The sequence below is a fragment of the Variovorax sp. W1I1 genome, assembly GCF_030815625.1.
Lineage (GTDB): Bacteria > Pseudomonadota > Gammaproteobacteria > Burkholderiales > Burkholderiaceae_C > Variovorax > Variovorax paradoxus_C.
The window spans coordinates 4,214,574-4,270,361 of the sequence record NZ_JAUSWZ010000001.1; the positions used below are offsets into that span (position 1 = coordinate 4,214,574).

Genomic DNA, 55,788 nt, shown 5'->3' on the forward strand with positions numbered 1-55,788 from the left:
AGCCTGCTGGTGGCGATGGTCACCGCGGTGGCCGGCTCGCTCATCGTCTTCATCGGCGCCTACCTCATCGAGAAGACCCGCAACCTCGGCTTCATGCGCAAGGGCATGCACCTGATGGCAGTGCTGTCGATGGCGGTGCCGGGCCTGGTGCTGGGTCTCGGCTACGTGATGTTCTTCAACCATCCGGCCAATCCGCTGAACTTTCTGTACCAGACGATGGCGATCCTCATCATCTCGATGGTGGTGCACTACTACACCTCGAGCCACCTCACGGCGGTGACGGCGCTCAAGCAGATCGACAACGAGTTCGAAGCCGTCTCGGCCTCGCTCAAGGTGCCGTTCTTCAAGACCTTCCTGCGGGTGACGGTGCCGGTGTGCCTGCCGGCCATCCTCGATATCGGGCGCTACTTCTTCGTGGTGTCGATGGCCAGCCTCTCGTGCGCCATCTTTCTCTACACGCCCGAGACCATCCTCGCCTCGGTCGCGATCATGCATCTGGACGACGCCGGCGACATCGGCCCGGCATCGGCGCTCGCGAGCCTGATCGTGGTCACTTCCACGCTCGTGTGCATCGCCTACTCGCTGCTGACCCGCGTGCTGCTCGCGCGCACGCAAGCCTGGCGCAACCTCGCCCGCGGCTGAACACACAACGCATCTCTCTCATTTCCTTTCCCCGCCTGGAGACACCATGAGTCAAACGCCCTACCCCATCCTGCTCACCCCCGGCCCCCTGACCACCTCGGACCGCACACGCCAAGCGATGCTGCGCGACTGGGGATCGTGGGACGCCGACTTCAACCAGATCACCGCGCGCATCCGCAAGGAGGTGCTGAACATCGTGCACGGCACGGGCACGCACGAATGCGTTCCGCTGCAGGGCAGCGGAACCTTTTCGGTGGAAGCGGCCATCGGCACCATCGTGCCGCGCAACGGGCATGTGCTGGTGCCGAGCAACGGCGCGTACTGCCAGCGCCTGGCGAAGATCTGCAAGGTGCTCGGCCGCAAGCTGACCACCATCGACTACACCGAGGAAAAGCAGGTCTCGCCGGCCGACGTCGATCGCGCGCTCGCAGCCGACCCCAGCATCACCCACGTGGCCGTGGTGCATTGCGAAACGGGCGCCGGCGTGCTCAATCCGCTGCACGAGATCGCGCTGGTTGTCGCCAAGCACGGCCGCGGCCTGATCATCGATGCGATGAGCTCCTTCGGCGCACTCGAGATCGATGCGCGCAAGACGCCCTTCGATGCGGTCGTCGCCGCCTCGGGCAAGTGCCTCGAAGGCGTGCCAGGCATGGGCTTCGTCGTCATCAAGCGCAGCACGCTCGATAAGTGCGAGGGCAACTGCCACTCGCTGAGCATGGACCTGTACGACCAGTGGGTGTACATGGAGAAGACCACGCAATGGCGCTTCACGCCGCCCACGCACGTGGTGGCGGCGCTCGACACCGCCATTGCGCAGTACATCGAGGAAGGCGGCCTCGCCGCGCGCGGCGCCCGCTATGCGCGCAACTGCAAGGGCCTCATCGACGGGCTGGCCGCGCTGGGCTTCAGGAGCTTTCTCGACCCTGCGATCCAGGCGCCGATCATCATCACCTTCCACGCGCCCGACGATGGCAACTACGACTTCAAGACCTTCTATCAAGAGGTCAAGAAGCGCGGCTACATCCTCTACCCGGGCAAGCTGACGCAGGTGGAAACCTTCCGCGTGGGCTGCATGGGGCACTTCGGCGAGGCCGGCATTCCGGGTGCGGTCGCGGCGATTGCGGACACGCTCAAGGCCATGGGCATCCAGCAGGTATCGGCGGCGCCTGTCGCGGCCTGATCGCACGGCGTCCGGCCTCGCGAGGCCGGCAGGCCGGCATATTGCAGTACCGGTCCTACACCGGAGGGGACGCCGCGCTTCGCATAATCCCCCGCATGACGGCGCTCAGCAGCGACATTCCCGCCCGGCTGGACCGCCTGCCCTGGTCGCGCTGGCACTGGCGCGTGGTCATCGCGCTGGGCGTGGCATGGATCCTGGACGGCCTGGAGGTCACGCTGGTGGGCTCCATCGGCGCGGTGCTCGAGCGGCCCGACACGCTGGGCCTCACGGCGGGTGAGATCGGCTGGTCGGGGTCCATCTACATTGCGGGTGCCGTCGTCGGCGCGCTCGTCTTCGGACGGCTCACCGACCGGCTCGGGCGCAAGAAGCTGTTCCTCATCACGCTGGCGGTCTACACCGTGGGCACGCTGGCCACGGCCTTCTCACCCGACTTCGCTTTCTTCGCGCTGTGCCGCTTCGTCACGGGCCTGGGCATCGGCGGCGAGTACGCGGCCATCAATTCGGCCATCGACGAACTCATTCCGGCGCGGGTGCGCGGGCGCGTCAACCTCGCGATCAACGGCAGCTTCTGGATCGGCGCGGCACTGGGCGCGGCGCTCAGCCTCGTGCTGCTCGACGCGCGCGTGATCGGCCCGGTGTGGGGCTGGCGCGCGGGCTTCGCCTTGGGCGCGGTGCTGGCGGTGGCGATCCTGCTGGTGCGGCGCCATGTGCCCGAAAGCCCGCGCTGGCTCATCGCGCACGGGCGTGTCGACGAGGCCGAACGCATCGTGGCGGGCATCGAGCGCGAAGTCCAGGCGCAGCACGGACCGCTGCCGGCGCCGCGAGGCCACGTGAACTACACGGCCGCGCGGGCGAACAGCCCCTCGATGCGCGAAGTGGCGCGCGTGCTGCTGCGGCGCTACACGGCGCGCAGCGTGGTGGCTGCGGCGCTGATGATCTCGCAGGCCTTCTTCTACAACGCGATCTTCTTCACCTACGCGCTGGTGCTCACCCGTTTCTACGGCGTGCCCGAGGGCCGCGTGGCGCTCTACATCTTTCCATTTGCGCTCGGCAACGTGCTCGGGCCGCTGCTGCTGGGGCCGTTGTTCGACAGCGTGGGCCGGCGCCGGATGATCGCGCTCACCTATGTGTTCGCCGGTGTCGGCCTCGCGCTCACGGGCTGGGCCTTCATGAACGGCTGGCTCGATGCGCGCAGCCAGGCGCTGTGCTGGTCGGCGGTGTTCTTCCTCGCCTCTGCCGCGGCGAGTTCGGCCTACCTGACGGTCAGCGAAGTGTTCCCGCTCGAGATGCGCGCCATGGCCATCGCGATCTTCTATGCCATCGGCATGGGCGCAGGCGGCTTCGTGGCACCGGTACTGTTCGGCGAACTGATCGAGACCGGCAGCCGCGGCGCGGTGATGGCGGGCTACCTGATCGGCGCGGCGCTGGTCATCGTCGCGGGACTGCTCGCGCTGCGCTATGCGGCAGATGCGGAGCGCAAGCCGCTGGAGGAAGTGGCGCCGCCGCTGTCGTCGGAAGCAGGCGGCGAGCGCTGAGCGGCGCTACAGCGCGCAGGTCCTGAAGCCGAAGAAGCCGTCGTCTCGTTCCGGCAGCGCAAAGCTCCGGCGGCGCGGCGAACGAAGCCGCGCACGCGTGGCGAACGATGCACCGCGCAGCACGCGCGCCCGACCGAAGGCAGCCACCGGATCGAACTCACCGCCCGCGCTCCAGGGGTCGGCCCGGAACCCGGGCCATGGCTGCAGCGTGCCCGCCGTCCACTCGTGCACATCGGCCCAGCGGAAGCCTCGCCGCGCGGCCGTGTGCGCCGCGATTTCCCACTCGACCTCGGTCGCGATGCGGCGCCCGGCCCAGCGCGCCCAGGCGTCGGCCTCCCACCAGCTCAGGTGCACCGCGCTGTGGTGCCCCGCCGCGCGCACGGTGACGCCGAAGCGGTGCTGCAGCACCGAGCCGCCGGTGCCGTTGCGCGCCACGCCGATCTGCTCGACATGGCGCGGCCCGCGCCGCCCCTCGACCTGCGCGGCCAGCCAGCGCCAGCCTTCGGGATGCCACAGCTCCTCGCGGTCGTAGCCGCCGTCGTCGACGAATTCGATGTACTGGTTCCAGGTGACGGGCTGTGCATCGATCTCGAACTCGGGCACGTCGATGCGGTGCACGGCGCGCTCCTGCGCAAAGGCGAAGCCGCTCTCGGGCAGGCCCAGTTCCCAGCGCGTGGCGGGCACCAGGAGCGGCTCGCGCGTGACGGCGATGGGCGCCTGCTCGATGCCAAGCGGCAGCCCGAGCGTTTGCGCCATCACCACGAACTGCTCGCCGCGCAGGTCCTCGTGGAACAGCGCGAGGCGGTAGAAGTAGAGGCCCGCGTCGGTCTCGGCCGCGTGCTCGAGCAGCTCGAGCGTGCTCTCCAGCGTCTCGAGCAGGTAGGCCTTGGTCTGGCCGAGGTAAGGCAGGTCGGCCGACCAGCGGCGGCCGGGCGAACTGTGCGCCGGGTTCCACCAGTCGTCGGCACTCGGTTCGATGGCCGCGAGGCGCGTGGGCCGCACCGGGCAGTCGATGCCGAAGGCGCGCTGCGTGTTGCGGCCGATCCACCACTCGGCGAACCAGCCGATGTGCCCAGCCAGCCACACCGGAGGCACCACGCCCTCTTCTTCGGGCACGGGCGGCACGGCGAGGGCTTCGGAGCCCAGCGCCTCTTCGTACAGGGAGAGCAGGTGGAGCGTGTGGTTGCGCGCGTCGATCAGGGCCAGCGAGAGCAGGTCGCGGCCAGCGCTGCGAATCTCGGGAGCGTCGATCGACCACGATGCCGCCCCGGCGGCAGACGGTGTGTGTCGCGGTGTCTGGGCCATGGCGACATTATGAACAGCCGACGACCCTGGGTACGCCCTCAAGGAACTTTCCGGCTACACCGATAGAATCCGCACCGCCTCACGCACCCGACCCACTGGCACACAAGGCCAGCGCGTTGGGTGCCGTCGTATCTGGAGGCTCCCAATACAAAAATGGAGATGTAATGCAAGGCTTGCTCAAGCTGTCCCGGGCCATCGACTGGCTCAATGCCCAGGTGGGCAAATACGCGATATGGCTGATCCTGGCCGCTACCGCGATCAGTGCCATCAACGCCATCGTGCGCAAGGTGTTCAACACAAGCTCCAACGCCTTCCTCGAAGTGCAGTGGTATCTGTTTGCCTGGTCGTTTCTCATAGCCGCCGGCTACACACTGCTGCACCGGGAACACGTGCGCATCGACGTGGTCAACAGCCGCCTGAGCAAACGCAAGCAGGTGTGGATCGACATCATCGGTTTCACCTGCTTCCTGACGCCGCTGTGCATCACGGTGCTCTATCTGTCGACGCCGGTGGTCTTGCAGATGTACAACTCGGGCGAAATGTCGGGCAACTCGGGCGGCCTGATCCGCTGGCCCGTGTGGGCTGCGCTGCCGGTGGGCTTTGGCTTGCTGCTGCTGCAAGGCTGGTCGGAGCTCATCAAGCGCATTGCGTTCCTGCGCGGCGAAGGCCCGGACCCCATGGGCCGCCTGACCGACAAGACGGCCGAAGCCGAACTGATCGAGGCCTTGCGCCTTCAGGCCGAGGTGGACGCCGCCAAGGCCGCCGCCGCGACGGGCAACGCCCCGAAGCCGCAACACTGAACGGCCGACGAGACATAAAACCATGGAATTCATCGTTGCCAATTTCGCCCCGATCATGTTCGCGGGGCTCATCTGCTTCCTGCTGCTGGGTTTCCCGGTGGCGTTCAGCCTCGGGGCCTGCGGCCTCTTCTTCGGTTTCGTCGGCATCGAGCTCGGCGTGTTCCAGTCGTCGGTGATGGCGTGGCTGCCGCAGCGGCTGATCGGCATCATGGCCAACGACACGCTGCTGGCCGTGCCCTTCTTCACGCTCATGGGGCTCATACTCGAGCGAAGCGGCATGGCCGAGGACTTGCTCGACACGGTCGGCCAGGTCTTCGGTCCGATGCGCGGCGGCCTCGCGCTGGCGGTGATCTTCGTCGGCGCGCTGCTGGCGGCGACCACCGGCGTGGTGGCTGCCTCGGTCATCTCGATGGGCCTGATCTCGCTGCCGATCATGCTGCGCTACGGCTACGACCGGCGCCTGTCCAGCGGCGTCATCGCCGCCTCGGGCACGCTCGCGCAGATCATCCCGCCCTCGCTGGTGCTGATCATCATGGCCGACCAGCTCGGCAAGAGCGTCGGCGACATGTACAAGGGCGCCTTCCTGCCCGGCTTCATGCTGATGGGCCTGTACGTGCTGTACGTCGTGTTCCTCGCGATCTTCAAGCCCACGCACGTGCCCGCGCTGCCGCCCGAGGCACGCACCTTCCGCGAACCCAACGGCGGCGGCGGCTACGCCTCGCTGGTGGGCATCACCGCGCTGTCGGCGGTGGTGGCCGTGGTGCTGGCGCGCAACATGGAATTGGTGCACACCTGGTTCCAGGGCCACGAAGTGACCTCGGTGGCGACCGACGAAAAGGTCGTCGTCGCCATGTGCGGCGGCGTGTTCGTGGCGCTGGTGATCGCACTGATCAACAAGGGCCTGAAGCTCAACCTCTTGTCGCGCCTGGCCGAGCGGGTCACCTTCGTGCTGATTCCGCCGCTGCTGCTGATCTTCCTGGTGCTGGGCACCATCTTCCTGGGCGTGGCCACGCCGACCGAAGGCGGCGCGATGGGTGCCATGGGCGCGCTCGTCATGGCCTGGGTCCGCCGTCGCATGAGCTTCTCGCTGCTCAAGCAGGCGCTGGGCTCGACCACGCGGCTCTCCAGCTTCGTGATGTTCATCCTGGTCGGCGCGACGGTGTTCAGCCTGGTGTTCCAGGCCGCGGACGGCCCGATCTGGGTGGAGCATCTGCTGACGTCACTGCCCGGCGGACCGGTGGGCTTTTTGATCGCGGTGAACGTGCTGGTGTTCTTCCTGGCGTTCTTCCTCGATTACTTCGAGCTGTCGTTCATCGTGGTGCCGCTCCTGGCCCCCGTAGCGCACAAGATGGGCATCGACCTCATCTGGTTCGGCGTGCTGCTCGCGGTGAACATGCAGACCTCGTTCATGCACCCGCCCTTCGGCTTCGCGCTCTTCTTCCTGCGCTCGGTCGCACCCGAGAAACAGTACGTGGACCGCGTGACGCAGAAGGTCATGGAGCCCGTGACGACGATGCAGATCTACAAGGGCGCGATCCCGTTCGTGCTGATCCAGCTCACCATGGTGGGCATCCTGATCGCGTTCCCGCAGATCGTGACGGGCAGCCTCGACAAGGAGGTGAAGGTCAACATGGAGGACATCGGTGCGCAGATGCGCGACAGCCTGAAGTCCGACGAAGGCGCAACGCCGACCGACCCCTACGGTGGCCCCGAAGAGGCCGCGCCAGGCGCCGAGCCGAAGACCGAGCCGAGCGCGCCGGGTGCAGCCGCACCCCCGGCGCCGGAACCCTCGGTGGAAAGCACCGAGAGCGATCCGATGAAGGCCATGCAGGACGCGCTCAAGGCGCAGAACCCCAAGCCCTGAGCGGCAAACACCGCCTCCTCCCCAGGAGGCGCCCCATGAAAAAAAGGCCGGCCCGCGCAAGCGGACCGGCCTTTTTGCTGCACGCCGCCGGCAAGCCGGCGGCGGTGCATCGCATCAGATCTTGACCGAGTTCATGTACTGGTTGAACGGGTACTCCGAGAAGCGGTTCCACAGGATCTGGTCGCGCTGGAAGGCGCGCATGTCCTGGTGGATCTTCTTGAAGTCGGCCGACTTGGCTTCGTGCTCGGCGAACACTTCCATCGAGGCCTTGAAGCCCGCGTCCATCACGGCCTTGGGGAACGGCTTGAGCTGCGTCTTGGCGGCCACGAGGCGCTTGATCGCGAGCGGGTTGAAGGCGTCGTACTTGGCGATCATGTCGCGCGCGGCAACCTTGGTGGCCGCATCGAGGATGGCCTTGTTCTCGTCCGACAGCTTGGCGTAGGCCTTGTTGTTGATGAAGAACTCCAGGTCGGCGCCGCCTTCCCACCAGCCGGGGTAGTAGTAGTACGGGGCGACCTTGTTGAAGCCCAGCTTCTCGTCGTCGTAGGGGCCGACGAACTCGGCGGCGTCCAGCGTGCCCTTTTCGAGCGCCTGGTAGATATCGCCCGCGGGCATGTTCTGCGACACCACGCCCAGCTTGGCCATCGCCTCGCCGAACACGCCGCCGCCCATGCGCATCTTCAGGCCCTTCAGGTCTTCGACGGTCTTGATTTCCTTGCGGTACCAGCCGCCCATCTGCGTGCCGGTGTTGCCGGCGCTGGCGGTGCGGAAGTTGTACTGCGCGAAGAAGGCGTCCAAGAGCTTGCGGCCGTTGCCGTACTCTTTCCACGAATCGGTCTGGCGTGCGGTGAGGCCGAAGGGCACGGCGCAGCTGAACGCGAAAATCGGGTCCTTGCCGGTGAAGTAGTAGGCGGCGGTTTGCGCCATTTCGAGCGTGTCGCCCTGCAGCGCATCGACCACGCCGAATGCGGGCATCAGTTCACCGGCCGGATGGACCGAGATTTCGAACTTGCCGCCCGACAGTGCCTTGACTGTTTTCGAGAGCATTTCGGCACTGCCGAAAATGGTGTCGAGCGAACGGGGAAAGCTGGACGCGAGACGCCAGCGAATCGCAGATTGCGCGTGAACGGCCGGCGCAATGCCGGCGGCCAAAACGCCGGCGATGCCCGCGTTTTTGATGAGGGAACGACGATCCATTGAATGCACTCCGAGTTCTTGGGAAAAACGAAACGCGGCTTGTGACCGCGTTGGGGACTTTTGTATAAGTCTTCTTGATTGTAAAAACCGCCTTACAGGCGTCCGGCGGGGGTTTACCCTGCGACGGTGCCGAAGCGTTGCGCGATCGAAGCCGCAATGCCCGTTGCATCGAGCCCGATCGATGCGAGCAGCTTGGCCGGGTCGCCGTGTTCGATGAAACGGTCGGGCAGGCCCAGTTGCAGCACCGGTTTCTGTACGTTGGCGGCCTGCAAGGCCTCGAGCACCGCACTGCCCGCGCCGCCCATCGTGGCGCCCTCTTCGAGCGTGACGATGGCATCGTGCGTGCCCGCCACCTGCAGCAGCAATTCGACGTCGAGCGGCTTGGCCCAGCGCATGTTGACCACCGTGGCATCGAGCGATTCGGCCGCGGTGAGCGCCGGGTACAGCAGCGAGCCGAACGCGAGGATCGCGATGCGCCTGCCCTCGCGGCGCACCTCGCCCTTGCCCAGGGGCAGCGGATCGAGCGTGAGATGCGGCGCGACGCCGGCACCCGCGCCGCGCGGATAGCGCACCGCCACCGGATGGTTTTGCTCGTAGGCGCTCGTGAGCAACTGGCGCAGCTCGCGTTCGTCCGCGGGACAGGCGATGCTCATGTTGGGAATGCAGCGCAGGAACGGGATGTCGTAGGCACCCGCATGCGTGGCGCCGTCAGCGCCGACGAGGCCCGCGCGGTCGAGCGCGAACACCACCGGCAGGTTCTGGATCGCGACGTCGTGGATCAGCTGGTCGTACGCGCGCTGCAGGAAGGTCGAGTAGATCGCGACCACCGGCTTCAGGCCTTCGCACGCCAGGCCGGCCGCGAAGGTCACCGCGTGCTGCTCGGCGATGCCGACGTCGTAGTAGCGATCGGGGAAGCGCTGCTCGAACTCCACGAGCCCCGAGCCTTCGCGCATCGCGGGCGTGATGCCCACGAGCCGGCCGTCGTGCGCGGCCGTGTCGCACAGCCACTGGCCGAACACCTGCGTGAAGGTCTGCTTGGCCACCGCGGCGGACTTGACGAGGCCCACCTGCGGATCGAACTTGCCCGGCCCGTGGTAGGCCACCGGATCGGCCTCTGCCAGCTTGTAGCCCTGCCCCTTCTTCGTGACCACGTGCAGGAACTGCGGGCCGCTCAGGTGCTTGAGGTTCTCGAGCGTCGGCACCAGCGAATCGAGGTCGTGGCCGTCGATCGGGCCGACGTAGTTGAAGCCGAACTGCTCGAACAGCGTGGCTGGCACCACCATGCCCTTGGCATGCTGCTCGAAGCGCTTGGCGAGTTCGAAGAGCGGCGGCGCGGCGCGCAGCACGCTCTTGCCGACGTTCTTGGCGGCGGCGTAGAAATTGCCGCTCATCAGCTGCGCGAGGTAGCGGTTGAGCGCGCCCACCGGCGGGCTGATCGACATGTCGTTGTCGTTCAGGATCACCAGCAGCTTGCAGTCGCACACGCCCGCGTTGTTGAGCGCCTCGAAGGCCATGCCGGCCGTGAGCGCGCCGTCGCCGATGATGGCCACGGTGTAGCGGTCTTCGCCCTTCTGCTTGGCGGCCATGGCCATGCCGAGCGCGGCCGAGATGCTGGTGGACGAGTGCGCGGTACCGAAGGTGTCGTACTCGCTCTCGCTCCTCTGCGGAAAGCCAGAGATGCCGCCGATCTGCCTGAGCGTGGGCATGCGCTCGCGCCGGCCGGTGAGAATCTTGTGCGGATAGGTCTGGTGGCCCACGTCCCACACCAGCCGGTCGTGCGGCGTGTTGAACACGTGGTGCAGCGCGACCGTGAGCTCGACCGTGCCGAGGTTGGAACTCAGGTGGCCGCCGGTGCGCGAAACGTTGTCGAGCACGCAGGCGCGCACCTCGTCGGACAGCTGCCGCAGCTGTGCGCGGTCGTACTGGCGGATCGGCGAAGGGTCGTGGAGAGTGGGAAGCAACGGAGCCATGTGGGATTTGTTCTTTTCTAGCGGTCGCGGTCGACCACCATGTGTGCGAGAGCGCGCAGGGCGGCGGTGTCGGCCAGGCCGCTCTTGGTCAGGGCAGCGAGCGCATCGGCCAGCAGTTGGCGAGCCTGCGTGCGTGCGCCGTCGAGGCCGAGCAGCGACACGTAGGTGGGCTTGTCGGCAGCGGCGTCCTTGCCGGCCGTCTTGCCCAGGGTTTGCGAATCGGCGGTGACGTCGAGGATGTCGTCCACCACCTGGAATGCGAGGCCGATGGCTGCGCCGTAGTCGCGCAACGCCACCAGCGCAGCGGCACTCACGTTGCCGCACGCAGCGCCCATCTCGACGCTGCCCTGCAGCAGCGCGCCGGTCTTCAGGCGGTGCATTTCGCGCAGCTGGGTTTCGTTGAGTGCGATGCCGACGCTGGCCAGGTCGATCGCCTGGCCGCCTGCCATGCCCTGGCTGCCGGCGGCGCGCGCGAGCAGGCGGCACAGCGTGGCCTGCGTGGCCGCGGGAACCTCGTCGCCCTCGGGCGTCAGCAGTTCGAAGGCCAGGGCCTGCAGCGCGTCGCCGGCGAGCAGCGCATCGGCTTCGCCGAACTTCACATGCACCGTGGGCTTGCCACGGCGCAGCACGTCGTTGTCCATGCAGGGCAGGTCGTCGTGCACCAGCGAATAGGCGTGGATCAGTTCGGCGGCGCAGGCCGCGCGCAGCGCAGCGCCTTCATTGCCGCCGACCGCCTCGCTGGCCGCGAGCACCAGGAGCGGCCGCAGGCGCTTGCCGCCGTCGAGCACCGCGTAGCGCATCGCATCGCCCAGCAGTACCGGCGCCTCGACGCCGACCCAGCGCGACAGCGCCGCTTCGACACGCGCCAGGTGCGGTTCGCTCCAGCCGGCGAGCCGGGCGGCGGTCCAGTCGGTCATGGTGGCCGCGTTCATTCGGCCGTCCAGACCTTGAGGCTGCCCGCGTCGAGCACCTTGATCTGGTCTTCGACCGCCTGCAGCTTGTCGCGGCAGAAGGCGAGCAATGCGGCGCCGCGCTGGTAGCTGCCCAGGAGCTGATCGAGCGGCAACTGGCCCGATTCGAGTTCTGCAACCAGTTGTTCCAGTTCCTGAAGCCCGGCTTCGTAACTGACGGGCAACGGCCCCGTATCGGGCGTGGCCGCCGGGCTGGAAGAGGAAGGGGAAGGCACCTTGGGCATGCAACGGAACGTGGGTGAAACGGGGCATTTTAGGACGGGGACCGAATCGGACGGCGGCCGCCGCCGGGCCGCCCCAAGGCGGGCCGCGCCTCCCCCTCGGGGGGTGGCGAATTACACGAAGCAAAGCGCAGTGAAAAGCCGGGGGGCTAAAAGATGCCCCCGGGTACAATGCGAACCCTTCTTGTTGGCAAAAACCAGCACACCTCTCGGGCCGTTGACTCTTTCAGCCGGCGCCTTCCGTTACTTCCTTTTCTCTCCCTGTGGGGAGCTTGGTCAGGTCCTCCATGTCTGATTTAAGTCTTCAACTGCAGCAGGCCGCGAGCCAACTTCCAGTTTCCGCGTATTTCGACGAGGCCCTGTACGCCCGCGAAATGCAGAACCTTTTTGCGCGAGGGCCCCGCTATGTCGGCCATCGCCTCGCCGTGCCCGAAATGGGCAACTTTCACACCCTGCCGCAGGAGCACCAGGGCCGCGCGCTGGTCCACACGCCCAAGGGCGTGGAGCTGATCTCCAATGTGTGCCGCCACCGCCAGGCGCTGATTCTTCAGGGCCGCGGCCAGTTGGACAATCAGGCCGGCGGCAACATCGTCTGCCCGCTGCACCGCTGGACCTATGCCGCGAGCGATGCGCGCACCACCGGCACGCTGATCGGCGCCCCGCATTTCGATCAGGACCCGTGCCTGAACCTGCACAACTACCCGCTCACCGAATGGAACGGCCTCCTGTTCGAGAAGAATTCGGACGGCACCGGCCGCGATGTGGCCGCCGACATGCGCGGCCTGGGCCCGCAGGCCGACCTCGACTTCTCGGGCTACGCGCTCGACCGCGTCGAGCTGCACGAGTGCAACTACAACTGGAAGACCTTCATCGAGGTCTACCTCGAGGACTACCACGTCGGCCCGTTCCACCCAGGCCTCGGCAGCTTCGTCACCTGCGACGACCTGCGCTGGGAGTTCAACCAGAACTATTCGGTGCAGACCGTGGGCGTGGCCAACCGCCTTGGCCGCGCGGGCAGCCCGGTCTACCAGAAGTGGCAGGAGCAGTTGCTCAAGTACCGCGACGGCAAGCCGCCGAAGTACGGCGCGATCTGGCTCACCTATTACCCGCACGTGATGGTCGAGTGGTATCCGCATGTGCTCACCGTGTCGACGCTGCATCCGGTGAGCCCGACCAAGACGCTCAACATGGTCGAATTTTTCTACCCCGAGGAAATCGTCGCCTTCGAGCGCGAGTTCGTCGAGGCCCAGCAGGCCGCCTACATGGAAACCTGCGTGGAAGACGACGAGATCGCCGAGCGCATGGACGCCGGCCGCCGCGCGCTGATGCTGCGCGGCGACAACGAGACCGGCCCGTACCAGAGCCCGATGGAAGACGGCATGCAGCAGTTCCACGAGTGGTACAAGGCCGCGATGCAGAGCTCCTGAGTCGATGACTGCCGCATCGACGGGTGTTCTGGGAACACCGCGGAACCGGCTTTGCCGGGCCGCTGGTGTTGCCCCCGGTGAGGGGGTTGGAGAAGCGACACGAAGTGCGCGAAGCCTGGGGGAGAGTCAATAGTGCAAGCGCTCTGGATGGTGCTCGGCGCCTTTTTGTTCGCGACGATGAGCGTGGTCGTGAAGGTCGCCTCGCAGTGGTTCAACAGCGGCGAGATGGTGCTGGGCCGCGGCCTCATCGGCATCGTTTTCCTATGGCTGCTGGCGCGCAAGATGCGCGTCTCGCTCGCCACCAAATACCCCGGCATGCACGCCTGGCGCAGCACCATCGGCGTGATCTCGCTGGGCGCATGGTTCTACGCCATCGCGCACATGCCGCTCGCCACAGCCGTCACGCTCAACTACATGAGCAGCGTGTGGGTCGCGGCCTTCCTCATCGGCGGCGCGCTGCTCGCGTGGGTGCCGGTGCCCGGACGCGACGGCCGCGTGGCGCGCCCGCCGCTGCAGGGCGCGCTCGCGATGACCGTGCTCGCAGGCTTCATCGGCGTGGTGCTCATGCTCAAGCCCACGGTCAGCGGCAACGAAGGCTTCGCGGGCATGCTGGGCCTCTTGTCGGGCCTTACTGCCGCCTTCGCCTACATGCAGGTGGTGGCGCTCTCGCGCATCGGCGAGCCCGAGCTGCGCACGGTGTTCTATTTCGCAGTCGGCTCGGCCGTCGCCGGAGCCTTCGCCACGGCGGCCACTGGGTTTTCGGGCGGCAGTTCGTGGACGTGGCAGCATGCGCTGTGGCTGCTGCCTATCGGCCTGCTCGCCGCCCTTGGGCAACTCTGCATGACGCGCGCCTACGCCACGGCCAAGACAGAAGCCGGCACCCTCGTGGTGGCCAACCTGCAGTACTCGGGCATCATCTTCGCGGCGTTCTACAGCGTGGTGGTGTTCGATGACCGCATCGATGCCACCGGATGGGCCGGCATGGCGCTCATCGTGGTGAGCGGCATCGCGGCCACCGTGCTGCGCCAGCGGGCGGTGCCCAAGGCGCCGGCCGAAGAACACTGAAGACAACCTCTCCGAAGGAGATCACGACCATGTACACCACCCTCGTCGGCGTCGAACAACTCCAGCAACTGCAGACCAGCGACACGCCCCACATGGTGTTCGACTGCAGCTTCGAACTCATGAAGCCCGAGGCCGGCCCAGAGCTCTATGCCGCGGCCCACATTCCCGGCGCGCTGTACGCCAACCTGGACACCGACCTGAGCGCCAAGCATGGCCTGCCCGGCGCGCACGGCGACGTGGTCGTCGCGCAGGAAGACGGCGTGCCCGCGTCGGGCGGCCGCCATCCGCTGCCCAGTCGCGAGAAATTCGCGGCGTGGCTCTCCAGCGTCGGCTTCTCCAACGACATGCAGGCCGTGGTGTACGACCGCAACGGCGCCAACTACTGCGGGCGCCTGTGGTGGATGCTGAAGTGGATGGGCCACGATGCGGTGGCCGTGCTCGACGGCGGCCTGCAGGCCTGGCAGGCCGCAGGCGGCGAAGTCACCGACCGCGAGGAACCCGCGCGCTTCCAATCGAATTTCGTACAGGGCGAGCCGCTTGCAAAGCTTGTGACTACCGACACCGTGTTGCGTCGGCTCGGCCAAGCTGACCAGCAGCTGATCGACGCACGGGCCGGTGCACGATATCGCGGCGAGGTGGAACCTCTGGACCCGATTGCCGGTCACATCCCCGGGGCCCTGAACCGGCCCTTCGCCGAGAACCTCGGCCCCGACGGCAAGTTCAAGCCGGCATCGCAATTGCGTGCCGAGTTCGAAGCGCTGCTCGCGGGACGCGATGCGGCGACAGTCGTCCACCAATGCGGCAGCGGCGTGAGCGCTGTGCCCAACCTGCTTGCGATGCAGATCGCCGGGCTCGGGACGACCGCGCTCTATGCCGGCAGCTGGAGCGAATGGAGCAACACGCCGGGGCTGCCGACCCGGCAAGGCGCAGAACCATGAAACACATCCGACTCCGACGCATCTCCGGTCTCGCAATCTCCGCAGCCTTGTTCGCTGCAGCCCCGTTCGTTTCCGCGCAAGCCCAGCAGCAACACGCCCATGTGCACGGCCAGATGAAGCTGGACGTGGCCATCGACGGCCCCACCGTGGTGATCGAAATGGAATCGCCGCTGGACAACAGCGTCGGCTTCGAACGCGCCCCGAAGACCGATGCCGAGAAAGCCACCGTCGAAGCCGCCGTTGCCCAATTACGCGCGGCCGACAAGCTTTTCACCATCGACCCCGCCGCCAACTGCAAGCTCGGCCCGGTCGACCTGCGCTCCGGCGCACTCGGCCTCGGCAACCCCGATCCGAACGAACCTCCGGGCCATGCCGACCTGGACGCCACCTTCTCCTTCAACTGCACCAATGCGGCCGCCGCGAAGTTCATCGACCTGAACCTGTTCAGCGTCTTCAAGGGCCTGCGCCAGATCGATTCGCAGATCGCTTCGTCGCAAGGCCAGTTCAAGCGCCAGCTCAAGCGTCCCACCGGTGCGCAAGCGGCCCAGCCCGCTCGCTTGAGCTGGGGCAAGTAGCACTGTGAGCACCGCTTCGCAGGCCGACTCGACGCCCCTGCGCGTCGTGCTCGCGGCCGAATCGCTGCGCTTTACATGGCCCGGCGTGAAGACGCCGTGCATCGACATCGAGGCCTTCCGCATCACCGCCGGCGAATCGGTGTTTTTGCACGGCCCGAGCGGCTGCGGCAAGAGCACGCTGCTGTCGCTCCTGGCAGGCGTGCTGGTGGCCGACGAAGGCCGCGTGAGTTTGCTGGGCCACGACTGGTCGCAGCTCTCCAGCGCGGCGCGTGACCGCTGCCGCGTGGCCCATGTCGGCTACATCTTCCAGCAGTTCAACCTCTTGCCTTACCTGAGCGTGCTCGACAACGTGCTGCTGCCCTGCCGCTTCTCGGCGCGGCGCGAAGCGCAGGCCGCGCGCAATGGCAGCTCGCGTGAAGAAGCCGAACACCTGCTCGACCAGATGGGCCTGGACAGCAACCTCTGGAAGCGCCAGGCGCTGCAGCTCTCGGTGGGCCAGCAGCAGCGCGTGGCCGCGGCGCGTGCGCTCATCGGCCAGCCCGAAGTGGTGATTGCCGACGAGCCGACCTCCGCGCTCGACGAAGACCGGCGCGAGGCTTTTCTCGACGTACTGCTGACGGCCTGTGTCGAGAACCACAGCGCCCTCGTCTTCGTGAGCCATGACCAGCGCATTGCGCAGCGCTTCGCGCGGCATGTGCTGCTGCCCGAGATCAATCGCGCGGCTTCGACGGCGATGGCGGTGGACGCATGAACGCCCTCTTCTCCATCGCATGGCGGAGCGCCTGGAACCGGCGCTTCACGCTCGCGCTCACCGTGTTCTCGATCGCGCTCTCGACCTTCCTGCTGCTCGGCGTCGAACGCATCCGCACCGAGCTGCGCGAGAACTTCGCATCTTCTGTCTCTGGCACCGACCTCATCGTCGGCGCGCGTACCGGCTCCACGCAGCTCCTGCTGTACTCGGTGTTCCGCATCGGCGCGGCCACCAACAACATCTCGTGGAAGAGCGTGCAGGCGCTGGCCGCGCACCAGGGCGTCGACTGGGTCGTGCCGCTGTCGCTGGGCGATTCGCACCGCGGCTTCGCGGTGCTGGCGACGTCGCCCGAGTACTTCGCGCGCTTTCGCTATGGCGACAAGCAACTCCTGAAGCTGCGCGAGGGCAAGCCCTTCAGCGAACTCTTCGATGCGGTGGTCGGTGCCGAAGTGGCCGACAAGCTCGGCTACCACGTGGGCCGGAAGATCACGCTCGCGCACGGCAGCGGCGAGCTCAACGTGGCCGAGCATGCCGACAAGCCCTTCACCGTGGTCGGCGTGCTCGCGCGCACCGGCACGCCGGTGGACCGCACGGTGCACATCGGCCTCGAAGCGATGGAGGCCATCCACCTCGAATGGGTGGGCGGCGCGCCGATGCCGGGCGTGAAGATCCCCGCCGAGCAGGTGCGCAAGTTCGACCTCACGCCCAAGAACGTGACGGCCGCGCTCGTGGGCCTGAAGAACCGCGCCGCGGTGTTCGGCGTGCAGCGCTGGATTTCGACCTACAACGGCGAACCGCTGATGGCCATCCTCCCCGGCGTCGCGCTCGATGAGTTGTGGAGCGTGATCGGCATCGGCGAGAACGCGCTGCTGCTCATGTCCGCGCTGGTCGCGCTGGTGAGCCTCGCGGGCCTGGTCTCGGTGGTGATGGCGGGCCTGAACGAACGCCGCCGCGAGCTGGCCGTGCTGCGCGCCGTGGGCGCGGGCCTGCGCCATGTGCTGGCGCTGCTCGCGCTCGAAGGCGCCATGGTCACCGTGCTGGGCGTGGTCTTCGGCGTGGTGATGGCCGTGCTCGGCATCGCCCTGTTGTCGCCGTGGCTGCAGTCTCAGTTCGGGCTGACATTGAGCCTCTCGGAACCTACACTCAACGAGTGGCTGCTTATGGCGAGCCTGCTGGTCGCAGGCTGGCTGGCAAGCCTGCTCCCTGGCATTCGCGCCTACCGACTCTCACTGGCGGACGGCCTCTCACCGAGGATTTGAACCATGCGCATCGCAAAGAAGACTTCCACGATCACGGCTTTCAATCGGCTTTCATTGCTGCTGGCCGGCGCCGGCCTCGCAGCGATGGCATGGGCTGCCGAGCCCGCGCCCAAGGACACCACCGCATCGAACCCGCTCGGCGGCAAGGCTGCCGCACCCGCCGTTGCCAAGGGCACGCCGGGCCAGCCGCGCCAGATCACCTGGGAAGAACTGGTGCCCAAGGACTGGGACCCGGCCAAGGACTTCAAGGGCATGGACCTGAGCGCGCTGGACGACGGCGACCCGCGCGCCAACGAGATGCTCATGAAGATGCAGGAGGTGTCGAACAACGCACCGACCAACCCTGCGATGAACGGCGCCGAGATCAAGATCCCCGGCTTCATCGTGCCGCTCGAAGAAGCCAAGGGCGAGGTCACCGAGTTTCTGCTCGTGCCCTACTTCGGCGCCTGCATCCACACGCCGCCGCCGCCGGCCAACCAGATCCTGCACGTCATTCCGCAGAAGGGCGCCAAGTTCCGCGCCATGGACACCGTGTGGGTCACCGGCAAGCTGCAGACCCAGCGCAACGATTCGATGATGGGCGTGAGCGGCTACCACGTGAGCGCGAGCAGCGTCACCAAGTACTCGGGCGGCGCCAAGTAAGCAGTTCGAGGGCCGCGATGGCCGTGTGGGTCCTGCCCCACACAGGCAACAGCGCAAGGACGACACAGACGGTTGCATCACCGGTGCAGGGTGGGTCATCGCAAACCGTCAGGGACCGTTGAGAGAGTCGGGCGTGACGTAGGCGCCTTGATGGAACTCCCAGATGAACTACCAACGTCCCCCCCTCCCTCGCCTGCTCGCGGTTTCGCTGTGCGTCGGCGCCCTCGTCCTCGCAGGTTGCGACAAGTCCGCACCACCGGCATCGAACGCACAGGGCAACGCAGCAGACCCCGCCATCTCGATGCCCGCGCCCACGGTGCCTCAAACACCCACCCCAGCGCCCGCTGCGCCGGTGCCGGCGGCCTACACACCGCCATCGGCCGAGCAGCTCTACCAGTTGGTCGCCCCCATCGCGCTCTATCCCGACAAGCTCGTCGCGCAGATCCTCGCGGGCGCCACCTACCCCGAGCAGATCACCGCCGCGCACGACTGGCTCGGGCAGAACCAGTCGCTCAAGGCCGGCCCGCTCGCCGATGCGGCCAACCAGCAGCCTTGGGACCCGAGCGTGAAATCGCTCACCGCCTTCAGGCCCGTGCTCGACCAGCTCGCCGGCAACATCACGTGGACCGAATCGCTCGGCAAGGCCTACTACAACGACCCGGCCGACGTGATGAACGCGATCCAGGTCATGCGGCAGCGCGCATCGAAAGCGGGCCGCCTGAAGAACAACGACAAGCTGCGAGTAGCAAGCGCCCAGGCGCCGCGCGACTACGTGCCGGCACCGGACATGCAGGCCGCCTATGGCGGACCCGCCGTGATCGAGGCGCCGCAGCAACTGATCACCATCGAGCCCGTGCAGCCCGACGTGGTGTACGTGCCGCGCTACGACCCGCAGGTGATCTACGGCGAGCCCTTGCCCGTCTACCCCGGCTATGCCTATGCGCCGCCGCCTCCCGTGGAGGTCGCGCCGGGCTACAGCCGCGGCCAGATTGCCGCGGCCGGTGCGCTGGCGTTCGGCACCGGCGTGATCGTGGGCGCTGCACTGGAGCGCCACGGCTGGGGCTGGAACTCATGGAACGTGAACTGGGGCGCACCGCGCGATCGCAGATATGACCGCGATCGCGACCGTGACCGCGTGGCGCAGCCGGCCTTTGCACGGCCTGCGGTGGTCTACAACAACAGCACCTACATCTCGCGCTCGACCACGGTGGTGAACAACAACGTGCGCAACGTCTACAACAACAACGATCGCAGCGACCGCAACGGCGGACCACGCGGCATGCCGCCCGGCGCGCCGCCGCCCAACTTTGCGCAGCAGCAACAACAACAAGCGCAGTTCGCGCAGATGCAGCAACAGCAGCAACAACAACAGGCACGTCAGCAGCAGGCCGCGGCGCAACAGCAGCAGGTGCAACAACAGCAAGCACAGCAACGCGCGCAGCAGCAGGCTCAACAGCAACAAGCGCAGCAGTTGCAAGCGCAGCAAGCCCAACAGCAACAACAGGCGCGGCAGGCCCAGCTTCAGCAACGCGCACAACAGCAGCAGGACCAGGCGCGCCGCCAGCAAGCGCAGCAGGCCCAACAACAGGCACAGCAGCAGGCGCGCGCCGCCAACCAGCAGCAACCGCAGCAGCAGCAGCAGCAGCAGCAGCAGCAACAGGCCCGGCTCCAACAGCAACAACAGCAGGAGCAGTTGCGGCGCCAGCAGATGGAGCAACAACAGCAGGCACGCACCGCGAGCCAGCAGGCCCAGCAACAGCAGCAGCGCGCGTTGCAGGACCGGCAGCGCCAGCAGCAACAACAACAGCAATCCCAACAGGCGCAGCAAGCCCAGCAGGATCAGTCACGGCGCCAACAGATGCAGGCGCAGCAGCAAGCGCAGGCTCAAGCCCGCGCGGCCCAGCAGCAACAGGCTCAACAGCAGCAGATACAGCGGCAGCAGGCGCAGCAACAGCAACGCCAGCAGCAGGCCCAGAACGAGGCCCGTCAGCAGCAGGACCAGATGCGCCGCCAGCAGCAGCAACAACAACAGATGCAGCAGCAAGCCCAGGCCGCTCGCGCGCAACAGCAACAGGCGATGCAGCAACGCCAGCAGCAGATGCAGCAACAGCAGCAGCAAGCCCGCCAAGCGCAACAGGCACAACAGGCCCAGATGCGCCAGCAGCAACAGCAGCAACAGGCCCAGCAGCACGCCGCTGCGGCAGCCGCCGCGGCCGCGGCTCGCCGACCGCCGAATCGCCCCGGCGAGCCCCCGAAGCAGCAGCCCTGAGGCCGGCCTTCCCGTCGCCTCTTGCTACTGCTTGCCGATCTCGGTCAGCAGACGCGTGACGAGATAGATGCGCGGCACGATCGAATCGACTTCGATGTATTCGTCGCGTGCGTGGTAGCCGAAGCCCGCAAGGCCGAAGCTTTCGACCACCGTGGCCTTGCCCGAGCGGCCGGCAAAGCCTGCGTCGGTGCCGCCGCCGGTCATCGGCGTGAGCGCGAGGTCGCGGTCGATTTCCTTGTAGATCGCCTGCGCCTTCTCGGCCAATGCGCGGCCCTTCGCGCCCGCCACGAATGCCGGACGGCCGACCTCGACCTTCACCGTCGTCTCGGTGTCGGGAATCAGCTTGCCGCTCGCGATCTTCGCCTGCAGCACTTCGTTGAGTTTCTTCTCGGCACCCGGCTGCGTGATGCGGATGTCGCCCAGCGCCTGCGCCTTCTCGGTGATCTGGTTGATCGGGCCGGTGGCACGCGCCACGGTCCAGTTGAGCGTCACGCCCGGGATGTCTTTCGCGAGGTCCTTGGTCTGCAGCATCTGGTACGACAGCTCGTACAGCGCGTTGCGGCCCAGCTCGGGCGCGGCGCCCGCGTGCGCCGCGCGGCCCTTCACTTCCATCGTCGCCTGCGCGATGCCGGCCGCGCCGAGCAGCAGCGACTCGCCCTTGGCCACCGACTTGGCCGCCGTCGGTTCGAACGACAGCACCGTGTCGTGCAGGTCGGCCGTGGTGGCGATGAGTTCGCCCGAACCCACCGAGCCCACTTCTTCATCGGGGTTCACCAGCACGGTGAGCGTGTCGTAGTCGCGCCAGCCCGCATCGGCCAGGATCTTCAGCGAGGCCAGCATCACCGCGATGCCGCCCTTGTCGTCGGCGATGCCGGGGCCATAGATGCGGTTGCCGTCCACCTTGTAAGGCTGGCTGCCGAGGATGCCCGCTGCATACACCGTGTCCATGTGGCCCTGCAGCATGATCTTGCGCTTGCCCGTTCCCTTGAGCGTGCCGATGACGATGTCGGCGCCCGCGCCGGCCGCGGCTTTGCGGCGCTCGGTCTTGAAGCCCGCGGCCTTCAGGCGGCCCTCGATCACGTCGGCCATCTTGAGCAGGCCATCGACGTTGAGGCTGCCCGATTCGATCTGCACCATCTCCTTCAGGTTGTCGATGACGGCGGGCTGCGCCTTCTCGGCGGCGGCGAGCAGCTTGGCATCGGGCGCGGCCTGCACGGCGATGGCGGCCAGTGCGAGACCGGAGGCCAGCGCGATGGAACGCAGGGCGAAGAAGGACGAAGAGCGCATGGACATGAGGGTTCCCGTTTTGCTGAAGTGAATGGCGGGCGACAGCATAGCGGCGGCATGGGAGAAGGCTGCGCAAATCGGCGACAGCGCGGCGACTTGACGGGCGGCGCCGGCATGCCAACGCGACGCGCTGCACCGGCTGCTCGCCGCATCGCTCGGGCTGCTTCACGCCCGCATCGAAGACGGATGCGATGCGCTGATGACCTAGCTGGTGCGCTGCCCCGCCCCTGCCTCTCAGCGAGGGTTTCGGAACTGCCGCCGGCATTGCCCGCTCCTTGCCGTGCGTCAGAATCCGGCGAGGAGCAGGCGCTCCGCGACAGCGCCCTCTCACCTCGGCACACCGAAGCAGCATGCGTTTCGGACCCTGATACACAGGAAGGAAGAATGACGATGCCCAAGCATTCGATTTTCACGATGGCCTTTGCGAAGGTCTATCCGATGTACGTTCAAAAGGCGGAACGCAAGGGCCGCACGAAGGAAGAAGTCGACCAGATCATTTGCTGGCTGACCGGCTATGACGAAGCGGGACTGCGTCGGCAGATCGAACGGCAGAACGATTTCCAGACTTTCTTTGCCGAGGCGCGGGCCCTTCACCCGAACAGCTCGCTCATCAAGGGCGTCGTCTGCGGCGTTCGCGTGGAAGACGTCGACGATCCGCTCATGCAGAAGATCCGCTACCTGGACAAGCTGATCGACGAGCTTGCCAAAGGAAAGGCGATGGAAAAAATTCTGCGGGTGCAGTTGTGAAGATCCGAACCGGAAGCAGACGCTCTTAAAGTCGGGAACCGTTGTGCGCCAGGTCAGCGACAGCTTCGGATTTTTCGTCGCGGTGCTGTTCGTCGAAATCTTGCCTCGCTTCTCGGAAGCGATCCGCGTTCTCCACGATCCAGGTCCACAGCGGGACCATGCGAACGAGCAGCTCCATGCCAGTGTCGGACAGCTCGTACTCGACTCTGGGGGGCACCTCTTCAAAATCATGACGGAGCACTAAGCCGTCACGCTCGAGCTGTCGCAAGGTGCGCGTCAACATGCGTTGAGTGACCCCGTGCATGCGCCTTCCGATCTCTGCGTGGCGCAGTCTTCCATACACGCCGAGCGTGTGGACGACACCGAGTGACCAACGGCTTCCGGCATGTGCAAGCACCTCTCGCCGCACGCCGTCATCGTCGTCTCTCAGGCCGTCACACACGGTCTGCGAATACTGAAGTATTTCGTCTCGATCCAATTCTTTAGCTCGCGGTATCACGCGTGTGCCTTCTTTCATACATGCCCATGCATCGATAGACTGCCGCGACGCATTCTCCAGTGGGCTACACAATGAACCAAACGGATCCTAACGCTACATCTCAGAAAATTCTCGTGCTCGGTGCCGGTGAACTCGGCCTGCCTGTACTGCGCAATCTCGCGCGCCGGGCGAAAGATCTGGATGGCGCAAAGATCAGCGTGTTGCTGCGCGCAAGTGCGGTCGAGTCCAGTGAAGCAGGCAAGCGACAGGACATCGCGGAGATCCGAGATCTGGGAATCGAGATCGTCTTGGGCGATCTTGTGAAAAGCGCCATCGATGAGCTCGCCGTGATGTTCGCGCGATACGACACGGTGATCGGTTGCGCGGGCTATGCAGCCGGAATCGACACGCCAATGAAGTTGGCGCGGGCCGCATTGCAGGCGCGAATCCCGAGGTACTTTCCATGGCAGTTCGGGGTCGATTTCGACGTGATCGGTCGGGGCAGTCCGCAGGACATCTTCGACGCACAGCTGGACGTGCGCGAACTGCTGCGCAGTCAGCACCAGACGGAGTGGGTCATCATCTCGACCGGCATGTTCATGAGCTATCTTTTCGAGCCGGACTTCGGTGTCGTTGACCTGCAAAATGACGCAGTCCACGCCCTCGGCAGCCTCGACACCGCTGTGACGTTGACGACGCCCGAAGACATTGGTGGGTTGACTGCCGCGATCGTGTTCGCCAAGCCCCGCATCCGCAACGAGATCGTTTATCTCGCCGGCGACACCGTGACTTACGGGGAGGTCGCCGACAAGCTGCAAGCGGCCCTTGGCCGCCCCTTCACCCGGTCGGAGTGGAGCGAGCAATATTTGCTGGATGAGCTGGCGCGCGACCCGCACAACATGATGCGCAAGTACCGTGCGGCTTTTGCTCAAGGTCGGGGTGTTGCATGGGAAAAGAGCGGGACGTTCAATCAACGCCGCGCCATTGCGGTTACCGACGTGGCGTCATGGATCGACGCGAACCTTCTTTCGGGCCGCAGCGAGTGATCGTGGGTCCGCCCCTCTGAGCAAGCCGCATCGACGACAGCTTCCTCGCTGGCTTCGCGGCGCTGGGCCTTGCCTTGTTCCGTTGGTCGCCGCATGCGGGGCGCAACCGGCCGGGTTTCGACCGACGGGTCAACAGCGAGAAGACGCGCGACCCCGCGGCTTGGGCCTGGCAACGGGCGTCGCTCGTTCGGTCAATGCCGCTCCGGCTTCATGGTCCGCCATGTTGCGGATCACGTCCATGAATGCCAGCACGGCCGTGCTGGGGGGCTCGCCCTGCAACGTGATCAGGCCGAAGTCGGGCATGCGGTTGGGGAGCTCGGCCGCGATGCGCGTCAGCAGCCCGCGCCGTACATATTTGTCCACCAGCGCGGCGGGCTGCAGCGACAGCATGGTCGTGCTCTGCATCAGCTCCAGCGCGAACAGAAACGACGGCGTCTCGACGATGCCCGAGGCGAGCGACAGGCCTGTGCTGCGGAAGATGTCATCTGACACCTTGCGCAGCGCCGTGGATGCTGGATACAGAATCCACGGCCAACTCGACAGTTCCCTCAGTCCAGGGGTGTTCGGTCCACGCAGCGGATGGTGCACGCCTGCGGTGATCTGCAACCTTTCACCGGTCAGGTTTTCGTAATGGAACTGGTCGCGCTGAGACTCGTCGGTGAAGCGGCCGATCATCACGTCGATCTTGCGCTCGGCCAGCCACACGATCAGCTGATCGCTGCTCTGCTCCAGCACCTTCACCACCAGCAGCGGCCGCAGGCGCTGCAGCTCGGCCACGGCGGCAATCAGCAGATGCGCAGCCGCACCCGAGATGGCGCCGATCGACAGATGGCCGTGCCCTCCCTGTTTCAGATTGCTGAACTCGTCCACGAACTTGCGATGGCCGTCCAGTGCCGAATGCGCGTAACGCAAGGTGAAGAGTCCCAGCTCGTTCGGTTGCATGTCGCGTGGCAGGCGATCGAACAGGCGCGCTTCCAGCATCTCCTCGATGTCCATCAACACCTTGGTGGCGGCCGGCTGCGTGATGTACATCTGCTCGGCAGTCAGACGCAAATTGCGCGTCTTTCCGAGGATGTCGAGGAACTGCAGGTGCCGGAAACGCAGACGCGAGACTTGCGCCAGCATCAGGGGTTTGTCAGAGGTCTTGCCTGAACTCATCAGCATTTGGAATGGATGCTAGCGAAAAAGTAAGTGGACCGGCAGGGGGCCGTCACCTAGCCTTCGCGCCCTGAAGTGCCGCCGCATCGCTGAACGCACGCCTGCTGCAGGGCGCGCGGCTGTGACAGCCGCGCGCCTCACGGGATCGCGCCATGGATCGCCGCCGCACTCGCCGCGATGGGGGTGCTGGTGTTCGGCGATGTCCATCGAGGTCCCGAGCGCCATCCCGCCCGGGAGTGATTCCTTTCAACTTAAGGAGACAAGCATGCATCTGACCATCGAACGTCGATCCGCGAGAGGGCGCAGAGGCGCCTGCCGCAGAGCCAGCCCACGAGAACTCTCCGGTCGTCGGAATCACTAGGAGGACCGGGACCATGTTCAGCAGACTCGACTTCAAGCGTCTTTTGATTGCGCTGCCCACCGGACTTGTGATCGCGAACGCCGCCCTGGCGGCTGAGCGGCCTGCGAACCCTGCCGATTGGCCGGCGCTGAAGGATGTGTACAAAAACTACTTCCTGATCGGCAGCACCAATCTCGACGCGCGCAACTTCGGCTCCGACGTGGTGCCGGGTGAAAACTCGGTCGCCGCCATGACCCTGAAACACTTCAATGCGGTGACGCCCAGCAACGCGATGAAGCCCGATTTCTGGAACGGGGGGATGAGCAATCCGAGCCCCAATTTCCTTACCAACCTGACCTCGGGCATCAACGCGGACATCAGCGCGGCCAATGCGCGCGGCGTCAAGGTCACCGGGCACGTGCTGCTCTGGCACAACCAGTCGGCCCAATGGCCCGCCCCCAATGTCCTGACTCCGAGTGGCGGATGGGAAACGCCGTGGGACTACGCAACGGCGAAGACGGGCCTGGAGTATTACGTTCGGACCGTGGCCGGCCATTTCGATCGGGAACCCTTCAAGGCCTACGCCTGGGACGTCGTCAACGAAGCGTTCAAGGACAACCCCGACAACCCCGCCGACTGGAGGAACGCCCTGCGAACCGGGTACAGCCCCGAGGAGCGGCCGGCCCGATGGGCCCAAGCCTATGCCAAGGGCGGGAAAAGCTGGGACTACATGTATGACGCTTTCTACTACGCGCGCCAGAACACGACGGCCATCCTGAACTACAACGACTTCAACGACAACGAGCGCGCCTCGAAGGCCACGGCAATCGCCGCGATGGTCAAGGAATTCAATGAACGGTACGCGGCTGAATCGGCCGCAGGCAAAGGGCGGGTACTTCTGGACGCCAAGGGGAAGCCCAGGCCGCTGATCGACGTCATCGGCACGCAGGGGCACTGGGACATGAGACTCAACCTGGACGCCTTCGAGAGGACCCTCAAGACCTATCTCGAAACCGGGGCGAACGTCGATCTGACCGAACTGGATCTCGCGCCGGCCCTGGGCCTGGACAAAGGCCTGCGGATCCAGAATGGCCCTGAGATGGATGCCCTGTTCATGGAACAGGGCGTCCAGTACGCGAAACTTTTCAGCCTGCTCAAGGAGTACGCCGCCGGCCCGGGAGGTCGGCACCCTGAGTACAAGGGGGGCGTGCACCGGGTCACCTGGTGGGGAATGACGGACCCGGGCTATCACACCAATGGGTATCCGTGGTCTGGAGTCGGCCGACCGAAGGAGGCGTACTGGGCCACGACGAACCCGGAGCAGTACCTCATCGATGCGGGCTTGCCGCCGAACGGGGTCACCGCGACTTTCAGCTATGGCGGCGAATCCTTCAAAGCCCGGACCTGGGGCGGCAAGAATGCTCAGGCAATGCTCGACATCAACGTGCCGGTCGACACGAAGAACGTCGTTTTCACCGCTGCCAACGTTTCCCTGCCCTCGGGGTTTGCCGTTGAGAACATGAAGTTCAACCCGCCCGACTGCGCTGTGGTTCCCGGCAAACCCTGCCATGTCACGGTGACCGCGAGGGGGCCCGCACCGGCCACTGCGTCTGCGGAGAACACGGCAACCTTCGTCCTGTCCTTTGGAAAGATGACCGTCGGGTGGATGGATGCCGCCAACGCCTTGGCGGCACCCTTGTCCTATGCGGAAGTTCGCTTCAGCGACGGCGTGACCCCCTTCAAGCAATACAAGACCTCCTATGGGAGCGACGGCATGGCGAGAGCGTCCGGCGTCGCGGAAACGAAGGCGGTGCCGAAGCATGGTCGCGACACGCTCATCCTGTCGTCACAAGACCCGGTCGCCAACCCGTTCGGACTGCGGTTGCACAAGCATGCGGCAACGGAAAAAGCCTGGCGACTCGTCACGAGAATTGAACCCGGAAGGACCTATATGGTCGTGTCCGGCGAGTCGGAATTCAACGGACAGACGCAGGCTGCTGCGTTGACCAACCGAAGCAAGCCCGCGACGACGGCCTCGCCGGAATCGCTGTCGCGCACGCCCGTCATCGTTCGGGGCGACATCCTGGTGCCATTGGCCAATTTGAATGGGCCCGCGAGCGAGCCCGCCCTGGCGCAGGACAACCTCAAGTTCGTCTTCGAAGAAGCGAAGAGTCCTGCCGCAGGGCCTTACGCCGCTCAGGAAGGGCACACGATGCAGAGCTTCATCCATGGCACCAATGCCTACCCGCATGTCATGTTCAGAGGCAATGGCGCGAATGGCACTGTCGTCGCGGGTCGGCATTCGCTGATCACGCGGCAGACGAACGGCCAGGAGGGTTCGCAGATCGCGGAGAGAGCGCTGGACCAGGCAGTCTGGTTCAACACGCCCATCGACCCGAAGACCGGCGAGATGAAGATGTTCCTGTACACCGAGAAGGACGATGTCAAACAACACTATGTTCTGAAGGAAGTGGGCGATGGCGAGACGCCGAACAGGGACGCCGGGAACGCCATCAGCCAGCGGCAGGCGTCCGTCGGCGGGTTCGTCGCCATGCAGGCGGAGAGTCCCAAGGAGGGGACGAGTGTCAAGCTCTACGCCTACGACATCGAGCCCTACGCGTCGGACAATGAGCCGCCGACGACGACACCGCCGACGACCGAGCCCCCTGCGCCGGTGATGCCGATCGCCTTCCCATTCAGCAGACGCGGCGGATCGCTTGATGTGGGCGACCTCGCCCTGGTGCTGGCCGGCCTCGCGGCGCTTGCGCTCGCCCGCCGCCGCCGGTCCTGAAGTGGTGAAGCCGGCGCCGAGGTCAGGCCTCGGCGCCGTCTCGGGCCCGCCGCAAGCGCGGCCACGCACCCTGCCAGAGGCAGAGCGCCAGTGCGCACAGCGCGCCGTACAGGTGCGCCTCGACCATCACCTCGCCGCCGATCAGCGCACGCTGCGCATCCGAAGGCGGATGGAACATCTGCCAGCCGATGCGTGCGATGACGGCCACAAGGACGATCCAGGCCACGCGATCGCCGCGCCAGGCGCGTGGCGCCAGCACCCAGATGAACAGCCCGTAGAGCACGCCCGAGAGGCCCGCGTAGTTCATGGCTTGGGGCGATGCAGTCACCAGCAAAATCCCCACGCCGATGGCCAGCACAACGATCGCGGTGGCCCAGGCACACCAACTGCGGGTGCCTGCCGCGAGCGCGACGCACAGCACCAGCCCGCCAGCGTTTATCAGGCAGTGCGTCCAGCCCAGATGCACCGCATGCGCCGAAAGCAGGCGCCAGTACTGTCCACCGAGCACGGCCGCGCGTTCGTAGCGCAGCGCTTCGTACACCGGCTCACCGCCCGCCTGCAAGGCCAGCACGAGGCAGGCGAGTGCGACGGGAACGAGCCAATTGGAGAAGGACCGCAGTGGAAGAGGTTGCACGGGGCGCGGCCCATTCAGGGATTCGGGCAATTAGCCGTGAGGCAGGATGAAGGTACTCGGCGAATGCCTTGTTGTGGCGGAATTGTGCCGTTGGCTTGCTCCGGCTGCCAGCGACTGCAACGCTGCAAAGCAGCCGCCCGGTGATCCTCTCCACGACTTGCCCGCCATGCGCAGAAGGCGAGAAGCTCATCCACCGAGTCTGCCCGATCACACCGTCTGCCAAAACCTGGAGCTACGAGCGTTCTCGACCCATGCTGATATGAAATTGCTCCGCGCTATCCGGCGATCTGGGCACACCGACGGAGGGCCGGTTCTGGCCGAACTCCGACCTGGCCGCACGTGAACGTTCGAGTCCTGACTTTTTACTTCTTCGCCAGGAAGGCTGCCACCAGCGCGTTTGCGTGCCCATGGCCGATTTGATGCTCCGTCTTGAGCCGGTTCACGAGTTCCATGTGTTTGAGAGGGCCTGCATCCTGAAGAACATTCATCCAGTGGGCAATTGGCTTCGCGTAGGTCTTTTCGATCGAAGGAAAGTACGAGGCAGGGCCTTTGACTTTGGTCGTTTCTGTCATTGACATCCCGTTGGTGAGGGGGCTGGTGGCAAGGCGAGCAACGGCATTGAAGAATGGCAGGCCAGGCATTCGACGCCGAATGCTACTTCCGCTCCTGACCGACCGTAGCCTGTCGCACTTTCATCATGAATGGGTCCGAGGCGACTATACATTTCGCTCCGAGGCGGTCATTCGGGAATCTATAGATGCGGGCTCAACCAGACCCATGCCGCTACGCCCATCGCCAGCCACACGGCTACGACTAGGAGCGCGCCGGCCCGGCTGCTTGGCTTCGAGCCCTTCGTTTGCATCCACTCTTCTGCTTGACTGCGACATTCCGCAAGGACTTCAGGCGGCAGCAGCCTGATGGTCAACCAGATGAGGGCGGGAAGCAGCATCACATCATCGACGTAACCCAGCACAGGAATGAAGTCTGGAATCAGGTCGATGGGGCTTAGCGCATAGGCCACCACGAAAACGCCCAACGCTTTCGCATACCAAGGCGTTCGGGGATTTTTACCCGCAAACCAGAGCGCCACGCCGTCGCGTTTGATTCGCCTGGCCCAACTCTTCAAGTTATCACTGATGCTCATCAATGCAGAACGCGAACTTGAACTCTGCCAAGGAACCGTCCATCGGCCGAGCAGCCGAAGCGAGTTCAAATTCATCAGCCTGGTCGCCTTGGATCTGCGCCGCCAATCGCGGCACGGGGCACTTGAATATCGGCATCACAGCTCCGTGTAATGGCTTGAGGTCATCGTGCGTCTACGCCATCGCGGCAGTGTAGCGACCAGGCCGCTCCTGGCGAACAGCGGCTCTGCGATAGCGATATCAGCCTTTGACGTCCGAGGCCCCCCTCTCCATCAACACATCGACCTCACATTACAGGCAACAAAGCCCCCGTCATCAACCGCAGGTTCTGCACCGCCGCTCCCGCGGCCCCTTTGCCCAGGTTGTCCAGAACCGCGCTCAAGACAATCTGCCCCGTGCGTTCATTCCACGCGACACCCAGGCTCATGTCGTTCGATCCGTTGTGCACTTGCGGATCGAGTTCCGTCATCGGTGCGGCAGAAGACATCGGCATCACACGCACATACGCCGCATCGCGGTACCGCTCCATGAGGCACTCATGGATGCGCGCGCCAGACACGCCGGCAGCAAGCATCCGCGCGTGCAGTCCGATGGTGAGCACGATGCCCTGCCGATAACTGCCATAGGCCGGCACGAAGATGGGCCGCTCCGTCAAGCCGGCATACGTCTCGATCTCCGGCACGTGCTTGTGCTCGAGTGCAAGGCCGTAGACCTTCAGTGAATGCGCCCCCGCACCCACGCCAGCTTCGTACGCTTCCACCCCCGCCCTGCCCTGGCCCGAATAGCCCGAGACGGCGTGAATGACCAGCGGATAGTCGGCGGGCAACAGCCCCGCATCCGTCAGCGGCCGCAGCAAGGCAACCGCGGCTGTCGGATAGCAGCCCGGATTCGTGACCCGCAGTGCAGACGCGATGCGCTCGCCCTGTTGCGCATCGAGCTCCGGCAGGCCGTAGACCCAGCCGGGGCTGGTGCGGTGCGCCGAGCTGGCGTCGATGACGCGCACCGAAGGGTTCTCGATCATCGACACCGCATCGCGCGCCGCGGCATCGGGCAGGCAGAGGATGGCGATGTCGCTCTCGTTGAGGGCGGCCCGGCGGGCGGCCGCGTCCTTGCGCAGGTTGGCCGGCAATGTGCGGATGCGAAATTCCCCGCCGCGCAGGCGGTTCTGCAGGTCGAGGCCGGTGGTGCCTTGATCGCCGTCGATGAAGATGTTGAGGTCCATGGAGCGCGATGGTAGGGACGCGGCTTCGATGGCTCCAGCTAAATATCTTCAATGCAGGATTAAGAAAAGTTAAATTAGCGCGATGCGAGAACTCAGCCTTGATCACCTGCGCACCCTCGTCGCCATCGCCGACCTCGGCTCGCTGGCAAATGCCGCACGCGCCCTTCATCTGGCAGCCCCCACCGTCACCGTTCAGATCGCGGAACTGGAGTCGCGCCTGGGTGGTCAGTTGCTCGTTCGCGGGAGAGGGCCCGCGCAAGCGACCGCCCTGGGCGAGCGATTCATCGCGCGTGCCCGCAGGCTGCTCGCGGACGCCGACGACGCAGTGGAAGACGTTCGACGCCAGCTCGCCGGTCAAACAGGCCGCGTGCGCGTAGGTGCCTCGACGGGCACCATTGCGCACCTGCTGCCGCCCGCGCTCAAGCGTCTCGCCCAGCACCATCCCGGCATCGACGTGAACGTGCAGGTGCTGACCTCCAACGACAGCATGGCACGGCTCGCCGCGGGCAGCCTGGACCTGGCGGTCGTGGCGCTGCCGCAGGCGCCTGTGCGCGGCGTTCATGTCACGCCGCTGCGGCGCGAGGCCGTCGTCGCCTTTCTGCCGGCGGACTGGAAGGCACCCAGGCGGCTCACGCCGCAGTGGCTGGCCGAGCGGCCGCTGATCATGAACGACGCCTCCACGCGTCTCTATCGGCTGACCGCGGAATGGTTCTCCGCGGCTGGCGTGCATTGCCGGCCCCGCATCGAGCTCAACTACAACGATGCGATCAGGACGCTGGTCGCGGCCGGTTATGGAGCGGCCTTGCTGCCGGAGGAATCGCACGGCAACAACGAGCCCGCGCGTGACCCTCGCATCGCCATTCGTCCACTCAGCCCGGCGCTTTGGCGGCAGCTGGGCCTCGCGGTCAGTGATCGAGGGGCGAGCGGACCGACGCGTTTCGTGCTGGAGGCGTTGCAGCTTGGGAAGAACTCGTCGGCTGCTTGAGTCGGTCGGTCACGCAAGGCGGCAGCAGGAAGCAGTGTTGCAGGCCATCTGACCGAGCTAAAGTGAAGCGCAACAGCACCCCTTGAACGGAGACGGCGACATGACCTACATCGACTGCTACCTGGCACCCGTGCCCCGCGCCAACAAGACGGCGTACGAGAAGATGGCGGCCGCCTCCGCCGAGGTGACCAGAGCACACGGCGCGCTGCGCGTGACGGAATGCTGGCTCGATGAATCCGGCCCCGACGCATCGACCTACCACGGTGAAAGCGCGCGTCGCGGCGCAGACCAATACACGAGCTTCATCAAGGCAGCCGGCGCCAAGGAAGGCGAGGCTGTCGTGATGTCGTGGGTCGAGTGGCCCGACAAGGCCGCGAGGGACATAGGGATGGCCAAGGTGACAAGCGATCCGCGGATGCAGTTCGAGGGGCAGGTTCCCGTGTTCGATGGCTCTCGCCTCATCGCCGGGGGCTTTCTGCCCATGATCTCCCTGTAGAGGCTTGCGAGAAGTCCGGCAGCGCCACGGTCTTCGCGCTGAGGATGCCGTGCTCTGTGCTCATGGTGAGGTGCGGTTTGCAGATGTTCCCAGTCCCCGCTCGACGACTTCCACTCGCGCCCCAAGCGCTTCGAAGCGATGAACCAGGTAGTCCTTCGCCGCATCGCTGACGTTGTCAACCAGCAGCGGCAAGGGCAATTGATGCTTGAGCTTCAGCAGGCTTGCGCCGGCCAGGTGCCTGTAGTCCGGATGCGCCTTGAGCGCGGTCAGCACCTGCAGGGGCTGAGGGCCCAGGTCCGCGAGATGCACCGAGTAGAAAAGGATCTTCGACGGAACATCGTCCGACGGAACTGGCGCATCGATTTCGATGCGCTCCATCAGCACTCGAAGATTCGGGAACAGCGGCTGCGGCGACCAGCTGCCGCTCCCGTGATAGTCCCAGAGCACCGGTACTTCGGGCTGGCTGATGTCGCCGATCAACGGATCGCCATCGGCGTTTTGCAGCACCACCCAATGCGGCTGCCATTCGCCGGTCTGCACGGCATCGCGCCACACCAGACGCTCCGGCGTGCTCGCCTCTTGATCCAGGATGAAACGGTAGCCCTCCATCTCCGCCAGGAGGCCGGGCACATCGACGGCGCCCGCGCCGGTGAGCTCGCCGCGCCAACCCTCGCGCCAATCCGCCTCGTCCAGCACGAGTGACTGGGTCCCCATGCTGCGGCACCAGGCGAACCAGTCCTGCATCGGTGGAGGCAAGGGCGGCAGAGCGAACTGGGCCGCCAGCGAGGTCTGGATGATGGCCCGGCTGGGCCAGTTTTCGGGTGTCAATGCCATTGGGTGTTCGAAGATTGCTTCGGCTTGCTTTCGCGATCTGCGGCAGATTGCCATGGGGTCGAGCGCCGACGCGCGCGGCCTGTCGCTCCGCGACCGCCTCAATAGGTCACCGTCACCGTGATGGTGTTGCTGTAGCTGCCCGGCGCCACGTACTGCCCGATCGGAATGCGCCCATACACGGTGTAGCTGCGCGGCACCGAATTGCCGCCGACCGATGCGAGCGCGCTGTAGCTGTCGGTGACCGTTCCGGCACCCCAGACGGCGGTGCGCGCATTCGTGGTGTAGAGGTTGTAGCCCAGCGGCGTGCTGCCCGGGCCTGTCAATTGCCGGTTGGCAATGCTGCCGCCGGTGCCTGCGCTGAGCCCGATCGAGTAAGACAGGGTCACCAGAATCCCCAGGCCGGTGACAGTGCCCACGACGTTGATGGCCGTGGTGTTGTCCTTGGGCGTGAGGCTGGACGGGTCGTAGTTTCCGAACGCGAGCGGCAGCGGCACGGTGACCGTCGCACTGCAGCTGAACAGGCCCACGCCCGTGCACGCGGCATCCGCATCGTGCGTACCCAGCAGGCCGGCGATTCCGATTGCGAGGGCCAGCGCCGATGCACTGCATGCGGTGCGCTTCATGGCCGCGGCGATGCAACGGGCTCGCATCGGTAGGGCCCCATGGAGGGCAATGTGCCGGAGCGGTCGATTTCGCCGAGCGTGAAGCGGCAGTGCCCCTTCGTCCACCGGGCCTCGAAGCTTTCGCGGGGCTGCGGGTCGTCGATGGAGAGCTGGCCGTTGAAGCCCGAGACCAGCGAGGTGCCGCGCGCCGGCCGCAGCACGTCGATGCCCGCGGGCAGCGGACTGCCGTCGGGCAGCAGCACCGTGGCACTCGCCAGCATTCCGCGCGAGATGTCGAAGCTGGCCGCGGCCACGCCCTTGTAGCGCGGCACCACGCGGAGGACGTCGCTGCGCACCTGCGCCTCGATCGGCAGGTCGCCGTTGTCGATGCTGATGTGGTTGGGCTCATAGGCGCGCAACCCGGAGACGACGGCGCGGCCCTGGCTGTCGGTGGTGGTCCAGGGCAGGTTCTCGCGGTAGACCTTCACGCCCGGAGCGCCGGGCACCGTCACCAGCGCGAACGCATCGTCGGATTGGCGGGTGGCGAAGGTCATGCCGCCTGCATAACCCACGGCACCGCTCGCGCGCACGCGCATCGCGTTCTGCCCCTGTGCGCGAGCCGCCTCGGCGGTGAGCAGACCGTAGCGGCCGCGGTAGTCGACGCCGGCCTCGGTGCGCGCGTTCTCGCCATCGGCGGCGCGCAGCCGCCAGCCCCAGCCGGTGTCGCTGGGCGGCTGCTGGCTCATTTCGGCGACGGCCGAATGCTTTCCGGGGTTCTGCTGTTGCAACGAGAGCGAGGCGTTGCGGCCTTCGCCGAGCGCGAAGCTGAGACTGACGCCCACGGATGTCGTGGGTCGCCTGCCGTCCTGGCGCGTGTGGGCCACGTAGGTTCCGAGCCAGGCGCTGCCGCCCACGCTGATCGACCAACTCGCCGTGGTCACGCCCACGCGCTCGCCGGTGTTGTAGTGCAGCCGGGTGTGGCTGGCGCCCAGCGTGCCGTAGCGGCCCAGCGAGCGGCCCGCGAACAGCTGGCTCTGGGCATTGACGTGCACGGGGCTGTCCTGCCAGGCGATCTGCGTGAAGCCGCGGCTCGCCACCTGCCGGCTGGCAGAGAAATTCCATTCGTCGCTGGTGCGCGTGTAGGCAGCGCGCCAGAGCCGTCCGCTCCCGCCGTCGCGGCTGCGACTGGCGGCACCATGCAATGCGAACTCGCCGACCGTGCCCCACACCCACGTCAGGCCCGCGCCTGCCGTCTGGCTGCGCGCGCCGGCTTCGCCGCGCACCTCGACGGTGGCGCCATCGGTGAGGCCGCGCCGCCAGCTGCCGGCCACGAAGGGCGGCCCGTAGTCGAAGCTGCGCTCGCCGTAGCGAAGGCGCGTCCACCCGGCTTCCAGCGAGTAGTCGGAGAGCCCCGCGCGCAGCAGGTTCGAACTCACGTAATAGGGCGTGGTCACGGTGCGCTGCACGCCCAGGGCATCGGTCACCGCGAAGCGCATCTCGCCCGCGCCGGTGAGCACCGGCACATCGGTGATCGCAAACGGTCCCGCATCGACGCGGCGCTGGTAGCGCAGCGTGTCGTTCACGTAGACCTCTACCGCCGAGGGCACGGCGGCACCACCGCTGAGCGTCGGCATCGGGTAGCTGATGTAGCCCGGCTGCAAGCCGAAGCGGGTGCCGAACTGCACTCCGCCGAAGCGAAAGGGCGTGGACCATGCGGATGCCTGCGTGATCGCATCGCCGATCGTGAGGCGGGTCAGGCGGTCGGGGTCGTCGCGGCGGAAATAGCTGTCCAGCCGGGTGGTGCCATGCCCCCCGAACGCCGAGCCGGAGCGCCCGGCAACGAAGCCCGTGCCCGCGAGCCCCCACTCGCCCGAGGCTGCGGCGTCGAAGTACCCCGAGGCGCGCGTGCCCTCGCGGTCATGCTGCAACACGAGGTCGTAGTTGAGGAAGGCGCCGAAGGCCGAGGCCGACAGCGGCGGGCGATCGCTCGCGGGCCTTTGTGCCCGCATGGTGCCGGGCGTGAACGCGTCGGCCGGGAGCGTCAGCACCACGCTCTGCGCGCTCTCGTCGAACTGCAGCAGAGCACCCGGCAACGCGCGCAGGTCGTAGTAGTTCGTCTCTCCACGCCGCAGTGCCGGCGTGGGAGGCAGTACCAGGCGCCATGCGGCGAGGTCGGCTTCGGCCACCAGCAGTTGTGCGCCGCGCCGGAGCAGCGGGCGCGGCGCCTGCTGCGCCTCTCCGTTGATACGCACGTCCAGGATCGCCGGCTGCGCATCGTCGACGGCTTCTCCAGAAGGCAGCTCCTGTGCGCAGGCGACCCGAAGGCCCAGCCAGCCGCAGCACGCCCAGACGCTAGCGCGGCACGGCAGGCGCACGGGGCACGAGCGCGGTGGCGGTGACGGTGGACAAGGGCTCGGGCGCATCGGTGGCGGCCTCGATGTGCAGGCGGGTATCGGGTGGCAAGGCTGGAAGATCCAACTCGATGCCAGCCGACTGCCCGGCCAGCGCATAGTGGGAGAGGCTCTTTCGCAGCAACTCGGCGCCGCCCTCACGGCGCACCACCAGCTGCGTGAGCTGGATGTGCTCGCTGCCCTGGTTGTCGAGCATGAGCCTGTGACCACGTCCGCCCCCGCCCGCCCCCCCCGCCTGCAGGCGCCACTGCAGCGCCTGCCGCAGTTGCAACGGCGGCACGAAGATCGGAACGCCGATGCGCAGCAGCGTCTGCAGCTTCGCGCCGCCGGCGCCGTCGGTTGCGAGGGCCTGGTCGCGCGGCAACTGGCGCAGGAAGACACGGTAGCTGCGCTCCACGGCCCCGGCCGGCACCTGCAGTCCCAGGCGCACGATCTGCCGCCCGCCTGGCGGCAGCCGGAAGATGCTGGGGTTCACCAGCACCTCGCGCGTGGGTTGGTAGACATCGCGCCCGTCTTCTTGCGACCAGGCCAGCACCTCGGCCTGCACCGAGACCTCCTGCGTCTCGTCGGTGTTGCCCATGGTGAGCGATGCAACCGGCCTCTGCGGCGTCAACACGATGCGCAACGGCGCCACGCTCAGGCTGGCCGCCGACACGCCGATGGGCATCAGCACGCAAGGCAGCAGGGCGGACCACCGCAGAAAGGTGCGGCGCATGCCGCGAGTGGCTGCGATCAATCTGCGATCAATAGGTCAGCGTAAGCGTGATGGTGTCGGCGTAGTCGGTCGCCGCCGCAGCGGCGTACTGCGCCGTGGGAATCTGTCCATAGATGGTCTGTGTCTGGGGCAGCCCGGTGCCGGTGTAGCCGGTGGCCGAGGTGCTGTTGTCCCAGTTCGTCGAATGCGTGCTTTCCTTGAAGAGGCCGTACGACAGCCTGTTGTTGCCGGCGGCGGCCGTCGGGCTGGTCATGGCGCGCGTGGTGATCGTCGCGCCCGCGCTGGTGCCCGCGTTCAGCCCGAGGGAATAGGGCGTGCCGAACGTGCAGGTGACGCTGAAGGTAGTGGTGCCGCTCAGCGCCGTGGCGGCTGCAGGGTCGTAGTTCCCGAAGGCCAGCGTGGCTGGGGTCGTCATCAGGCAGGCCTTGAGCACCGTGGCCGTCACCTGGAAGGTCGTGGTGGCAGTGACGGCGTTCGCCGATGGCACGACCGCGAGCAACGCGCCGACCGGCAACGCGATGCGGGCGACCGCATGAAAGAGAGGGCGGAGGGTGTGACGCATCGGGTTGGACCTTTCAACGAAAGACAGTCCCGTTTCTAACCACTCCCGCGCCGATGCAATGTAGGAATATTCCTTCCGTCCGCAGACCGCGACAGTACCTTTGCGCTCAGGGGTTCGAAGAAGAGTTATTTAGGCCTACTCGAATTGCCGGTTGCGTTCGTTCAGCGCAGCCTCTATCGGGCATCAGCACTTTTCTGCCGGCCGAGATCGAGCCCTCAGCTTTTGCTGCGTCCCGTTTTCTTCGCCACCGCCTTGCGCGCCGGCTTCAGCACAGGCGCCTCGCGCGCCGACTTCATGTGTCCGCTCTCCCCGGAGGTCACGCCGACGATCTTCGCGAGCTGCCGGCTCACGCTCACGTACGCATGGCCGATGCTGCTGTCGTAGTACAGCGAATCGCCGCGCGCGAGGTGCACCACTTCACCCGTGTCGAAGTGCACCTCGATCTCGCCCGAGAGCACATAGGCGAACTCCTCGCCCGGATGCCGCGCGAAGTCTTCCGGACCGTTGATGCGGCGCGCATGCACCGTGCCGACGACGGGGCTCATCTGCTTGCCGGCCGCGGTGGTGCCGAGGAACTCGTAGGCGAACGAGAGTCCGCGGTAGACCACGCCCTTGCCCGCGCGCGTGACCACCGGTCCGTCGAACTGCGCGGGCTTGACGCCGGCACCCGCGAACATCGCGTTCATGTCCATCTCGAGCGCGCGGCCCAGTGCGGCGAAGTTTTCATACCCCAGCGCGAGCTGGCCGCGCTCGGCGCGCGAGATGGTGGTGATCGACACGCCCGAACGCTCGGCCAGTTGCGCCAGCGTCCAGCCGAAACGCTTGCGCGCGGTGCGCAGGCGGTGGCCGAAAGTGGTGCGGTCCAGCGTGGGCGCCTCGTCCTTTGGCTTCGTCCCCGGCTTGGTCCCTGTGTGTGGATTCACGCTTGGCTTTCTCTTTGTAGTGCATGGCGATTCTGCCAGCGGGGCCCGTACGCCATCCATGCCAACCCGGATGACTCGGGCGCGGAAGTTGCGTATGCGCAAATTGCATTGACGCAAATTTCACCGATGAGGTGCACCATGGTTTCCCCTTGGTGCGCCGCAAATAATTTGCGTATCCGCAAATTTCTTTCTACACTTTTCGGAAATGACCTCAACGACAACAGCGCCCATGGTGGCCGACTACCTCGTGATCGGCGGCGGCATCGCCGGGGCTTCGGTGGCCCACTGGCTCGCCCCGCATGCCCGCGTGATCCTGCTCGAACGCGAAGCCCAGCCGGGCTATCACTCCACCGGCCGATCGGCCGCGCTCTTCATGGAAAGCTACGGCACGCCGCAGGTGCGCGCCCTCACCATGGCGAGCCGCGCGTTTCTTCAGCATCCGCCCGAAGGCTTCTCGGAGCACCCGCTGCTCACGCCGCGCGGCGCGCTGATGGTCGGCGGCACGGCACAGCTCGCGGAGCTCGATGCCCACTGGGATGTACTGCGCGCCATGGACACGGGCGCCAGCCGCCTGAGCAGCGAAGAAGCCCTCGCGATGGTGCCCGCCCTCCGGCCGGACCAGGTGGCCGGCGCGGTGTTCGAACCCGATGCGGCCGACATGGACGTGCACGCCATCCACCAGGGCTACCTGCGTGGCATGCGCAAGGCCGGCGGCAAGCTCGTGTGCGATGCGGACGTGACGGCCGTGGAGCGCATCGGCGAGGTGTGGCGCGTGACGGCCGGCGGCAACGTCTACGAAGCCCCGGTGGTGCTCAACGCCGCGGGCGCATGGGTCGACACCATCGCCAAGCTCGCGGGCGTGCGGCCCATCGGCATTGAGCCGCGGCGACGCTCGGCCTTCATCTTCGCGCCACCCGAGGGCGAGAGCGTCGCGCACTGGCCCATGGTCTTCAATGCCGACGAGGGCTGGTACATCAAGCCCGACGCCGGCATGCTGCTCGGCTCGCCGGCCAACGCAGACCCGGTCGATCCGCAGGACGTGCAGCCCGAAGAGCTCGACATCGCCATCGCGATCCACCGCATCGAGGAGGCGACCACCCTCGCCATTCGCCGCCCCACGCGCACCTGGGCGGGCCTGCGCTCCTTCGTGGCCGATGGCGACCTCGTCGGCGGCTTCGACCCCGATGCGCCCGGCTTCTTCTGGGTCGCGGCGCAAGGCGGCTACGGCATCCAGACCTCGGCGGCGATGGGCGAAGCCTGCGCCGCGCTGGCCCGCGGGCTGCCGCTGCCCGAGCGCATCGCGGGCTTCGGGCTCACGGCCGAGATGCTCGGGCCGCAGCGGCTGCGCATTGCCGCGGCTGCCTGAAAAAGAACACCCACAACAACCACAGAGACCATCCCCATGCGTGTCTTCAGCGCCTCGCTCGCCACCGAAACCAACACCTTCGGCCCGATGCCGACCGGCCTCGCCTCGTTCAAGGACCGCGGCCACTTCCCCGCCGGCAAGCACCCGGATGCGATGACGCTGTTCTCGGGCCCGCTGTGGGCCGCCCGCATGCGCGGCGCGGACAAGGGCTGGCAGCTCTTCGAAGGCATGGTGGCCGGCGCGCAACCCAGCGGCACGACCACGCGCCACGCGTATGAAACGCTGCGTGACGAGCTGCTCGACGACCTGCGCGCGGTGCTGCCCGTGGATATGGTGCTGCTCGGCCTGCACGGCGCGATGGTGGCCGACGGCTACGACGACTGCGAAGGCGACCTGCTGGCGCGCGTGCGGCAGATCGTCGGGCCCAAGGTGGTGATCGGTGCCGAGCTCGATCCGCACAACCATCTCACGCCCGAGATGATCGCCAACTCCGATGTGATGATCTCGTTCAAGGAGTACCCGCACACCGACGTGCTGGAGCGCGGGCTCGAGCTGGTGGACATCTGCGCCGCGATGGTCGAAGGCAAGGTGAAGCCGGTGCCCGCGGTGGTCGACTGCGACATGATCGTCACGGTCCACACCTCGCGGGAACCTGCACTTGGTTTCGTCAAGCGCATGCAGTCGCTCGAAGGCAAGGACGGGGTGCTCTCGATCTCGCTCACGCACGGCTTCTCGTGGGGCGATGTGCCGGAGATGGGCACCAAGGTGCTGGTCTACACCGATGGCGACCAGGCCAAGGCCGACGCACTCGCGCGCCAGCTTGCGGATGAGGTGATCGCGATGCGCGACGGGCTCACCGTGAACTACCCGAGCATCGATGCCTCGCTCGACGAGGCCCTGGCCTTCGATGGCGGACCGGTCGTGCTCTCCGATGGCGCCGACAACCCCGGCGGCGGCGCGGCAAGCGATTCCACCTTCATCCTGCGCCGCATGGTCGAGCGCGGCATCACCAACGCGGCGCTCGGTCCGATGTGGGACCCGATCGCGGTGCGCATCGCCTTCGATGCGGGCGTGGGGGCGAAGCTGGCGATGCGCATCGGCGGCAAGATCAGTCCGCTTTCGGGCGATCCGCTGGACCTCGAATGCACCGTGAAGGCGCTCAAGCACGACCTGGTGATGACGGGCCTTGCCGGCACGCCCACGTTCATGGGCGACAGTGCGCTCATCGAAGCCAACGGCATCGAGATCGTGCTGATCACGCTGCGCAACCAGGCGATGGGCACCGACCTGTTCACGCAACTGGGTTGCGACCTCGCGGCCAAGAAGATCATCGTCGTGAAGTCGTCGCAGCACTTCTATGCGTCGTACTCGAAGGTCGCGAAGCATGTGATCTACGCGGGCGCGCCGGGCGCCGTGACGTTGGATCTCAACACCCTGCCCTACAAGAAAGCGCGCCTGCCCAAGTGGCCTATTGGCGTCGCGGCCTGATTTCTTTTTCTCTTCCTTCTTTCGCCCCACCGGAGTACCGACGATGAAACGACGAACGCTTGCCGCCTCTGCCGCCTTTGTTGCCCTGGCGCTTTCCGCCGCGTGCCTCCCGGCGCTCGCCCAGACACCCGCGCCCAAGACGCTCAAGGTGGTGGCGCATGCGGACCTGAAGATCCTCGACCCGACCTTCACCACCGCCTACATCTCGCGCAACTTCGGCTACATGGTCTACGACACCCTGTTCGCGCAGGACTCGAGCGGCAAGCCGCAGCCGCAGATGGTCGAGAAGTACACGGCTTCGAAAGACGGCAAGCAGTGGAGCTTCACACTGCGCCCGGGCCTGAAGTTCTCCGACGGCAGCGCGGTCACCTCGGCGGACGCGGTTGCTTCTCTGCAGCGCTGGGCCGCGCGCGACAGCCTGGGCCGTGCGATGACCGCGAGCGGCGCGGAGTGGAAGCAGGTCGATGCGCGCAACTTCACGCTCACCCTCGCCGAGCCCTTCGGCATGGTGCTCGATGCGCTGGCCAAGCCCTCGGGCTTTCCGCCGGTGGTGCTGCCGGAGCGCCTGGCCAAGCTGCCGGCCACCACGCCGCTCACCGAGGTGCTGGGCTCGGGCCCCTTCATCTTCAAGCGCGACGAATGGGTGCCGGGCAACAAGGCGGTGTTCGTGCGCAACCCCAACTACGTGGCGCGCAGCGAACCGCCGAACGGCTTGGCCGGCAGCAAGAAGAGCAACTTCGATCGCGTCGAGTGGCTGTACCTGCCTGATTCGAACAGCGCCATCGCGGCGCTCAAGCGCGGCGAAGTCGACATCGTCGAGCAACTTCAGCCCGACTACATCGCACCGCTGCGCACCGACACGAGCGTGAAGATCGGTTCAGGCGGCGCCTATCAAGGCTTCCTGGTCATGAACCAGCTGCATCCGCCTTTCAACAACCCGAAGGTGCGCCAGGCGCTCTTGCAGGCGGTGAACCAGGAGCGCTTCGTCGCGGCCATGGGCTATCCGCTGGACATGCGCATGGCCTACTGCCCCACCTTCTTCATCTGCGGCAGCCCCAACGAAACCTCGGCCGGCGCCGAGCCCTACCGCAAGGCCGACGTGGCCAAGGCCAAGAAGATGCTGGCCGACGCGGGCTACAAGGGCGAGAAGGTCGTGCTGCTGGTGCCCAGCGACGTGCCCTACCTGAACGCCGAGGCGCTGATGGCCGCGCAGACCATGAAGAGCATCGGCATCAACGTCGATGCGCAGAACCTGGACTGGGCCTCCATCGGCGCGCGCCGCGCCAAGCGCGATGCGCCCGAGGCCGGCGGCTGGAACATGTACGTGACGGTGGCCGGCGAATTCGACGCCAACTCGCCCATCAGCAACGCCTACCTGGGCGCGGCCTGCGGCAACACGCTGCCGGGCTGGCCCTGCGACAAACAGCTGGACGAGCTGCGCACCGCCTGGCTGAAAGAGACCGTGCCCGCCAAGCGCAAGGAACTGCTCGACGCCTTCCAGGCCCGCGCCTACGAGGCCGTGCCTTACATCAACGCGGGCCAGTACTCGGCCGCCTTCGCCGCGCGCGCCAACCTCAAGGGGCTGGACAAGCTCTGGGCCGGCATGCCGATGTTCTGGGCGCTCGACCGCTGACGGCCACGCAACGCGCGCACTGCCATGGGCTACATCGTTCGACGCTTTCTCTCGACACTTCCCGTCATGGCGGTGGTGGCCGTGGTGGTGTTCCTGCTGATCCACCTGTCGCCGGGCGATCCGGCCGCGCTCATCGCGGGCGACCTCGCGAGCGTGGAAGACATCGAGAAGCTGCGCGCCGCGCTCGGGCTGAACCTGCCACTGTGGCAGCAGTTCGCGGTGTGGCTCGGCAAGCTCTTCACCGGCGACCTGGGCACCTCGATCTTCACGCAGGTGCCGGTGTCGCAACTGCTCGGCCAGCGGCTGGAGCCGACGGTGTCGATCGCCGCGCTCACCATGCTCATCACGCTGGTGGTGGCTGTGCCGCTGGGCACGCTTGCGGCCTACCGCGCGGGCAGCTGGGTCGACCGGCTGGTGATGGTGTTCGCGGTGCTCGCGTTCTCGGTGCCGGTGTTCCTCGTGGGCTATCTGCTGATCTACGCTTTCGCGATCCAGCTGCCGTGGTTTCCGGTGCAGGGCTATGTGCGTTTTTCCGAGGGGCCGGGCGAATGGCTGCGCTCGCTGGTGCTGCCTTGCGTGAACCTGGCGCTGGTGTACATCGCGCTCGTGACCCGCATGACGCGCGCCACGGTGCTCGAGGTGCTGCATGAAGACTACATCCGCACCGCGCGCGCCAAGGGCCTCGGCGTGCTGCCGGTGCTGGGGCATGCGCTGCGCAATGCGGCGATTCCCATCGCCACGACCATCGGCGTCGGCATTGCGTTGCTGATCGGCGGCGTGGTGGTCACCGAGACGGTGTTCGCCATTCCGGGCGTGGGGCGCCTCGTCATCGATTCGGTGCAGCGCCACGACTACCCGGTGATCCAGAGCGTGCTGCTGCTGTCGGCGGGTGTGTATGTGCTGATCAACCTGCTGATCGACTTGAGCTATCGGCTCTTCGATCCGCGCATCCAGTACTGAACGAGACATGTCCACCGTACTCCCGATGAACGACCTACCACTACCCGTTGCGCCCGCTGCGACCCCGCCCGACGAAGCGCCCTTCGTCCCGCCGCGCTGGCGCTGGGTGCGCAAGCACCCGACGCTGATCATCGGCGCGTTGCTGCTCATCGCCGTGGCAGCGCTCTCCATCGCCGCGCCGTGGATCGCCACGCACGACCCGCAGGACATCGACCCGCTCGCGCGCATGCAGCCACCGGGTGCCGAGCACTGGTTCGGCACCGACGCGCTGGGCCGCGACGTGTTCAGCCGCGCGGTGTGGGGCGGGCAGGTGTCGATGATCGTCGGCGCCTCTGTCGCGGTTTTGGCGACGGTGTTCGGCGTGCTGATCGGCCTGTTCGCGGGCTTCGTGCGCTGGGCCGACGGGCCGGTGATGCGGGTGATGGACGGGCTCATGGCCATCCCCGGCATCCTGCTCGCGATCGCGCTCATGGCGGTGACGCGCGCGAGCCTCACGACGGTGATCGTCGCCATCACGGTGCCCGAGATCCCGCGCGTGGTGCGGCTGGTGCGCTCGCTGGCGCTCACGCTGCGCGAGCAGTTGTATGTGGAGGCCGCGCATGCCGTGGGCACACGGCTGCCGGTGATCCTGTTTCGCCACGTGCTGCCCAACATGGTGGCGCCGCTGATTGTGCAATCGACCTTCGTCGCGGCCGCCGCGGTGCTGACCGAAGCCGCCCTCTCCTTCCTTGGCGTGGGCGTGCCCGCACAGACGCCCAGCTGGGGCAACATGATGGCCGAGGGCCGCAACTTCGTGGCAGTGGCGTTCCACATCATCCTGTACCCGGGGCTGCTGCTGGCGGCAACGGTGCTGGCGATCAACCTGCTGGGCGACGGCCTGCGCGATGCGCTCGATCCGCGTCTTGCGCGGCAACTGTGAGCAAGCCATGAAGCCCATGTCTCACATGTCCCACGTTGCCCTCGCCCCCGGCGAGCCCCTGCTCGAAGTCGACAACCTGCGCACGCACTTCCACACATTGAACGGCGTGGTGCGTTCGGTCGATGGCGTCTCGTACACGGTGCGTGCGGGCCGCACGCTCGGTGTGGTCGGCGAATCGGGCTGCGGCAAGAGCGTGACCGCGCTCTCGATCCTGCGGCTCGTGCCCACGCCGCCCGGCCGCCATATGGGTTCTGTGCGCCTGCGCGGCACCGACCTCATGCAACTGAGCGAGCGCGAGATGCGGCAGATCCGCGGCAACCGCATCTCGATGATCTTCCAGGAGCCGATGACCTCGCTGAACCCGGTGCTCACCGTCGGACGGCAGATCGCCGAGACGGTGCAGCTGCACCAGAAGGCCAGTCGCGCCGAGGCGCTGCAGCGCGCGGTCGAGATGCTGCGCGTGGTGCAGATCCCCGAGCCCGAGCGGCGCGTGAACGAGTACCCGCACCAGCTCTCGGGCGGCATGCGGCAGCGCGTGATGATCGCGCTGGCGCTGGCCTGCAACCCCGAGGTGCTGATTGCGGACGAGCCGACCACGGCCCTGGACGTGACGATCCAGGCGCAGATCCTCGACCTCATCAAGCGGCTGCAGAAGGAACTGGGCATGGGCGTCGTGATGATCACGCACGACCTGGGCGTGGTGGCCGAGAGCTGCGACCGCGTGGTGGTGATGTATGCCGGCAAGAAGGTCGAGGAAGCCGATGTGATCGATCTCTTCGACCGTCCGCTGCACCCCTACACGCGCGCACTGATGGCCTCGATGCCCGCGATGAACACGGCGAGCGCGCGGCTCACGGAGATTCCGGGCCTGGTGCCGGCCGCGCATGAACTGGGGCGCGGCTGTGCGTTTGCTGCGCGCTGCAGCCATGCGCGCGAGCGCTGCCGCGTCGAGACGCCGCAGCTCACGCAGCAAGGCGGCGACCATGTGGTGGCCTGCTTTGCCGTCGAAGAACAATGGGCCGATGCAGAGGTGACCGCATGACGACGACCGCAGCCCCGCTGCTTCAGGTGCGCAACCTGCGCAAGCACTACATCTCGCCCAAGCGCTGGCTCCGGCCCGCGAAGCCGGCGATCCAGGCGGTCGATGGCGTGTCGTTCTCCGTCGCGCGCGGCGAAACGCTGTCGCTGGTCGGCGAGTCGGGCTGCGGGAAGACGACGACCGCGAAATCGGTGATGCGGCTGGTCGAACCGACCTCCGGCTCGGTGTCGCTCGACGGCGAGGAACTGCTCACGCTCTCGCCCAACGAGATGCGGCTGCGCCGGCGCCAGTTGCAGATCATTTTTCAGGACCCGTATGCCTCGCTGAACCCGCGCCTGACGGCCGGCGACATCGTGGCCGAGCCGCTGCGCAACTTCGGCATGGGAGCAGCCGCCGAGCGGCGCGAGCGCGTGCAGTGGCTGTTCTCGCGCGTGGGCTTGCGGCCTGAAGCCGCGAAGAAATTTCCGCACGAGTTCTCGGGCGGGCAGCGGCAGCGGCTGGGCATTGCGCGCGCACTGGCGCTGAACCCGAAGCTCATCGTCTGCGACGAGCCGGTCTCTGCGCTCGATGTGTCGGTGCAGGCGCAGGTGGTCAACCTGCTGATGGATCTGCAGGCGGAGTTCGGCATCGCATATCTCTTCGTCGCGCACGACCTCGCGGTGGTGCGGCACATCAGCCACCGCGTGGCGGTGATGTACCTCGGGCACATCGTGGAGATCGCGGACCGCGACACGCTGTTCTCTGCGCCGCTGCATCCGTACACCGAGATCCTGCTGTCGGCCGTTCCCGTGCCGAATCCGCGAACGCCCGCGCGCCGCATGCTGCTGCAGGGCGATCCGCCGAGCCCCGCGAACCCGCCTTCGGGCTGCCGCTTCCACACGCGCTGCCCGATGGCGCAGGCCGTGTGCAAGGAGAAGGTGCCGGCGCTGACGGAACGCCCTTCGTCTTCCAACGGTGGCGCCAGCACGCACCTGGTCGCCTGCCATTTCCGCTGAAGAAAGAGCCTCACCGATGACCGACAAGACACCCCATTACGACCTGCTGATCCGCGGCGGCACCGTCATCGACGGCACCAAGGCGCCGCGCTTCGACGCCGACGTCGGCATCGTCGGCGGCCGCATCGCCGCCATCGGCAAGCTCGCGGGCCACACGGCCGACCGGACGCTCGACGCCACGGGCCGCATCGTCGCGCCGGGCTTCATCGACTCGCACACGCACGACGACCAGGCTGTGCTCTCTCAGGCGCAGATGCCCTTCAAGGTGTCGCAGGGCGTGACCACGGTGGTGGCGGGCAACTGCGGCATCAGCGCCGCACCGCTGCGCGTGGACATGGACCTGCCGATGCCGCTCAGCCTGCTCGACACGCCGGCCGAGGGCCGCTTCACCACCTTTGCCGCGTACCTCGATGCGCTGCGCGCCACGCCGTCATCGGTGAACGTGGCCGCGATGGTGGGCCACTCGACGCTGCGCGCGGTGGTCATGTCTGACCTCGACCGTCCCGCGAACGAAGCTGAAATCGCCGCGATGCAGGCGCTGGTCGAAGAGGCGATGCAGGCAGGCGCCATCGGCCTCTCGACCGGCACCTTCTACCCGCCAGCCGTGAAGGCGACCACCGAGGAAATCATCGAGGTCGGCCGCCCGCTTACGTCGCGCAAGGCGCTCTACGTGACGCACATGCGCGACGAGAGCGACCGCGTGATGGAGTCGCTCGAAGAGACTTTCCACATCGGCCGCGCGCTCGACATTCCGGTGGTGGTGTCGCACCACAAGGTGCAGAACGCGCAGAACTTCGGCAAGACGAAGGTCACGCTGCCCTTCATCAAGGAAGCGATGCAGCACCAGTGCATCGGTCTCGATTGCTACCCGTACACCGCAGGCTCCACCATGATCCGCACCGACCGCGGAATGATGGACGGCCGCGTGCTCATCGCCTCGAGCGTGCCGCACCCCGAATGCGCGGGCCGTGACCTGAAGGACATCGCGGCCGAATGGGGCGTGTCTGGCGAAGAGGCGGCTCAACGCCTGCAACCCGGCAGCGCGATCTATTTCATGATGGACGAGGACGACGTGCAGCGCATCCTCGCCTTCGACGACACCATGATCGGCTCGGATGGCATCCCGCTCGGAGAGAAGCCGCATCCGCGCTTGTGGGGTACCTTCCCGCGCGTGCTCGGGCACTACAGCCGCGATGTCGGACTGTTCCCGCTGGAGACTGCCGTGTGGAAGATGACAGGGCTTACCGCGCGCAACTTCGGCCTGCATGAGCGCGGCACGCTCAAGCAGGGCCACCATGCCGACGTGGTGATCTTCAACGCGGCCACGGTGCGCGATACGGCGAACTACGAAACGCCGACGCAGCCTGCCGAAGGCATCGATGCGGTGATCGTGAATGGCGCTGTGACCTGGCAGCACGGCGTGCACAGCGGTGCGCGCAACGGGCAGGTGATCGTGCGGCGCGAGCCGGTCTGACGAAGCGGGTCGGCCCTGCGCCGGCCCGACTACACCGTCTGCTGCCAGCCGACGGCGTTCCTGAGCCGGATTCCACTCGCCTGCAGGGATGATTCCCAGACTGGCTTGAGGGGAACGAGAGACTCGACGACCCGCAGTTCCGTGCGGCTGGCCTGCAACTCACTTCGAAGGTCCGTCGTCCTGGTCGCGCTGCTGGGCACGACCGTTTCGCGCGAAACCCACATCCCTGCATCCTGGATATCGGTGAAGGTATCGGAGGGAAGTTCGTAGCGCGTCAGTTCCGCGCGCTCGAAGCGCTCGACCCAACGTTCTTCGATGTACGCCACGGACGACATGCCCGGTCGAAGATCACCGAGCCACGCCTTGCGATCCGTGTCCGTCGCGGAGGCCGCGGCCCGGATGACGACGCGAGGACACTCGCGGGGGAAAAGATAGAGATGCTGGTGCGCCTGCGCGATGGCCCAGACCAGAGGACCATTCAGCCATTCCAGGCCCTGTCGGCGCTCGGCGGGGACCTGCACGGGCCGGGGCACGAACCGATCGATGTCGGCCTTGTCGCTGAAGTGGAAAAGACGCATGGCGGGGAGCGTAACCGCCCCGCCGAGTCCGATCAGTCCGGCGCGTTAATCACCCGGTCGAACTCTTCGTCAGCCGGCACGTTGTCGGCATCGAGTTCGCTGGCATCGGTCAGATCGATGCCGGTTTCTTCCGAGAGGTCATCCGTGATGTCGCTGTCGGTTTCCTCGAAATCGTCGGCTGGCGTGTTGTCGTCATCGTCTTCGGATGGCGAGGCGGAACGCGCGGTGGCGTCGACGTGATTCATGATCGGCTCCTCGGCAGATGAATGCTGTACGGCCCCCTATGGTGCGCCTGTTTGGACCGTTGCGGTTCATTCGGGCGGCAGCGTCGGTGTCGGAAAGTTTCCCGCCCTGCCCGCTGCCCCTGCAAGCCGCGCCGTCAATCCTTGTGAACGTGCCCGTGCTCCCCGTGCCCCGGGTCGTCGTGGCCATGGTCATGTCCGTGCTCGCCGTGCGCGAGCCGGCTCACCAGCGTGACCAGCACGATGCCCGCGACCAGCCACAGCACCTGCGCGGCGGTCTGGCGGGCGGGCAAGCGTTTTTGCAGTTGCGGAATCAGGTCGGCCAGCGCTACATAAACGAAGCTGCTTCCGGCCAGCACCAGGAAGTACGGCAGCCAGCCGTGCAACTGGTCGACCAGCCACCAGCCGGCGATGCCGCCGAGCATGGTCATGGTGCCCGCGAGCGAGACCTTGACGAGCGCCGCGCGCTGGTTGGCCGAGCTCTGGCGCAGCACGACGAGGTCGCCGATGTGGTGCGGCACCTCGTGCGCGAGCACGGCGATGGCGGCCACGAGACCGAGGCGCATGTCAGCGATGAAGGCCGAGGCGATCAGGATGCCGTCGCCGAAGCAGTGCACGCTGTCGCCGGTGAGCACGGCCCAACTGCCGCCGCCCTTGGGCGTGTGGGCATGTGCGTGACCGTGGTGGTCGTGTGCGTGGTCGTGACCGTGGTCATGGCCCTTGTGCGCATCCGGTGTCTCGCCATGGTGATGCTCGTGCCCGTGGTGCCACAGCTCGGCCTTGTCGAGCAGGAAGAAGAACACGAGGCCGAACAGGAGCACCGCGAAGAGCAGCGCCGGTTCGATGCGGCTTTCGAAGGCCTCGGGCAACAGGTGCATGAAGGCGGTGGCGAGCAGCGCGCCGGCCGCCAGGCTCAAAAGATGCTGCGGGTTCACGCCCCCCGAGCCGCTGCGTACGCCCACACGCAGCAGCAACGCTGCCAGCCAGACGCTTCCGATACCGGCGACCAAGGTCGCGGCGATGATGACTATCAAATTCATAGCTGCTTGCGCAAGAGGAGCGGTCGGCAGGACCGCATACCGTTCATAAAAAGGAAAAGGCCGTCACACAGGACGGCCTTCGGCGGAGAGTGGCTACAAGGCGCCGTGTTCAGGCGACGCCATTGGCTTTGAACCAGGCTGTGGCGCGTTGCCAGCCGTCGTCCGCCGCGCTCTTTACATAGCTGGGGCGGTAGTCGGCATGGAACGCGTGGCCTGCTTCGGGATACACGACGAAGCTCGATGCCTTGGCCGCCGCAGTTCCATTGGCCAAAGCAGCTTTCATCTTATCAACCGTGTCAAGGGGGATGCCCTGGTCTTTTCCGCCGTAGAGGCCGAGCACCGGCGCCTGCAGGCTGGCGGCGATGTCGATGGGGTGCTTGGGCGTCAGTTCGCTCGATTGGCCGACCAGCCGGCCGTACCACGCCACGCCCGCCTTGACCTTGCCCGTGGCCGCATACAGCCACACGATGCGCCCGCCCCAGCAGAAGCCGGTGATGCCGGCCTTGCTGGTGTCGCCGCCGTTGGCCTTGGCATAGGCGAGCGCGCCGTCCAGGTCGGCGATGACCTGCGCATCGGGCACCTTGCTGACGATGTCGGCCTGCAGCTTCGGGATGTCGGTGTAGCCGCGCGGATCGCCCTGGCGCGCATAGAGCTCGGGCGCGATGGCCAGGTAGCCCAGCTTGGCGAAGCGGCGGCAGGTGTCGGCAATGTATTCGTGCACGCCGAAGATTTCCTGGATCACCAGGACGACCGGCAGGCCGGTCTTGCCGGCCGGGGCGGCGGCATAGGCCGGCACCTCGAAGCCGTTGACGGTGTACTTGATCGGGCCGGCCGTGAGGCCTTCGGTCGAAGTGCTGATGGCGGTCTGCGCCATCACCGGCATCACGGCGGCTGCGTAGCCGACGCCGATGGCGGCTTTCAGTGCGGTGCGGCGCGTGGCGCCCTGCTCGGTGCTGTCGCCGGGGCGAAGCGAATCGAAGTCGGAACGGCTGTCGTCGAGTTGGGACATTGGACGGGCTCCAGTTGATCGTCGGACAAGGGGCGTTGCGCGAAAAAACGCACGCCGCAATGTAGGCGAAATCGACCGGGCGCCTCTATGCCCGGGAATTCAGTGGGGTTGGCCCTGCAGGCCGTAGGCCCGACGGGCCAGCGCAGCCGCCAGCACCGCTGCCGGATCGACCAGGCTCAGCCCGGCCACGGCGGCCGAGCCCTGCAGGCCCAGCGGAACCTCGGTGCAGCCCATGATGATGCTGACGGGCCCGTGCCGCTCGGCCAGCCGCAGTGCGACTTCGGAGAAGCACTGCTCGGCCAGCGGCATGTTGCCGGCCTTCACGCCGTCGAAGATGCCGCGCATGATGGTCTGGCGCTCCTCGGCCAGCGGCACGTGGCAGCCGAGGCCGGCTTCGGCCAGTGCCTGTTCGTAGAGACGCACGCGGTAGGTGCCCTCGGTGGCCATCAGCGCCACCTCGGTCGCGCCCTGTGCGGCCAGTTGCTGCGCGGTCTCGCGCGCCATGTGCAGCAGCTCGACCTGCGGAAATCGCTCCTGCAGGTTGGCATGCCAGGCATGCGCGGTGTTGCAGGCGATGGCCACGGCCCGGCTGCCGAGCGCGGCCAGCCGGCCCAGCGCCTGCAGCATCGGCTCGAGCGGCTGGTGCGCGCCGATGTCTGCCGAGGCCAGCGCGCCGGTGCGGTCGGGCACCGGCACCTGCGCGAGCCAGTGTTCGGGAAAGGATTGGTCGCGCACCGGCTCGCCGCGTGCGCGCATCTGCTGCGCACAGGCCTGCACGAAGAGCCGGACGAAGTCGGCGCCCGCCGCAGGGCCCATGCCCCCGAGGATGCCGACGACCTGCGTTGCTGCGACCATGTCTTTTCTCTTGATGCGGACCGGATCAGGTCGCAGGCTTGTCGCTGAAGGCTTTCAGGTTTTCCTTCAGCTGATCGCTCATCGGCAGGTTCAGCGGCACGTTCTTCGGCGGAATCGGCTGCATGAACCACTTGGTGTAGAGCTTCTCGAACTCGCCGCTCTTCATCATGCCGATGAAGGTGTCGTCCACCAGCTTCTTGAAGGCCGGGTCGTCCTTGGGCAGCATGCAGGCATAGGGCTCGACCTGCAGCGACTCGCCCACCACTTCGTAGTCGGCGGGGTTCTTGGAGTTGGCGATCAGGCCGAACAGCAGGATGTCGTCCATCGCGAAGGCGACGGCGCGGTCGCTCTCCACCAAGAGGAACGCATCGGCGTGGTCCTTGCCGAGCACGATGTCCATGCCGAGGTTCTTCTCGGTGTTGTACTTGCGCATGACCAGCGCGTTGGTGGTGCCGGTGGTGCTGGCCACGGTCTTCTTGGCGAGGTCGGCGTAGTCCTTGATCTTGGAGGACTTCTTCGTCAGAAGCCGCGTGCCCGTGTAGAAGTGATTGACCGCGAAGGCCACGTCCTTGCCGCGCGCGCTGTTGTTGGTGGTGGAGCCGCACTCCAGGTCGACCGTGCCGTTGGTGATCAGCGGAATGCGGTTCTGCGAAGTGACCGCCATCAGCGAGACCTGCAGGTTGGGCTTGTTCAGCTTTTTCTTCACCGCTTCGACCACGGCGTTGGAGAGCTCCACCGAGAACCCGATCGGCTTGTTGGGGCCGTCCAGGTAGCTGAAGGGCACCGACGATTCGCGGTAGGCGAGCGTGATCTTGCCGGACTCGGCGATCTTGGCGAGCGTGTCGGCGGCTTGCGCGCCGGTGGCGGTGAAGAGCACCGCGGCAGCCATGGATGCCATCAAGACGGAGAGTTTCATTCGAGCCTTCATTCGGTTGGATTGAACAGAAGCGCAGTGTAAGAAGGAGTGACACATCGGGACAATTCCAAATAACCCCGGGGTCATGCCCAAAGGTTATGGGCGGGGGTTCTTTTGGCATTTCCGGGCGGCGCGGGGCGCCTCTACAGTCGCAGGCAATCTCTTCCTTGTCTCCTCACTCCCCGAAAGTTGCCTTCATGCATGTGTGTGTGCTCGGTGCCGGCATCGTGGGCCTGGCCACCGCCTGGCAGCTCGAACGCCGGGGCCATCAGGTCACGGTGATCGACCGCGCGGCGCCCGGCGCGGGCGCAAGCGGCGGCAACGGCGCGCAGCTGAGCTACTCGTACGTGCAGCCGCTGGCCGATCCGTCGATCTGGAGGCAGCTGCCCAAGCTGCTGCTCTCGCCCACCTCCCCGCTCAAGCTGCGGCCGCAGCTCGACCCGCTGCAGTGGCGCTGGGGCATGGAATTTCTCGCGGCCTGCAATGCAGAGACCTCGCGCGACACCACGGCCAAGCTGCTGGCGCTGGCCGCATCGAGCCGCACCGAATTCGAGGCCATGCAGGCCGACGTCGCACCCGACTGCGACTTCTCGGCCACCGGCAAGCTGGTGCTGTACGCGAGCTCGGCGTCGCTCGAAGGCGCGCGTGCGCAGCTCGAGCTGCAGCGCACCATGGGCAGCGAGCAGCGCATCGTCACGCCCGACGAGTGCATCGCGATCGAGCCCGCGCTCGCGAGCTACCGCGGCCAGATGGCCGGCGCGGTCCACACGCCGAGCGAGTGCGCGGCCGATTGCCTGAAGGTGTGCGCCGAACTGATGCGAGTGCTCAGTGCGCGCGGCGTGCGCTTCCTGCTCGGCACCGATGTGCATGGCTTCGCGCGCAATGGCCATCGGATCGCGGCAGTGAACACCAGCCAGGGCGACATCGAGGCCGATGCCTTCGTCATGGCGCTGGGGTCGGCCTCTCACAGGCTCGGCCGGGCACTGGGCGCCTACCTGCCGGTGTATCCGCTCAAGGGCTACAGCATCACGGTGGAGGTCGATCCTTCGCCCGGCGCGGCACCGACCGTGAACGTGACCGACAGCGCCCGCAAGGTGGTGTTCGCGCGCATCGGCTCACGATTGCGCGTGGCAGGCATGGCCGAGCTGGTGGGGCACGACGCGAGCATTCCGGCAACGCGCATCGAGACGCTGACGGCCGCCACGCGTGCCGTCTTCCCGCATGCGAGCCGGCTCGAAGAGCTGCACCCGTGGACCGGCATGCGGCCCGCAACGCCGAAGGGGCTGCCGATCATCGGGCGGCTGGAAAGCGCGCCGTCGAACATGCTGTTCAACACGGGCCATGGCGCGCTGGGTTTCACGCTGGCCTTCGGCTCCGCATTGAAGATCGGGCAGGCCCTGCAGGCCTGAGCGCGGCCGCGCACGACCTCAGCTGGTGGAAACCAGCTTGAGCCCGATCACTCCCGCCAGGATGAGTGCGATGCACAGCAGCCGCAGCGGCGCGGCCGAGTCGCCCAGCACCACCACGCCCACGATTGCTGTGCCGGCTGCGCCGATGCCGGTCCATACCGCATAGCCCGTTCCCATCGGCAACGTGCGCATCGAGAGCGCCAGCAGCACCACGCTCGACAGGCCGGCACCCACGGTGAACAGCGCGGGCACCAGCCGCGTGAAGCCTTCGGACGACTTCATCGCGAAGGCGAAGACGATCTCCAGAAGCCCGGCGATGCCGAGCAGTGTCCAGGCCATGGCGCGTCAGGCCGCAGCCGCAGCCGCAACCGTGGCGGCGGGCGTCGAGCGGAAGGTGACGCCGAAGCGATTGAAGGCATTCATCAGGCTGATCGCGTAGGTGAGATCGGCCAGCTCCTTGTCGCCGAATTCGGCGGTGGCGGCTTCGTAGTCGGTATCGGGCACGCCCGTCTCGGCGACGCGCGTCACGGTTTCGGCCCAGGCGAGTGCCGCGCGTTCGCGGGCACTGAACACCGCGCCCGCGTCGTGCCACACCGGTACCAGCACCAGCTTGTCGACCGCGAGGCCCGACTTCAGCAGGTCGCGCGAATGCATGTCGATGCAGTAGGCGCAGCCGTTGATCTGCGACACCCGCAGGTAGACGAGATCGACCAGTTGCTTGGGCAGGCCGCTTTTCTGGACGGCGACATACACCCCGCCGAAGGCCTTGTAGACGTCGGGCGAAACCTTGGCGTAGTCGATGCGATTGCTCATGAGGAGTCCTTGTGTGTTTGCTGATTGAGAAGGACTCTATGGTCGAATATCTTGGCCCAGTTCAGAAG

53 protein-coding genes (1 of these 53 cut by a window edge) are annotated in these 55,788 nt (G+C 66.5%); 27 read left to right on the forward strand and 26 right to left on the reverse strand.

Annotation, left to right across the window (positions count from 1 at the left end; all coding sequences use genetic code 11):
* The 3 genes from QFZ83_RS19835 to QFZ83_RS19845 form a co-directional block, all read left to right on the forward strand.
* A protein-coding gene (locus QFZ83_RS19835) for a putative 2-aminoethylphosphonate ABC transporter permease subunit (RefSeq protein ID WP_373457508.1) crosses the window boundary here: on the forward strand, positions 1 to 642 show its 3' portion. 1,095 nt of this gene lie to the left of the window's left edge; only the last 642 of its 1,737 coding nucleotides appear in the window; its start codon lies beyond the left edge, outside the window; the stop codon is at positions 640 to 642.
* A 46-nt stretch (positions 643 to 688) separates the two neighbouring features.
* Entirely contained in the window at positions 689 to 1,822 is a 1,134-nt protein-coding gene (locus QFZ83_RS19840; protein ID WP_307509353.1) for a 2-aminoethylphosphonate--pyruvate transaminase, read from the forward strand.
* Between the two features lie 95 nt (positions 1,823 to 1,917).
* Positions 1,918 to 3,357: an MFS transporter gene (locus QFZ83_RS19845; RefSeq protein ID WP_306877839.1), complete on the forward strand. Its 1,440-nt coding sequence runs from the start codon at positions 1,918 to 1,920 to the stop codon at positions 3,355 to 3,357.
* A gap of 6 nt (positions 3,358 to 3,363) precedes the next feature.
* On the opposite strand, the gene QFZ83_RS19850 is transcribed toward QFZ83_RS19845, so the two are convergent.
* On the reverse strand, positions 3,364 to 4,662 hold the full coding sequence (locus tag QFZ83_RS19850; protein ID WP_306877840.1) for an SUMF1/EgtB/PvdO family nonheme iron enzyme: 1,299 nt from the start codon (positions 4,660 to 4,662) through the stop codon (positions 3,364 to 3,366).
* A 164-nt stretch (positions 4,663 to 4,826) separates the two neighbouring features.
* Between QFZ83_RS19850 and QFZ83_RS19855 the strand changes: the two genes are divergently transcribed.
* Positions 4,827 to 5,462 (forward strand): TRAP transporter small permease subunit, encoded by a 636-nt coding sequence (locus QFZ83_RS19855; RefSeq protein ID WP_306877841.1) that lies wholly within the window; start codon positions 4,827 to 4,829, stop codon positions 5,460 to 5,462.
* A gap of 22 nt (positions 5,463 to 5,484) precedes the next feature.
* Positions 5,485 to 7,326: a TRAP transporter large permease subunit gene (locus QFZ83_RS19860; RefSeq protein WP_307509355.1), complete on the forward strand. Its 1,842-nt coding sequence runs from the start codon at positions 5,485 to 5,487 to the stop codon at positions 7,324 to 7,326.
* A 114-nt stretch (positions 7,327 to 7,440) separates the two neighbouring features.
* Here QFZ83_RS19860 and QFZ83_RS19865 read toward each other — a convergent pair whose 3' ends face one another.
* From QFZ83_RS19865 to xseB, 4 genes are all read right to left on the reverse strand, one after another.
* Positions 7,441 to 8,523 carry a TRAP transporter substrate-binding protein gene (locus QFZ83_RS19865; protein ID WP_306877843.1) on the reverse strand — a complete coding sequence of 361 codons (1,083 nt, stop codon included), beginning with the start codon at positions 8,521 to 8,523 and terminating at the stop codon, positions 7,441 to 7,443.
* A 113-nt stretch (positions 8,524 to 8,636) separates the two neighbouring features.
* Entirely contained in the window at positions 8,637 to 10,493 is a 1,857-nt protein-coding gene (gene dxs, locus QFZ83_RS19870; RefSeq protein ID WP_307509357.1) for a 1-deoxy-D-xylulose-5-phosphate synthase, read from the reverse strand.
* Positions 10,494 to 10,510: 17 nt separating this feature from the next.
* Positions 10,511 to 11,425, reverse strand: coding sequence for a polyprenyl synthetase family protein (locus tag QFZ83_RS19875; RefSeq protein ID WP_307509358.1), 915 nt, complete (start codon positions 11,423 to 11,425; stop codon positions 10,511 to 10,513).
* Entirely contained in the window at positions 11,422 to 11,688 is a 267-nt protein-coding gene (gene xseB, locus QFZ83_RS19880; protein WP_013540173.1) for an exodeoxyribonuclease VII small subunit, read from the reverse strand. The genes QFZ83_RS19875 and xseB overlap by 4 nt, the downstream gene beginning before the upstream one ends.
* Before the next feature lie 284 nt (positions 11,689 to 11,972).
* Here xseB and QFZ83_RS19885 point away from each other — a divergent pair, with 284 nt between their 5' ends.
* The 8 genes from QFZ83_RS19885 (at position 11,973) to QFZ83_RS19920 (ending at position 20,611) form a co-directional block, all read left to right on the forward strand.
* Positions 11,973 to 13,112: an aromatic ring-hydroxylating dioxygenase subunit alpha gene (locus tag QFZ83_RS19885; RefSeq protein WP_307509359.1), complete on the forward strand. Its 1,140-nt coding sequence runs from the start codon at positions 11,973 to 11,975 to the stop codon at positions 13,110 to 13,112.
* A gap of 147 nt (positions 13,113 to 13,259) precedes the next feature.
* The gene (locus QFZ83_RS19890; RefSeq protein WP_307512769.1) at positions 13,260 to 14,177 is read left to right on the forward strand and encodes a DMT family transporter; all 918 of its coding nucleotides are present in this window, start codon (positions 13,260 to 13,262) and stop codon (positions 14,175 to 14,177) included.
* A gap of 29 nt (positions 14,178 to 14,206) precedes the next feature.
* Positions 14,207 to 15,115 (forward strand): sulfurtransferase, encoded by a 909-nt coding sequence (locus QFZ83_RS19895; protein WP_307509360.1) that lies wholly within the window; start codon positions 14,207 to 14,209, stop codon positions 15,113 to 15,115.
* Positions 15,112 to 15,690: a DUF2796 domain-containing protein gene (locus tag QFZ83_RS19900; RefSeq protein WP_307509362.1), complete on the forward strand. Its 579-nt coding sequence runs from the start codon at positions 15,112 to 15,114 to the stop codon at positions 15,688 to 15,690. Before QFZ83_RS19895 ends, QFZ83_RS19900 begins: the two co-directional genes overlap by 4 nt.
* Before the next feature lie 4 nt (positions 15,691 to 15,694).
* Complete coding sequence (locus tag QFZ83_RS19905) at positions 15,695 to 16,441, forward strand: ABC transporter ATP-binding protein (RefSeq protein WP_307509364.1); 747 nt, start codon at positions 15,695 to 15,697, stop codon at positions 16,439 to 16,441.
* Complete coding sequence (locus tag QFZ83_RS19910; RefSeq protein WP_307509366.1) at positions 16,438 to 17,700, forward strand: FtsX-like permease family protein; 1,263 nt, start codon at positions 16,438 to 16,440, stop codon at positions 17,698 to 17,700. Before QFZ83_RS19905 ends, QFZ83_RS19910 begins: the two co-directional genes overlap by 4 nt.
* A 3-nt stretch (positions 17,701 to 17,703) precedes the next feature.
* A complete protein-coding gene (locus QFZ83_RS19915) occupies positions 17,704 to 18,342 on the forward strand; it encodes a DUF3299 domain-containing protein (RefSeq protein ID WP_206177953.1) in 639 nt (212 codons plus the stop codon).
* Positions 18,343 to 18,505: 163 nt separating this feature from the next.
* Positions 18,506 to 20,611, forward strand: a complete 2,106-nt coding sequence (locus QFZ83_RS19920) for a DUF3300 domain-containing protein (protein ID WP_307509369.1) — start codon at positions 18,506 to 18,508, stop codon at positions 20,609 to 20,611.
* A gap of 24 nt (positions 20,612 to 20,635) precedes the next feature.
* Here QFZ83_RS19920 and QFZ83_RS19925 read toward each other — a convergent pair whose 3' ends face one another.
* Positions 20,636 to 21,904 (reverse strand): glutamate carboxypeptidase, encoded by a 1,269-nt coding sequence (locus QFZ83_RS19925; RefSeq protein WP_307509371.1) that lies wholly within the window; start codon positions 21,902 to 21,904, stop codon positions 20,636 to 20,638.
* A gap of 258 nt (positions 21,905 to 22,162) precedes the next feature.
* On the opposite strand from QFZ83_RS19925, the gene QFZ83_RS19930 reads away from it, so the two are divergent.
* On the forward strand, positions 22,163 to 22,645 hold the full coding sequence (locus QFZ83_RS19930) for a DUF2200 domain-containing protein (RefSeq protein WP_307509374.1): 483 nt from the start codon (positions 22,163 to 22,165) through the stop codon (positions 22,643 to 22,645).
* 25 nt (positions 22,646 to 22,670) lie between these two features.
* Here the strand turns inward: QFZ83_RS19930 and QFZ83_RS19935 are convergent, their stop codons facing one another.
* Positions 22,671 to 23,123 carry a helix-turn-helix domain-containing protein gene (locus QFZ83_RS19935; protein WP_307512771.1) on the reverse strand — a complete coding sequence of 151 codons (453 nt, stop codon included), beginning with the start codon at positions 23,121 to 23,123 and terminating at the stop codon, positions 22,671 to 22,673.
* Positions 23,124 to 23,215: 92 nt separating this feature from the next.
* On the opposite strand from QFZ83_RS19935, the gene QFZ83_RS19940 reads away from it, so the two are divergent.
* Positions 23,216 to 24,169 carry an aromatic alcohol reductase gene (locus QFZ83_RS19940; protein ID WP_307512774.1) on the forward strand — a complete coding sequence of 318 codons (954 nt, stop codon included), beginning with the start codon at positions 23,216 to 23,218 and terminating at the stop codon, positions 24,167 to 24,169.
* 129 nt (positions 24,170 to 24,298) lie between these two features.
* Here the strand turns inward: QFZ83_RS19940 and QFZ83_RS19945 are convergent, their stop codons facing one another.
* A complete protein-coding gene (locus QFZ83_RS19945; protein WP_307509377.1) occupies positions 24,299 to 25,294 on the reverse strand; it encodes a LysR family transcriptional regulator in 996 nt (331 codons plus the stop codon).
* Positions 25,295 to 25,701: 407 nt separating this feature from the next.
* Here QFZ83_RS19945 and QFZ83_RS19950 point away from each other — a divergent pair, with 407 nt between their 5' ends.
* Positions 25,702 to 28,458 carry an endo-1,4-beta-xylanase gene (locus QFZ83_RS19950; RefSeq protein WP_307509379.1) on the forward strand — a complete coding sequence of 919 codons (2,757 nt, stop codon included), beginning with the start codon at positions 25,702 to 25,704 and terminating at the stop codon, positions 28,456 to 28,458.
* 22 nt (positions 28,459 to 28,480) lie between these two features.
* Here QFZ83_RS19950 and rrtA read toward each other — a convergent pair whose 3' ends face one another.
* From rrtA to argC, 4 genes are all read right to left on the reverse strand, one after another.
* Complete coding sequence (rrtA, locus tag QFZ83_RS19955) at positions 28,481 to 29,092, reverse strand: rhombosortase (protein WP_307509380.1); 612 nt, start codon at positions 29,090 to 29,092, stop codon at positions 28,481 to 28,483.
* A gap of 362 nt (positions 29,093 to 29,454) precedes the next feature.
* Complete coding sequence (locus QFZ83_RS19960) at positions 29,455 to 29,664, reverse strand: DUF4287 domain-containing protein (RefSeq protein ID WP_206176075.1); 210 nt, start codon at positions 29,662 to 29,664, stop codon at positions 29,455 to 29,457.
* 179 nt (positions 29,665 to 29,843) lie between these two features.
* Entirely contained in the window at positions 29,844 to 30,236 is a 393-nt protein-coding gene (locus QFZ83_RS19965) for a YkvA family protein (RefSeq protein WP_307512775.1), read from the reverse strand.
* 284 nt (positions 30,237 to 30,520) lie between these two features.
* Complete coding sequence (gene argC / locus QFZ83_RS19970; protein WP_307509382.1) at positions 30,521 to 31,456, reverse strand: N-acetyl-gamma-glutamyl-phosphate reductase; 936 nt, start codon at positions 31,454 to 31,456, stop codon at positions 30,521 to 30,523.
* Between the two features lie 82 nt (positions 31,457 to 31,538).
* On the opposite strand from argC, the gene QFZ83_RS19975 reads away from it, so the two are divergent.
* Positions 31,539 to 32,441 carry a LysR family transcriptional regulator gene (locus QFZ83_RS19975; protein WP_307509384.1) on the forward strand — a complete coding sequence of 301 codons (903 nt, stop codon included), beginning with the start codon at positions 31,539 to 31,541 and terminating at the stop codon, positions 32,439 to 32,441.
* Positions 32,442 to 32,541: 100 nt separating this feature from the next.
* Positions 32,542 to 32,937 carry a DUF1428 domain-containing protein gene (locus QFZ83_RS19980; protein ID WP_307509386.1) on the forward strand — a complete coding sequence of 132 codons (396 nt, stop codon included), beginning with the start codon at positions 32,542 to 32,544 and terminating at the stop codon, positions 32,935 to 32,937.
* Positions 32,938 to 32,997: 60 nt separating this feature from the next.
* On the opposite strand, the gene QFZ83_RS19985 is transcribed toward QFZ83_RS19980, so the two are convergent.
* The 6 genes from QFZ83_RS19985 to QFZ83_RS20010 form a co-directional block, all read right to left on the reverse strand.
* Positions 32,998 to 33,825, reverse strand: a complete 828-nt coding sequence (locus QFZ83_RS19985) for a hypothetical protein (RefSeq protein WP_307509389.1) — start codon at positions 33,823 to 33,825, stop codon at positions 32,998 to 33,000.
* A 44-nt stretch (positions 33,826 to 33,869) separates the two neighbouring features.
* Positions 33,870 to 34,394: a spore coat U domain-containing protein gene (locus QFZ83_RS19990; protein WP_307509390.1), complete on the reverse strand. Its 525-nt coding sequence runs from the start codon at positions 34,392 to 34,394 to the stop codon at positions 33,870 to 33,872.
* The gene (locus tag QFZ83_RS19995) at positions 34,391 to 36,625 is read right to left on the reverse strand and encodes a fimbria/pilus outer membrane usher protein (RefSeq protein WP_307509393.1); all 2,235 of its coding nucleotides are present in this window, start codon (positions 36,623 to 36,625) and stop codon (positions 34,391 to 34,393) included. Before QFZ83_RS19995 ends, QFZ83_RS19990 begins: the two co-directional genes overlap by 4 nt.
* 100 nt (positions 36,626 to 36,725) lie before the next feature.
* Complete coding sequence (locus QFZ83_RS20000) at positions 36,726 to 37,499, reverse strand: molecular chaperone (RefSeq protein WP_307509397.1); 774 nt, start codon at positions 37,497 to 37,499, stop codon at positions 36,726 to 36,728.
* Between the two features lie 28 nt (positions 37,500 to 37,527).
* Complete coding sequence (locus tag QFZ83_RS20005) at positions 37,528 to 38,061, reverse strand: spore coat U domain-containing protein (protein WP_307509399.1); 534 nt, start codon at positions 38,059 to 38,061, stop codon at positions 37,528 to 37,530.
* 215 nt (positions 38,062 to 38,276) lie between these two features.
* Positions 38,277 to 38,984 carry a helix-turn-helix domain-containing protein gene (locus QFZ83_RS20010; RefSeq protein WP_307509401.1) on the reverse strand — a complete coding sequence of 236 codons (708 nt, stop codon included), beginning with the start codon at positions 38,982 to 38,984 and terminating at the stop codon, positions 38,277 to 38,279.
* Positions 38,985 to 39,189: 205 nt separating this feature from the next.
* On the opposite strand from QFZ83_RS20010, the gene QFZ83_RS20015 reads away from it, so the two are divergent.
* The 8 genes from QFZ83_RS20015 to QFZ83_RS20050 are packed head-to-tail and all read left to right on the forward strand — an operon-like array spanning position 39,190 to position 48,858.
* Positions 39,190 to 40,350 carry an FAD-binding oxidoreductase gene (locus QFZ83_RS20015; RefSeq protein WP_307509404.1) on the forward strand — a complete coding sequence of 387 codons (1,161 nt, stop codon included), beginning with the start codon at positions 39,190 to 39,192 and terminating at the stop codon, positions 40,348 to 40,350.
* A gap of 36 nt (positions 40,351 to 40,386) precedes the next feature.
* Positions 40,387 to 41,838: a M81 family metallopeptidase gene (locus QFZ83_RS20020; protein ID WP_307509406.1), complete on the forward strand. Its 1,452-nt coding sequence runs from the start codon at positions 40,387 to 40,389 to the stop codon at positions 41,836 to 41,838.
* A 43-nt stretch (positions 41,839 to 41,881) separates the two neighbouring features.
* Positions 41,882 to 43,471: an ABC transporter substrate-binding protein gene (locus QFZ83_RS20025; RefSeq protein WP_307509408.1), complete on the forward strand. Its 1,590-nt coding sequence runs from the start codon at positions 41,882 to 41,884 to the stop codon at positions 43,469 to 43,471.
* Positions 43,472 to 43,495: 24 nt separating this feature from the next.
* Positions 43,496 to 44,431: an ABC transporter permease gene (locus QFZ83_RS20030; protein ID WP_307509410.1), complete on the forward strand. Its 936-nt coding sequence runs from the start codon at positions 43,496 to 43,498 to the stop codon at positions 44,429 to 44,431.
* A gap of 25 nt (positions 44,432 to 44,456) precedes the next feature.
* Positions 44,457 to 45,350 carry an ABC transporter permease gene (locus tag QFZ83_RS20035; RefSeq protein ID WP_307512777.1) on the forward strand — a complete coding sequence of 298 codons (894 nt, stop codon included), beginning with the start codon at positions 44,457 to 44,459 and terminating at the stop codon, positions 45,348 to 45,350.
* A gap of 16 nt (positions 45,351 to 45,366) precedes the next feature.
* The gene (locus QFZ83_RS20040; protein ID WP_307509413.1) at positions 45,367 to 46,392 is read left to right on the forward strand and encodes an ABC transporter ATP-binding protein; all 1,026 of its coding nucleotides are present in this window, start codon (positions 45,367 to 45,369) and stop codon (positions 46,390 to 46,392) included.
* Positions 46,389 to 47,384 carry an ABC transporter ATP-binding protein gene (locus QFZ83_RS20045; protein ID WP_306877880.1) on the forward strand — a complete coding sequence of 332 codons (996 nt, stop codon included), beginning with the start codon at positions 46,389 to 46,391 and terminating at the stop codon, positions 47,382 to 47,384. Before QFZ83_RS20040 ends, QFZ83_RS20045 begins: the two co-directional genes overlap by 4 nt.
* A gap of 16 nt (positions 47,385 to 47,400) precedes the next feature.
* On the forward strand, positions 47,401 to 48,858 hold the full coding sequence (locus tag QFZ83_RS20050) for an amidohydrolase family protein (RefSeq protein WP_306877881.1): 1,458 nt from the start codon (positions 47,401 to 47,403) through the stop codon (positions 48,856 to 48,858).
* Between the two features lie 29 nt (positions 48,859 to 48,887).
* Here QFZ83_RS20050 and QFZ83_RS20055 read toward each other — a convergent pair whose 3' ends face one another.
* The 6 genes from QFZ83_RS20055 to QFZ83_RS20080 form a co-directional block, all read right to left on the reverse strand.
* Positions 48,888 to 49,436 carry a DUF6886 family protein gene (locus QFZ83_RS20055; RefSeq protein WP_306877882.1) on the reverse strand — a complete coding sequence of 183 codons (549 nt, stop codon included), beginning with the start codon at positions 49,434 to 49,436 and terminating at the stop codon, positions 48,888 to 48,890.
* 32 nt (positions 49,437 to 49,468) lie between these two features.
* Entirely contained in the window at positions 49,469 to 49,681 is a 213-nt protein-coding gene (locus QFZ83_RS20060) for a hypothetical protein (protein ID WP_306877883.1), read from the reverse strand.
* A 134-nt stretch (positions 49,682 to 49,815) separates the two neighbouring features.
* Complete coding sequence (locus QFZ83_RS20065) at positions 49,816 to 50,718, reverse strand: ZIP family metal transporter (protein ID WP_306877884.1); 903 nt, start codon at positions 50,716 to 50,718, stop codon at positions 49,816 to 49,818.
* Positions 50,719 to 50,827: 109 nt separating this feature from the next.
* On the reverse strand, positions 50,828 to 51,727 hold the full coding sequence (locus QFZ83_RS20070; protein WP_307509416.1) for a dienelactone hydrolase family protein: 900 nt from the start codon (positions 51,725 to 51,727) through the stop codon (positions 50,828 to 50,830).
* A 99-nt stretch (positions 51,728 to 51,826) separates the two neighbouring features.
* Complete coding sequence (locus QFZ83_RS20075) at positions 51,827 to 52,582, reverse strand: aspartate/glutamate racemase family protein (RefSeq protein WP_307509419.1); 756 nt, start codon at positions 52,580 to 52,582, stop codon at positions 51,827 to 51,829.
* A gap of 25 nt (positions 52,583 to 52,607) precedes the next feature.
* A complete protein-coding gene (locus QFZ83_RS20080; protein WP_307509421.1) occupies positions 52,608 to 53,498 on the reverse strand; it encodes a transporter substrate-binding domain-containing protein in 891 nt (296 codons plus the stop codon).
* Between the two features lie 197 nt (positions 53,499 to 53,695).
* Between QFZ83_RS20080 and QFZ83_RS20085 the strand changes: the two genes are divergently transcribed.
* Positions 53,696 to 54,907: a D-amino acid dehydrogenase gene (locus QFZ83_RS20085; protein WP_307509424.1), complete on the forward strand. Its 1,212-nt coding sequence runs from the start codon at positions 53,696 to 53,698 to the stop codon at positions 54,905 to 54,907.
* An 18-nt stretch (positions 54,908 to 54,925) separates the two neighbouring features.
* Here the strand turns inward: QFZ83_RS20085 and QFZ83_RS20090 are convergent, their stop codons facing one another.
* Together QFZ83_RS20090 and QFZ83_RS20095 are read right to left on the reverse strand one after the other, a co-directional pair.
* Positions 54,926 to 55,246 carry a multidrug efflux SMR transporter gene (locus tag QFZ83_RS20090; RefSeq protein ID WP_306877888.1) on the reverse strand — a complete coding sequence of 107 codons (321 nt, stop codon included), beginning with the start codon at positions 55,244 to 55,246 and terminating at the stop codon, positions 54,926 to 54,928.
* A 6-nt stretch (positions 55,247 to 55,252) separates the two neighbouring features.
* Positions 55,253 to 55,720: a carboxymuconolactone decarboxylase family protein gene (locus tag QFZ83_RS20095; protein WP_257858592.1), complete on the reverse strand. Its 468-nt coding sequence runs from the start codon at positions 55,718 to 55,720 to the stop codon at positions 55,253 to 55,255.
* Between the last annotated feature and the right edge of the window lie 68 nt (positions 55,721 to 55,788).

Coding starts and splice junctions, on each gene's coding strand:
- QFZ83_RS19940 (WP_307512774.1), top strand. CDS start 23,216: ATGAACCAAACGGATCCTAACGCTACATCTCAGAAAATTCTCGTGCTC.
- QFZ83_RS19945 (WP_307509377.1), bottom strand. CDS start 25,294: ATGCTGGCGCAAGTCTCGCGTCTGCGTTTCCGGCACCTGCAGTTCCTC.
- QFZ83_RS20060 (WP_306877883.1), bottom strand. CDS start 49,681: ATGAATCACGTCGACGCCACCGCGCGTTCCGCCTCGCCATCCGAAGAC.
- QFZ83_RS19915 (WP_206177953.1), top strand. CDS start 17,704: ATGCGCATCGCAAAGAAGACTTCCACGATCACGGCTTTCAATCGGCTT.
- QFZ83_RS20080 (WP_307509421.1), bottom strand. CDS start 53,498: ATGAAACTCTCCGTCTTGATGGCATCCATGGCTGCCGCGGTGCTCTTC.
- QFZ83_RS20070 (WP_307509416.1), bottom strand. CDS start 51,727: ATGTCCCAACTCGACGACAGCCGTTCCGACTTCGATTCGCTTCGCCCC.
- QFZ83_RS20035 (WP_307512777.1), top strand. CDS start 44,457: ATGAACGACCTACCACTACCCGTTGCGCCCGCTGCGACCCCGCCCGAC.
- QFZ83_RS19910 (WP_307509366.1), top strand. CDS start 16,438: ATGAACGCCCTCTTCTCCATCGCATGGCGGAGCGCCTGGAACCGGCGC.
- QFZ83_RS20015 (WP_307509404.1), top strand. CDS start 39,190: ATGACCTCAACGACAACAGCGCCCATGGTGGCCGACTACCTCGTGATC.
- QFZ83_RS19965 (WP_307512775.1), bottom strand. CDS start 30,236: ATGAGCATCAGTGATAACTTGAAGAGTTGGGCCAGGCGAATCAAACGC.
- QFZ83_RS19990 (WP_307509390.1), bottom strand. CDS start 34,394: ATGAAGCGCACCGCATGCAGTGCATCGGCGCTGGCCCTCGCAATCGGA.
- QFZ83_RS19920 (WP_307509369.1), top strand. CDS start 18,506: ATGAACTACCAACGTCCCCCCCTCCCTCGCCTGCTCGCGGTTTCGCTG.
- xseB (WP_013540173.1), bottom strand. CDS start 11,688: ATGCCCAAGGTGCCTTCCCCTTCCTCTTCCAGCCCGGCGGCCACGCCC.
- dxs (WP_307509357.1), bottom strand. CDS start 10,493: ATGGCTCCGTTGCTTCCCACTCTCCACGACCCTTCGCCGATCCGCCAG.
- QFZ83_RS19845 (WP_306877839.1), top strand. CDS start 1,918: ATGACGGCGCTCAGCAGCGACATTCCCGCCCGGCTGGACCGCCTGCCC.
- QFZ83_RS20020 (WP_307509406.1), top strand. CDS start 40,387: ATGCGTGTCTTCAGCGCCTCGCTCGCCACCGAAACCAACACCTTCGGC.
- QFZ83_RS20005 (WP_307509399.1), bottom strand. CDS start 38,061: ATGCGTCACACCCTCCGCCCTCTCTTTCATGCGGTCGCCCGCATCGCG.
- QFZ83_RS19855 (WP_306877841.1), top strand. CDS start 4,827: ATGCAAGGCTTGCTCAAGCTGTCCCGGGCCATCGACTGGCTCAATGCC.
- argC (WP_307509382.1), bottom strand. CDS start 31,456: ATGGACCTCAACATCTTCATCGACGGCGATCAAGGCACCACCGGCCTC.
- QFZ83_RS19975 (WP_307509384.1), top strand. CDS start 31,539: ATGCGAGAACTCAGCCTTGATCACCTGCGCACCCTCGTCGCCATCGCC.
- QFZ83_RS20000 (WP_307509397.1), bottom strand. CDS start 37,499: ATGCGCCGCACCTTTCTGCGGTGGTCCGCCCTGCTGCCTTGCGTGCTG.
- QFZ83_RS19875 (WP_307509358.1), bottom strand. CDS start 11,425: ATGAACGCGGCCACCATGACCGACTGGACCGCCGCCCGGCTCGCCGGC.
- QFZ83_RS20095 (WP_257858592.1), bottom strand. CDS start 55,720: ATGAGCAATCGCATCGACTACGCCAAGGTTTCGCCCGACGTCTACAAG.
- QFZ83_RS19925 (WP_307509371.1), bottom strand. CDS start 21,904: ATGTCCATGCGCTCTTCGTCCTTCTTCGCCCTGCGTTCCATCGCGCTG.
- QFZ83_RS19895 (WP_307509360.1), top strand. CDS start 14,207: ATGTACACCACCCTCGTCGGCGTCGAACAACTCCAGCAACTGCAGACC.
- QFZ83_RS19950 (WP_307509379.1), top strand. CDS start 25,702: ATGTTCAGCAGACTCGACTTCAAGCGTCTTTTGATTGCGCTGCCCACC.
- QFZ83_RS20090 (WP_306877888.1), bottom strand. CDS start 55,246: ATGGCCTGGACACTGCTCGGCATCGCCGGGCTTCTGGAGATCGTCTTC.
- QFZ83_RS20055 (WP_306877882.1), bottom strand. CDS start 49,436: ATGCGTCTTTTCCACTTCAGCGACAAGGCCGACATCGATCGGTTCGTG.
- QFZ83_RS19890 (WP_307512769.1), top strand. CDS start 13,260: ATGGTGCTCGGCGCCTTTTTGTTCGCGACGATGAGCGTGGTCGTGAAG.
- QFZ83_RS19900 (WP_307509362.1), top strand. CDS start 15,112: ATGAAACACATCCGACTCCGACGCATCTCCGGTCTCGCAATCTCCGCA.
- QFZ83_RS19985 (WP_307509389.1), bottom strand. CDS start 33,825: ATGGCAATCTGCCGCAGATCGCGAAAGCAAGCCGAAGCAATCTTCGAA.
- QFZ83_RS20050 (WP_306877881.1), top strand. CDS start 47,401: ATGACCGACAAGACACCCCATTACGACCTGCTGATCCGCGGCGGCACC.
- QFZ83_RS19865 (WP_306877843.1), bottom strand. CDS start 8,523: ATGGATCGTCGTTCCCTCATCAAAAACGCGGGCATCGCCGGCGTTTTG.
- QFZ83_RS20065 (WP_306877884.1), bottom strand. CDS start 50,718: ATGAATTTGATAGTCATCATCGCCGCGACCTTGGTCGCCGGTATCGGA.
- QFZ83_RS19840 (WP_307509353.1), top strand. CDS start 689: ATGAGTCAAACGCCCTACCCCATCCTGCTCACCCCCGGCCCCCTGACC.
- QFZ83_RS19980 (WP_307509386.1), top strand. CDS start 32,542: ATGACCTACATCGACTGCTACCTGGCACCCGTGCCCCGCGCCAACAAG.
- QFZ83_RS20030 (WP_307509410.1), top strand. CDS start 43,496: ATGGGCTACATCGTTCGACGCTTTCTCTCGACACTTCCCGTCATGGCG.
- QFZ83_RS19850 (WP_306877840.1), bottom strand. CDS start 4,662: ATGGCCCAGACACCGCGACACACACCGTCTGCCGCCGGGGCGGCATCG.
- QFZ83_RS20075 (WP_307509419.1), bottom strand. CDS start 52,582: ATGGTCGCAGCAACGCAGGTCGTCGGCATCCTCGGGGGCATGGGCCCT.
- QFZ83_RS19860 (WP_307509355.1), top strand. CDS start 5,485: ATGGAATTCATCGTTGCCAATTTCGCCCCGATCATGTTCGCGGGGCTC.
- QFZ83_RS19885 (WP_307509359.1), top strand. CDS start 11,973: ATGTCTGATTTAAGTCTTCAACTGCAGCAGGCCGCGAGCCAACTTCCA.
- QFZ83_RS20045 (WP_306877880.1), top strand. CDS start 46,389: ATGACGACGACCGCAGCCCCGCTGCTTCAGGTGCGCAACCTGCGCAAG.
- QFZ83_RS19960 (WP_206176075.1), bottom strand. CDS start 29,664: ATGACAGAAACGACCAAAGTCAAAGGCCCTGCCTCGTACTTTCCTTCG.
- QFZ83_RS20025 (WP_307509408.1), top strand. CDS start 41,882: ATGAAACGACGAACGCTTGCCGCCTCTGCCGCCTTTGTTGCCCTGGCG.
- QFZ83_RS20085 (WP_307509424.1), top strand. CDS start 53,696: ATGCATGTGTGTGTGCTCGGTGCCGGCATCGTGGGCCTGGCCACCGCC.
- QFZ83_RS20040 (WP_307509413.1), top strand. CDS start 45,367: ATGTCTCACATGTCCCACGTTGCCCTCGCCCCCGGCGAGCCCCTGCTC.